The organism is Streptomyces sp. NPDC102279, assembly GCF_044766365.1.
Taxonomy (GTDB): Bacteria; Actinomycetota; Actinomycetes; order Streptomycetales; family Streptomycetaceae; genus Streptomyces.
In genome coordinates, this window is the sequence record NZ_JBIWLU010000004.1 from 297,574 (window position 1) to 354,028 (window position 56,455).

Here is a 56,455-nt window from a genome sequence, read left to right on the forward strand (position 1 = left end):
GACGGCCGCGGCGGCCTCTACGTGGCCGACGGCTTCAACAACCGCGTGGTCCGCGTCCGGGAGTCGGGCGGCGGGCAGGTCACGCTCCCCTCGACGGGCCTCAACACGCCGACCGGACTCGCGTTCCCGGTGACGGGCGGGCATTCGGGCCGGCCGTGAGCAGCGCCACGGAGGCCGACCACGGTCGATCCCGTGGATCTGAGCTTCGGCGGGACCCTCGATCCGCGCGCCCGGTCGGCGGCCCGGCGGAAATTCCGTATCGCCGGCGCCGGGAAGGGCGCAGACTCGTCTGGTGACTGACATGGGGGCGTTCCGGAAAGCCGTCACCGCGTGGGCGGCCGGGGGCCCCGGGGACGAGGCGCGCGAGCTGGCGGAGCGGCTGACCGTCCGGACCGTCGTCCTGCTCGAAGGGCTGAGCGATGTCGCGGCCGTCGACGCGCTGGCCGCGATCCGCGGGCGGAATCTGGCGGCCGAGGGAGTCTGCGTCCTGTCCATGGGCGGCGCGATGAGCGTCGGTCGTTTCGCTCGCCTCCTCGGCCCGCCCGGCCTGGGCCTGCGCCTCATCGGACTGTGCGACGAGGCGGAGCGCGGCTTCTACGCCCGCGCCTTCGAGGCGGCGGGTGCGGACCAGCAGGGGATCTTCGTCTGCGCGGCGGATCTGGAGGACGAGCTCATCCGCGCCCTCGGTGTGACGCGGGTGGAGGAGCTCGTCCGGGCCGAAGGTGACCAGCGTCCGCTGGTCACCTTCCTGCGCCAGCCCGCACAGCGGGACCGCGCCGCCCATCAGCGGTTGCGCCGCTTCTTCGGCACGAAGTCGGGACGCAAGATCCAGTACGGCCGTGTCCTCGTCGAGGCCCTGGATCCCGACCGCGTACCCGCTCCTCTCGACGACCTGCTCACGAGCCTCTGACGGCTCCGGAGCCCTCGGCTCCGCGGGATCCGGTCAGCCGGCCGTCTCGTCCAGGGCCTGCTGGACCGAGGGATGGCAGGAGATGACCGTGTCCACGCCGACGAGCTGCAGGACGCGCAGCACGGTCTGCTGCGGGGCGGCCAGCCGCAGCCAGCCCCGCGCCTCCTCTGACGCCCGGTGGGCGACGATGAGGATGTTGATCCCACTGGAGTCCATGAAAGTGACGTCACTGAGGTCGGCGACGATCCGGGGCGTCTCCCCGTCCGGGGACGGGAGCAGGGCTTCGCCGAGGAGACCGCGGCTGTTGTGGTCGATCTCGCCGTGCAGGGCGACGATCCGGACGCCGTCCGCCGTGGAGAAGTCCACGGACAGCCGACTGTCCTGTGCTGGTTTATCGGTCTCTGTCACCGTTTCCTCGACTGCGCTCGCTTTGGGCCGGGACGTACATTGATGGCCACCCCGATGGTACGGAGCTGAGCATCCTCCTGGTTCATGCCCGGGGCCAAGGGTGTGTAATGCAAGTGGGCGGGTACACGCACCAGGCGCTGTACACGGGGTCGAAAGTTGAATGCATTGGGGCCAGTTCCCGGAAATGAAGACGATGAGGTGCCAGGCGCACCGGTGTTGCGGCAGACCGTCGCGTTGGACGGTGAGGGGGGCAGTATCGCCGAAGCCCGCCATCTGACGGCGGCTTTTCTTGCACGAGCGCAGACGGATCTCGGCCTGCCGGTCTCCGCGCGCGCTCTCGGCATGGCGCAACTGGTGGTGAGTGAGCTGGTCACCAACGCCCGCAAGTACGCCCCAGGTCCTGTCCTCATGGAGCTGCGCATCGCCGAGGCGATGGTGGACGTCGTGGTGTGGGACAGCGACCCGGTGATGCCGGTGGCGCGGGCCGCCGATCCGGACCGGATCGGGCAGCACGGTCTGGAGATCGTGAAGGCCGTGGCCGACAGCTTCGAGGTGCAGCGCGAGCCGGTGGGGAAGCGGATCACGGCTCGCATCGCGCTGCGGGACGTACCCGGCGGCGACCTGGTGGACCGCCCCCTCATGTAGGAGCGGGTGGGGTCCGGCAGGCTGCGTACCGCGGACCGTGACCCGGCGCTAGGCGGCGGCCGGGACGGATGCGGGGCCGGCCTCTACAGTGGACCAGGTGGTCCATTCCTCGGAGGTAGGCGGCATGCGCGGAGAGTTGACGGCCAAGGGGAAGGCGACGCGGAGCCGGATCGTCGAAGGCGCCGCAGAAGTGCTGCGGGAGAAGGGGGTCGCCTCGGCCACCCTGGACGACGTCATGGCGCGGACCCGCACCAGCAAGAGCCAGCTCTTCCACTACTTCCCGACGGGCAAGGACGAACTCCTCGTCGCGGTCGCGCAGTTCGAGGCGGAGCAGGTCCTGGAGGACCAGGAGCCCTATCTGAGCCGCCTCGACTCGTGGGACGCCTGGAGCCGGTGGCGGGACGTGGTGGTCAAGCGGTACGAGGATCAGGGGGACCAGTGTCCGCTCGGGTCGCTGTTCCTTCAGATCGGCCGCTCGACCCCGGGGACACGCGCGATCGTCATCGAGCTGATGCGGCGCTGGCAGGAGAGCCTCGCGGCGGGTGTCAGGGCGCTCCAGGCGGCCGGCAGCCTGCCGGCCGACCTCGATGTCGACCGGCGGGCCGCTTCGCTGCTGGCCGCGATCCAGGGAGGCGTGTCCATCCTCTTGTCCACGGGAGAGTCCACCCACCTGCGCGCCGCTCTCGACCAGGGGATCGACGACCTGAGGCACGCTGGTCGCGCCACGGAGTGACCTGCGTGCCGTCCGCCGCCGGGACCGCTCCGCGGGGCGGCCGCGTCGGGACGCGCGCGGGAGGTCAGGCGGCGATGACGGCGGCCGTGGTGCGGCCACCGTCGACGTCGAGCACGATGCCGTGCACGAAGGCGGACTCGTCGGCCGCCAGGTACACGGCGGCGTTCGCGATGTCCTCGGGGCTTCCCATCCGGTTCGCGGGGGTGCCCTTCATCATGGCCTCGGCGGGGTGCTCCTCTCCCGGGGCCGGCGTCAGCACCACACCCGGCGAGATGGCGTTCACGCGGACACCCCGGGGGCCGAACTCCGCCGCCCAGGCACGGGTCAGCGTCTCCACGGCTCCCTTGGTGGAGCTGTAGAGGGCGCCGACCGGAATGCCGAGGCGCGCGATCCAGGAACCCAGGTTGATGATCGATCCGCCGCCGGCCTCCACCATGGCGGGAGCGACAGCCGCCGTCAGGAAGAACGGCGCCTTCACGTTCACCGCGTAGACCTGGTCGAAGGTCTTCTCGTCGGTCGCCGTCGTGGAGTCGCCGGGGTAGATACCGGCGTTGTTTACCAGGACGTCGATCCGGCCCCCCAGGACGCGGGTCGCCTCCTCGGCCAAGGCGCGCGAGGCCGCGGCGCTGCCGTCCAGATCGGCCCGCACGAAGTCCGCTCGCCCACCGCGCGCACGGATCCCCTCGACGACCTCCTCGCCCCGTTCCGCGCTCCGGCCGGAGACGGCGACGTGCGCGCCCTGGGCAGCGAAGGCCTCCGCGATCGCCCGTCCGATGTTGCTGGTCGCTCCGGTCACCAGGGCGGTCCTGCCCTCAAGCCGCATCGACATGATCCACTCCGTCGCGTTCGTTCTTCACCGTGAACCCGGACGGCCGAACGGCTCACCGCCTTCGGCCGAACGAGGCCCTGACGTACAGGGCACTTGCGTCAACGTACGACTCGAAAAATGGACCGGCAAGTCCAGACCGGAGGGGCGTGTCCAGGCCGAATCCGGGGCCGTGCCGGGGGCCGGAGTGCCGGATGAGGGCTCCCGGGGGAGTGGAGGTATGCGTCCGGGACGACGAGCGAGGCGGCCCGCTCCGGATGCGCGGTGCCCGGACCCTCCCTAGCGTGGCTCGCGTACCACCCCCAACCAAGGAGTGATCATGGGTAAGAGTTCCATGGACAAGGCCAAGGGCAAGGCCAAGGAAATGGTCGGCAAGGCCACCGGCAACGACCGCATGCAGGCCGAGGGCAAGACCGACCAGGCCAAGGGCAACGTCCGTGACGTCGCCGAGAAGGCCCAGGACAGGGCCGCCGGCGCCCGCGACTCACTCCGCGACGAGCGATAGTCGGCACCACCCCGGTACGGAAGGGCGCTCCTCGACCAGGATCGAGGGGCGCCCTTCCGTCGGCCGAGGAGAATTCCTGCCCGGTCATGTCGAGAACTCGTGGTCGGCTCCGTCCCCGCCGTGACTGCGACCACAATGGGTCGCACCAGTACGGAGGAGAGCACGATGGCCAAGTACCTGTTGCTCAAGCACTACCGAGGCGCCCCCACCCCGGCCAACGACGTCCCGATGTCCGAATGGACGCCGGAGGAGATCTCGGCCCACGTGCAGTACATGAACGACTTCGCCGCCAGGCTGGAGAAGACCGGGGAGTTCGTCGACTCGCAGGCGCTCGCCCCCGAGGGGACGTTCGTGCGCTACGACGGCGAGGGCCGCCCGCCGGTCACCGACGGCCCCTTCGCCGAGACCAAGGACGTCATCGCCGGCTGGATGATCATCGACGTCGACTCCTACGACCGCGCCGTCGAACTGGCCGGGGAACTGTCCGCGGCACCGGGAGCCGGTGGAAGGCCGATCCACGAATGGCTGGAGCTGCGCCCCTTCCTCGGCGTGCATCCCACCATCACGGAGTGACCTGGGAGATGGACGAGTTCCAGCTCCGGAGTCTCACCCCGGCGGTGCTCGGGATCCTCGTCCGCCGCGGAGCCGACTTCGCGGCGGCCGAGGACGCCGTCCAGGACGCGCTGATCGAGGCGGTCCGCGTCTGGCCGGCCGATCCGCCGCGGGATCCGAAGGGGTGGCTGGTCACCGTCGCCTGGCGCAAGTTCCTCGACGCGACACGGGCGGACACCGCTCGCCGTCGCCGCGAGGAGACCGTCGACGAGGAACCGGCGCCCGGCACCGCGCCCGCCGTGGACGACACACTCCAGCTCTACTTCCTGTGCGCGCACCCCTCGCTGACACCGTCGTCCGCGGTCGCCCTGACGCTGAGGGCCGTCGGCGGGCTGACCACCCGCCAGATCGCCCAGGCCTACCTCGTGCCGGAGGCGACCATGGCGCAGCGCATCAGCCGGGCCAAGCGCACCGTCGCGGGCGTCCGGTTCGACCGGCCCGGCGACGTAGCCACCGTGCTGCGCGTCCTCTACCTGGTCTTCAACGAGGGCTACTCGGGAGACGTGGACCTCGTCGCCGAGGCCATCCGCCTCACCCGGCAGCTCGCGGCCGCGATCGACCATCCCGAAGTGGCGGGCCTGCTCGCCCTCATGCTGCTCCACCACGCCCGGCGCGCCGCCCGCACGGCGCCCGACGGCAGCCTCGTGGCCCTCGCCGAACAGGACCGCACCCGCTGGGACACGACGATGATCGCCGAGGGGGTCGGGATCCTCCAGTTCGCCCTCGCACGTGACCGGCTGGGCGAGTACCAGGCGCAGGCCGCCATCGCGGCCCTCCACGCCGACGCACCGAAGGCGGACGAGACCGACTGGGTGCAGATCGCCGAGTGGTACGACGAACTCGCCCGCCTGACCGACAGCCCCGTCGTCCGTCTCAACCGCGTGGTCGCCGTCGGAGAGGCCGACGGTCCGCGCGCGGGCCTGGCGGCTCTCGCAGAACTTGACGACACGCTCCCACGCCACACCGCCGTGGCCGCCTATCTCCATGAGCGCGACGGCGCCCCGGAGACGGCGGCACGGCTGTACACCGAGGCGGCCCGCCAGGCGCCGAATCTCGCCGAGCGCGATCATCTGACACGTCAGGCGGCCCGTCTCAACGCGGTCAGGGCTCGCGGTCGCTCAGCCGATCCCGTGGGCAACGCGGAAGGCCACGGTCACGATCGGCCCGACGGCCACGGTCACCAGTAGTGGCGCCGCCCGCCGACCTCACGGCCCACCGCTCCCAGGATCCAGAGCACGGCACCGACGGCCACCAGGATGACGCCGATGGTCCACAGGATCCCGATTCCGGCCACGAGACCGATGACGAGCAGAATGACTCCAAGGATGATCATGGCGTCCTCCGATGACGGGGCGTCGTCTGGGGGCGCCCCAATCTGAGGCCCGAGTGCCCTCACCGTGGCGAGGCAAACACACCGGGTTCGCCTCGGATCCTGCCGTGTCGCTGCGTGCCGGGCAGCGCCCTCAGCCGGTGGGGCGCCAGGCGGCCACGGCGGCCTGGACGGTGGGGTGGGAGGGGAACACCTCGTCCAGGCCGACCATGCGGAAGATACGGCCGACGGGGTCCGGGACGGCGGCCAGCGCGATGCCCGCGCCGGTGGCCAGGGCGTGGTTGCGGGCCGCGATGAGCACCGTGATGCCGGTGGAGTCGCAGAAGGTGATGCCGCCGAGATCGAGGACGAGCTGCCCACCCGGGGACAGGTCGAGGCCGAGCAGCTGGGCGCGGACCTGATCGGCGGTGTGGAAGTCGAGTTCGCCGGCGAGTTCGATGACCGCGCCCTCGGGGGTGGTGCGGGTGTGGAGGGTCAGTTGCTGGGTCACTGCTGCTCTTCACTGGGGGTTCGGGGCACGTGGATGGCCAGGACCGCGGCGTCGTCGTCCACGCCGGTGCCGAAGGTGTCGAGCAGGTCACGGACCGCGTCGATGCTGTCCGACGCGGTGGTGGGGGCGAGTTCGCGGGCGAAGCCGAGCAGGGCGTCGTCGCCGTAGCGGCCGCCGACGGCGTCGGTGTGGGCCTCGGTGAGGCCGTCGGTGTGCAGCAGGAGTGTGTCGCCGGGAGCCAGGTGGACGGCGGTGGTGGCGATGTGGACGTCGGACAGGGCACCGATGAGCTGACCGCCGGGGGTGGGCAGGATGTCGGCCGTGCCGTCGGCGCGCATGAGCAGTGCGGGGGGATGTCCGCCGCCTGCCAGCGTGATGCGGAACCCGCCGCGCTCGTGGTCCGGAGTGAGCAGGCCGAAGACGACGGTGCAGAAGCGGGGGTCGGTGCCGTTGTACTCGTGGTTGAGGACGGTGTTGAGGTTGTCCAGGACAGCCGCGGGGTCGGGGTCGTACACGGCGGCGGCGCGCAGTGTGTAACGCGCCAGGGAGGTGACGGCCGCCGCGGCGGCGCCCTTGCCGCACACGTCGCCCATGAAGAGGCCCCAGGTCCCCGCGGCCAACGGGAAGAGGTCGTAGAAGTCGCCGCCGACCTGGTCGACGGAGGCGATGTGGTAGTGCGCCGAGACCTCCAGCCCGGGCACGTTCGCGAGCGTGGGCGGGAGCAGGGTCTGCTGCAGGGTGGTGGCCAGCTTCTGTAGTCGCTCGCGTTCCTGCTCCGCCTCCTTGCGGGCCCGCAGGAGTTCGGTCTCGTAGGCGCGGCGGTCGCGGGCGTCGAAGAGTGTCGTACGGATCAGGAGCGGCTGTCCGTCGTCGGCCGTCTTCACCGTGGAGGTGACCAGGACCGGCAGCCGGGAGCCGTCGGCCGCCTTGAGTTCCAGGGCGATGCCGCTGACCTCGCCCTGCATGCGCAGCAGGGGCGCGAAGTGGGTCTCGTGGTAGAGCCTGCCCCCGACGGTGAGCAGATCGGAGAAGTGCTTGCGGCCCAGCAGGTCGTCGCGGTGGTAGCCGAGCCAGTTCAGGAGCGTCGTGTTGATCTTCGCGATCCGGCCGTCCAGCAGGGTCGACAGATAGCCGCAGGGCGCGTGCTCGTACAGATCCTCGGCACTGTCCTCCAGGAGGGCCGAGAACTGGGCCTGCTCGTCCACCGGTCCGCCGTCCGTGCCGCACTCGTCATGATCACTGGCCTGGGCCATGGTCCGGGAGCCCCTTCGCGAACGCGGCGATCGCCGAGGCGGTCTCCTCGGGGGCGGCGAGCTGCGGGCAGTGCCCGGTGGCGTTCAGCGTGACCAGGCGGCTGCCGGGGATCTGCGCGTGGACGAAGTCGCCCACCTCCGGCGGGGCGATCGCGTCGCTGGAGCACTGGGCCACCAGTGTGGGCACAGCCACCGACGCGAGGTCGGCGCGGTTGTCGGACAGGAACGTCACCCGGGCGAAGACCCGGGCGATCGCGGGGTCCGTCCGGCAGAAGCTGTTGGTCAGCTCCTCACCCAGTTCGGGGCGCTCGGGATTGCCCATGATGACCGGCGCCATCGCACCCGACCAGCCCAGGTAGTTCGCTTCCAGCGACTCGAGCAGCTCCTCGATGTCCTCGGCACTGAATCCGCCCCGGTACCCGGTCTCCGGGTCGTCGACGAAGCACGGCGAGGGGGCGAGGAGCACCAGTCCCGCGAACGCCTTGGGTTCCCGGGCGGCAGCGAGCACTCCCATCATCGCGCTCACCGAATGCCCGACGAACGTCACCGGACCGAGCTCCAGCTCGCGGCACAGGTCCAGTACGTCGTCGACGTATCCGTCCAGCGTCGCGTACCGCTCCGGGCTCCACACGGACAGGTCGGAGTTCCCGGCGCCCACGTGGTCGAAGCGGACCACGGTGAAGTCGCGCTCCAGGGCCGGCGTCACCAGCCGCCAGAGGTTCTGGTCGCATCCGAAGCCGTGGGCCAGCATCACCACCGGGGCGCCGGCTCGGCCGGTCACCGTCACATGGTTCCTACGCCGTACGTCCATGTCGTAAATCCTCGCTTTTTCGTCCTGACCGTGCCGTCGGCGCCGAAGGTCTCGGGGCCCGGGTTCGGTCAGAGGGGGCTCGGCGCGGGAGCCGCACCCAGCGGGATGTCGGCGGTGATGCGTTTGCCGACCGCCGTCTGTTCGATGGTGAGGGTCTGCGCGAGGGCGGTGACGATCTCGAGGCCGTGCTGGCCGATACGCGCGGGGTCCGCGGCCTTGGCGGACGGCAGGACGGGATTGCTGTCCCAGATCTCGACCCGCAGCACCGCGCCCATCACCCGCAGACGCAGTCGTGCCGGTCCCGGCGCGTGCTTACGGGCGTTGGTGACCAGTTCGCTGACGATCAGTTGGACGACTTCCACCACGGCCGTGACGACCGGGATCCCCTGAGGGTCCTTCACCTTCGACAGGAAGGCCGCCGCGACATGGCGGGCCTGGGCGATACGGGAACCGTCGCCGTCCAGTTCGAGTGAGGTTTCCAGAGGAGGGCATCCACCTGCCCTTTCACCGCCGACCGTGCCGGATGATTCGTCCATCTGTGCCCGCTTCCGTCTCCCGCCGACTACCCCCGCAGGCGCCGCGTACGCTCGCTCCGGCACGTTACCTGGCCCACCACCGCGCGGACGCCCCAAGAGTGCGACGCGCATCGCCGCGACGGGTACCCGGGTGACACCGTTCTCCCGTCCTGGGAGCGGCGGAGGCGCCCACCCCGCGGGGTGGGCGCCTCGACTTCCGTACGCGCCGGACGCGCGTCGTGATCACGTGGTGCTGAGCATGCCCTCGCGAAGCTTGGCCAGGGTGCGGTTGAGAAGGCGGGACACGTGCATCTGGGAGACGCCGAGGTGCTCGCCGATCTGCGCCTGGGTCAGTTCGTCGACGAACCGCATGTGGATGATGCGTCGCTCGCGGTCGTCCAGCCCGGCGATCATGGGGGCCAGCGCGTTGAAGTCCTCGACGAGTTCCAGGGCGGTGTCGTCCGCGCCGATGAAGTCCGCGAGAGCGGCCTCACCGTCGTTGCTGGAGCTGATGGTGGCGTCGAGGGAGGAGGACGTGTAGCCGTTGGAGGCGAGACGCGCCTCGTTGACCTCCTCCTCGCTCAGGCACATCAGCTGGGACAGTTCCTTGACCGTGGGGGTACGGCCGAGCCGGCTGCGGAGTTCCTCGGTGGCCTTCGCGAGCTGGATCCGCGCCTCCTGCAGGCGCCGCGGAACATGCACGGCCCACGACGTGTCACGGAAGAAGCGCTTGATCTCACCGACGATGTACGGGACGGCGAAGGAGGTGAACTCCACCTCACGGGTCAGCTCGAACCGGTCGATGGCCTTGATGAGGCCTATCGTGCCGACCTGGACGATGTCCTCCATCTCGTCGTGACTGCGGCTGCGGAAACGCGCGGCCGCGAAACGGACGAGGGTGATGTTCATCTCTATCAGGGTGTTACGGGCGTACTGGTACTCGGGCGTGCCCTCTTCCAGGACGGCGAGCTGGTCGAAGAACAGTTTCGACAGCTGACGGGCGTCCTTCGGAGTGACCCGAGACGGGTCGGTCACCTCCGGAAGTGTTGCCGTTCGTGCTTCCGTCACTGCGGTCACCGTCATGTCAGATCCCCTCCCTACGGTGCAGGCCCCCGTGCCGCCGGCTGCTGGAGTCCGACGCAAGAAGGCGCGTACCCAGCCTTGAGCCCTCCACACCAGAAAATTCGAACGAAGGGTGACCCCGGTACGGCCCGACGCCGCGGCCCGGGGCTCCCTCGCCTCGTGCGTCAGCTCTCGCCACGCGGCAACCGGGTCGCCGTCTCCAGGTAGAAGGCGTCGATGCTCTGCACAGCCTGTTCGAACTCGACCAGGTTGACGGGCTTCGTCACATAGGCGTTGGCGTGGCTGCTGTAGGCGCCGGTGACGTCGTCCGGCGCGGAGGACGTGGTGAGGACGACCACCGGAATGGTCTGCAGATCCTCGTCCGTCTTGAGGACCTGGAGCAGCTCACGGCCGTTCATCCGGGGCATGTTGAGGTCGAGCACGATGAGGTCGGGACGCACGCTGTCCGGGTCGCGCAGGTGCTCCAGCGCGGCGACACCGTCGGTGACCTGGACCAGGTTGCGGGCGCCGCGCTCGGAGAGGGCCTCCTCGATGAGCATGGCGTCGGCGACGTCGTCCTCGACGAGCAGGACGTCGAAGGCGCGACTGGGGGAGGTCATCATCCGTTGCTCCGTGGGTGCTTCGTTCGAGTGGTGGAAGAGCCCGGGCCAGCGACGCCGGGCACCTTGGCGTGTCATGTCGGACGCCTCGCCGATCTGCGGGTAACCGGCACCCGCGCGGGCGGCGTCCACGGCCGCTTCACGCTGGAGGCGTTCGGCGGCCCGCTGGAGATGCGTCAGTACATGCAGCCGGGTCAGTGCGTGTGTGGGATCGTCGGCCGTCGGCGGAAGCGGTGGGTCTTCCATGAGCCGGTGGGCGATGCGCCGCGCAAGTTCGTCGACCGCGGCGTCCGCGACGGCGGCTGTCTCCTGCGGAGTGGTCGGCACAACGAAGTTCTTGCCAGGCATACCCGGCACATTAGGCCCCGGACCGCCCCCGCGACAACAACCGTTGTCGACCGCCCTCTAGAGTGTGCGCTGCGCCGCTTTCAGGGTGGCCGTCACAACGGAGGAGTGTCAGCGGATGACCGGCGACGAGAGGCTGCCGCATACGCGGGGGCTGTCCAAGTGGACGACCCGGCGCTGGCTTCGTGTCGGGGTGGCGGTGTCGTTGACCGTCCTGGGCCTGCTCGGGGCGACGGGAGCCTGGGTCCTCGGGCGGACGGGGACGATCAGCGACGACCTCGTGGACGTGAAGTCGCCCGCGCTGACCAGCTCGATCCGCCTGGAATCGGCTCTCCTCAACCAGGAGACGGGCATCCGCGGCTACGGCATCACGGGCACACCGGACTTCCTCGACCCCTACCGCCAGGGACTCACCGACCAGAAGACCAACACCACACGGCTCGCGGAGCTGCTCCGCGGCGACCCCACCGGCCTCCGTGACCTGAAGGCCGTGCGGGACGACATCAGGACGTGGCAGGAGAAGGTCGCCCGGCCCATTGCCGCATCGCCACCCGGAAATCCGTCACCGAAGGCCGCCGAGCGGGTCGCCACGGGCAAGAAGGACTTCGACAGGCTCAGGGCCGCGATGACCGCCCAACAGGACCGACTCCGTGACGACCGGACGCGGGCGAGGGACGACCTGGCCTCCACGACGCGACTGCGGAACTGGGTGTTCGCCGCCATCGCACTCCTCATCGTCGTCCTCGCGGGCATCGTCTTCGAGGCGCTGCGCCGCGGCATCACCGCGCCGCTCGAACAGCTCGGGTCCGACGCCCGCACCATCGCCGACGGAGACTTCGGCCACCCCATCACCCCGACCGGCCCCGCCGACCTGCGGCGGCTGGGCGGCGAGATCGAGTTCATGCGCCGACGGCTCGTACGGGAACTGGACTTCAGCGAGGAGTCCCGCCTACGCCTCGACGCGCAGTCCGCCGATCTCAAGCGCTCCAACGCCGAACTGGAGCAGTTCGCCTACGTCGCCTCGCACGACCTCCAGGAGCCCCTGCGCAAGGTCTCCAGCTTCACCCAGCTGCTCCAGCGACGTTACGGCGGTCAGCTCGACGACCGGGCCGACCAGTACATCGGCTTCGCGGTGGACGGCGCGAACCGCATGCAGACCCTCATCAACGACCTGCTCGACTTCTCCCGCGTCGGCCGGGTCCACCACGCCCACCAGAGCGTCGACCTCGGCGCCGTGATGAAACGGACCCTCTCCGCCCTCAGCGTCAGCATCGAGGAGTCGGGTGCGGTGATCACCCGGGACGAGCTGCCGACCCTGGTCGCCGATCCCACGCAGATGAACATGCTCTGGCAGAACCTGATCGGCAACGCGGTCAAGTTCCGCCGTCCCGGCGAGGCGCCGGCGATCCACGTCTCCGCCGAACAGGACGGCGGCCTGTGGAAGTTCGCCGTCACCGACAACGGCATCGGCATCGACCCCGAGTACGCCGAGCAGGTCTTCGTGATCTTCCAGCGGCTGCACACCAAGGACACGTACAAGGGAAGCGGCATCGGGCTCGCGATGTGCAAGAAGATCGTCGAGTTCCACGGCGGGACCATCTTCGTCGACTCCGCGTACACGGACGGCACCCGCATCACGTTCACCCTGGCGAGCGAGCCGCCCGCGACGGGCATCGACTCCACCGAGCCGGCGGAGACCCGAACCGACGCGGTACCGACGACCTGACCGGAGCCGACGCGGAGCCGTGGGGGGCAACACCTGACACCAGGCGTTGCCCCCCACGGCCGTGACACGGTCGGACAGCGGAGGCAGACCGGCCCCGCCGACCGGCGGTGCGCTGTCGCCCGGTCAGTGACGACGGCGGTGAACTCGACGATGCCGGTGGCACCGGCCGACGAATCCGTCAGGGCCGGGCGGCCGGTACCGGCCGAGGAAACGCGGCGTGCGGGCGCCCACACTCGTACGGGTGGACGTCACACCTGCACCCCCTGGGGCGCCGCCCGGCGGACGGGACGTGCGGCGTCCAGGAGACGCTGGACGACGGGAGAGCGGGAACCGAGCCGAAGGCGCCGTTGTCGGCGGCTCCAGCAGTCGAGGGCGTTCAGGAGCGCGGAGTCGGCGAAGACGACGTGACGCGTGTCGACGCTGAGGTGGACATAGCCCAGGGCGGCGGCCGAAGCGAGCAGCGCCCGGAGCGGCCCGGTGCTGTAGTGGTCGATCTCGCCCTGCAGCTCGATGCGCAGGGCCCGGTCGATGGTGGTGCAGGAACGGATGATTATGTCGCCGGGCGTGCTGGCGCCCGGCTCCTTCGCGCGGTCGGTGTCACCGACGGCGGTGTTCGGATCGGTCAGTATCGGAAGAATGCTCGCGGTACTCACGCCATGATCAACAGGCGCACCCGCTTCCGGGGTGCGGGTGATCACCCGACTGTACGGAAGATCCGCTCCGCCGGCGGAAGGACCGTCCCTCGCCCGGGTGGTGTCCGGCGCGGTGCGGTCGCGCGACGCAGCCGCCACCGTGGACGCGGGGACCGTTCATGACGGGTGGGGACAGAAAGGGCGGGCAGGACGGAAGGGGCGGGCGGGACGGAAGGGGCGGCGATGAGGCATCGACGTCGCCGGGACGGCGGGGGCGGAGCGGCGTCGGCACGGTCGCGATCGAGAGGCCCTTTCTTCGGGCGGCGGAACAGCTCGCTCTGTCGTCCCGCACGCCGCCCGACCACCCCGAACGCGGTCACAGCACGGCCGGACGGGGTCACGGTCACCGCGGGTCCATGAAGTTCCCCCGGCCCGGGCCTCACTGAGGTTCCCCCACGTGGGTACTCGCCGCGCCATGACTGTCTACGGATTACACGCGTCGCACGAACAGATCCCGCCCGCGGATCTCCTCGACGCCGTGGTGCGGGCGGAGCGCGCGGGGTTCACCGCCGCCATGTGCTCGGACCACTTCTCGCCGTGGAGCGTGCGCCAGGGCGAGTCCGGATTCGCCTGGTCGTGGCTCGGCGCCGCTCTCCAGGCCACCGACCAGACACCGTTCGGCGTGGTCAACGCACCGGGTCAGCGCTATCACCCCGCGATCATCGCCCAGGCGGTCGCCGGCCTCGCGTCCATGTTCCCGGGCAGGTTCTGGGTGGCCCTCGGCAGCGGCGAGGCCTCCAACGAGCACATCACCGGCGCACGTTGGCCCCGCAAGGACGTCCGCAACGCGCGTCTGCGGGAGTGCGTCGACATCATCCGCGCGCTGCTCAACGGGGAGGAGGTCAGCCACAACGGTCTGGTGACCGTGGACCGGGCCCGGTTGTGGACCCTCCCGCCGGCCGTGCCACCGCTCATCGGGGCCGCGTGCAGCACCGCCACCGCGGCCTGGTGCGCGGACTGGGCGGACGGCCTCATCACGGTCAACGCCCCGCGGGAACGGCTGCGCGAGATCGCCGACGCCTACCGGGACGCGGGCGGCCGCGGACCTCTGCACCTTCAGGTGCACCTGAGCTGGGCACCCGACGAGGACGAGGCGCTGGCCCTGGCCCACGACCAGTGGCGGACCAACGTCCACTCACCCCCGGCCAGTTGGGACCTCGACTCCGCCGAACTCTTCGACATCGTCAGCGAACACGTCACACCCGAGCAGGTAGCGCGCACGGTCAACGTCTCCTCCGACCTCGGGCAGCACACCGCCTGGCTCCAGGAGTACGCCGACCTCGGCTTCGACACCGTGATGTTGCACCATGTGGGCCGCGAACAGGGCCCGTTCATCGACACGTTCGGAGCCGAGGTCCTGCCCCAGCTCGATGTCACCCGGCCCTTCCCCGCCACAGCGAAGGAGTACCGATGCGTCTGACCCGTACGTCCGACCTGTGGTGGAAGAACGCGGTAGTGTACTGCCTGGACGTCGAGACCTATCAGGACGGCAACGGCGACGGGGTCGGCGACTTCGCCGGCCTCACCCAGCGCATCGACCATCTCGTACGGCTCGGTGTGACCTGCCTGTGGCTGATGCCCTTCTATCCGACGCGCGAACGCGACGACGGCTACGACATCACGGACTTCTACGGCGTCGACCCCCGCCTCGGCACCCTCGGTGACTTCACCGAGTTCGTCCGCACCGCCAAGGACCGCGGCATCCGCGTGATCGCCGACCTCGTCGTGAACCACACCTCCGAGGACCATCCCTGGTTCAAGGACGCCCGCTCCGGCCGGGACTCCGCCCACCGCGACTGGTACGTCTGGCAGGACGAGCCCCCCGAGGACGGCCCCGAGGGCGTGGTCTTCCCCGACGCCGAGAAAAGCCTCTGGGAGTACGACGAGGGCAGCGGCCAGTACTACCTGCACCGCTTCTACAAGCAGCAGCCCGACCTCAACGTCGCCAACCCCGCGGTGCGGGACGAGATAGCCCGCGTCATGGGCTTCTGGACCCAGCTCGGGCTGTCGGGGTTCCGGGTCGACGCCGTGCCGTTCCTGTTGGAGACGGACGGGCAGGACGACGCCGGCGCGCTGCCGGACCCGCACGCCTACCTCGCCGACCTGCGCGCCTTCCTCGGCCGCCGCAACGGTGAGTCGGTCCTGCTGGGTGAGGTGAACCTCCCGTACGGCGACCTCGCACGCTTCTTCGGCGACCCCGACTCGGACCGCGGCGACGAACTCACCATGTGTTTCGACTTCGTCGGCATGCAGCAGATGTACCTGGCGATGGCGCGCGAGGACGCGGGGCCGCTGGCCGGCTCGCTGCGAGAACGCCCCGCCGCCCCGCGGGACGCCCACTGGGCCACGTTCGTGCGCAACCACGACGAACTCACCCTGGACAAGCTGACGGACACCGAACGTGCCGAGGTCTTCGAGACCTTCGGCCCGGACAAGGACATGCAGCTCTACGACCGGGGTCTGCGCCGCAGGCTGCCGCCCATGGTCGACGGCGACCGGCGCCGCGTCGAACTCGCCTACAGCCTGCTCTTCACCCTCCCGGGCACCCCCGTCCTCTTCTACGGCGAGGAGATCGGCATGGGGGAGAACCTCTCCGCCGAGGGCCGCCAGGCCGTACGCACCCCCATGCAGTGGACCCCGGAGGGCGGCGCGGGATTCTCGACCGCCGACCCCGAGAATTTCCCCAACCCGCTGGCGGACGGCGCGTTCACGCCCCAGCACGTCAACGTCTACGACCAGAGCCGCGACCCCGACTCGCTGCTGAGCCGCATCCGGCTGTTCGTGGAACGCTACCGGGAGGCTCCCGAACTGGCCTGGGGCGAATACCGCCTCCTCGACACGGGGGAGCGAGCGGTCCTGGCCCACCTCAGCCACACCACCGACGGCAGCGTCCTGGCCCTCCACAACTTCGCCGGCCACCCGGTCACCGCCCGCCTCCACCTCCCCGACCCCACCCCCGGCACCAGGCTCACCGACCTCCTGGACGACCGCCACGCAGCCCTCACGATCCCCGACGACGGCATACTCCGCGTGGAACTCCCGCCCTACGGCTATCGCTGGCTCCGCAGGGGGACTTCGGCGGATGATGCGGAGCGGGTGGCGGGTGGGTGAGGCGGGCTCGGCCCCTTGCGGGGCTGTCATCTCCGCCGTACAGAACCAGTGGGACGTGCGTGGGTGTCAGGATTGGATGGCGGCTCGCTCGGACTCGCTGCGCAGCACGCAGAATTCGTTGCCTTCGGGATCGGCGAGGACCGCCCAGCCCGAACCATCGGGGTTCCGGTGATCGGCGACGAAGGCGGCACCGAGTCCCAGCAGCCGCTCCACCTCCTGATCCCGCGAGCTCTCAGGGCGCAGACACAGGTGGACCCGGTTCTTGATCGTCTTGGGTTCGGGCACCTGATGGAAATACAGCACCGGGCCCTGCTCCAGCAACACCTGGGTCTCACGGACGCCCGGCCCGACCTCCGGATGCAGCGGACGCCCCGTCACACCGCTCCAGAACCGAGCGAGTTCGTAGGCGTCCGCACAGTCGATCGCCACGTTCTGTATCACTGAGACCATGAGGGCGAGCTTTCCCGACCGCCGTGCCAAACGCCACCGAGCGGGGCCTCATTCGTCGCGGACACCGGCCGCTCCCGGGTCCGGATTCACGCCTTGGAGGATGTCGCCCACTGCCAGATACGGGGTTCCCGTCCGGCTGGCAGTGAGGACGAGTTGAGCAGCATGGGGTGGCTCCATCACGTCGACCGTCACACGGGGATAGCGGCGAGTCTCCGTCAGAGCCGGCGCGATGTCCCGGTCGTTCCCCTTCACGCGGTGAAAGCGAGCGCCCACTCGTGTCGTCGCGAGACACCGTGCGACGACAGCCCGACCGGGGAGGCACAGAATCGCTTCGCAGGTCAACCGATTCGCCCACCACCCAAGCGTTGCCGTGCCCTCGTACGCGTTCGTGGCCCAAGCATCAGGAACGGCGCGCGAGCGTCACCCGCACGATGTGGCCGACCATCGTCGCGACCTACTCATCCGGATCCCAGGCCAGGAGCAGGTCGAAGATTCGGCCGTCGCCCTCGACCTTGAGGGAGTTGACCGGAATGCGGCCGTACAGGACCAGAACCAGGTCGCCCGCGGTACCCCGGAGGACCGCGTCGGCCTCGGTCGGGCTCTCGCCGGGTATCGGAAGCGGAGCGGTCGACGTGCCGTTGGCGGTGAGGGTGAGGCGCCAGGACTGGCCCTCGGTGGCCCGGTAGTCGACGGCGCAGGGCTCGTGCGGCCAGGCGTCAGGCCCTGAGCAGCAGGTGGACAGGAACTCGTCGACACCGTCGAGCGCCGCCTGCTCCGGCAGGGGCTGGGGGCTGCCCAGGGTGATCTGGGCGTCGTAGGTGTGAACGGAGACCTCCTGGAGCTGGTGCCGGGCGACGGCACCGCAGGTCTGCGGCGACTGAGACCCGCCCCACCAAGTCCAACAGCCCCGGTCCGGTCCGGACTCCCTTAGCGCATCAAGGAGTTGCTCCGTCGACTCCGCCGACCAGGCCAGCAGAGCCTCGCGTTCCCGCGGCACCGCCGGTGCCCCCTCCGGAGCGGTCTGGGCCGGGCGGGTGTCGGCAGGGCCTGCGGCGACCGTGGCGGCCCAGCGGCGGTGCACCTCGCCCAAGTGCCGCACCAGATCCAGCAACGTCCACTCGGGGCAGGTCGGCACCCGCACGGTGAGGGTGGGCGCGGCGGCGACAACGGCCCGGAACGCGGCCGCCCGTTCGTCGATCATCCGCAGCAGAACAGGGAACTCCAAGGTCATTGCCACACCGACTGTTTATCACCGCACTCCGACAATCGAACAACCATTTTCCAGCCCGACACCGCAGGCGGATCGCCTCACCTGTCCGCCGGACGCGTGCCGACGATCACGCTGAGGTCTGCCGCGAGGCGGAGTGCATGGACATTGTGTCGCCGCAACCGCTCCACCGAATCGGGAGAGGGAGCAACAGGTCTGTCGCGATGCCGACCATGGTGCGTCATGGTCCGGTGTTCGTAGCGTGCCGCGGGAGGTAGTTCGTCCAGGACATGCACGCGCGCCGGATCCGAACCCCACCTACTGCCGTCGCGGGCCGAGGACGCAGAACTCGTTGCCCTCCGGGTCCGCCAGCACGACCCAGGGCTGCTCGCCCTGGCCGATGTCGACGTGTCGTGCGCCGTGGGCCAGGAGACGGGCCACTTCCGCGTCCTGGTCGTCCGGCCTGAAGTCGAGGTGCAGCCGGTTCTTCACCGTCTTGTTCCCGGCGTCGCGGCCGAAGAGCAGTCCCGGCAGGCGATCTGGTTCCGGGCGGATCTCGAACTCATCAGGGGACGAGTCGACCACAACCCAACCGAGAGCGTCAGCCCACCACTGCCCCAACGCCGCAGGATCCACCGAGTCGACAACGAGCTGCTCCCATTCCAAGGTCATGCGCCGAGCCTAGACCTGCCAGGGTTCCAGAGAAGGTCATGATCCAGCGGGCAAACGACCTACGTCGTGACCAATCCGGTGACCGGCGTCTCCCCGGGGAGCGGTGGCAGGGCGGTGTGGTGGATTCGTCGCGGGACGAGGATGCTGCTGGATACCCGAGGGCGTGGACGCGGATCCGGACGTGGACCCGGGACAGGACTCCGACTCGGCGCCGGACTGTGGCAGGCGTCGTGGGCCTGCCGGGTGGTGGGGGACGGATACCGCCGCCGTGTCCGCGGTCGGGCGGCCGTGCGCGCGGGATGAGAGGGCGTCGTATGAGGATCGTTGTCACTGGGGCGTACGGGTTCCTCGGGCGGCTGCTCGTCGGGAGCCTGCTGCGGACGCGGACTTTCGGCGGTGCGCCGATCACCCGGCTGGTGCTCGTCGACCGCTTCGCGGATTCCAGCTTCCCGCCGGCCCGCGACCCGCTCGTGGACGTCGTGCACGGGGAGTTGACCGACAGCCTCGGCGAGGTGTTCGCGGCGCCGGTCGACGTGGTCTTCCACCTGGCCGCCGCCGTCTCGGCCGAGTGCGAGGCCGACTTCGACCTCGGGATGGGCGCGAACGTGGACACCACCCGTGCTCTGCTGGAGGCGGCCCGCGCACAGTCGTCGGCCGGCGGCCCCGTTGCACGGGTGCTGTTCGCCAGTAGCCTCGCCGTCTACGGCCCCGACCCGGCGCTGCCCCTGCCACCCGCGGTGAGCGAGTCGACCGTGCCGCTACCGCAGTCGAGTTACGGCACACAGAAGCTCGTCTGCGAACAGCTGCTCGGTGACTTCACCCGCCGCGGCTTCGTCGACGGACGGGTCGCCCGGCTGATGACCGTCGTGGTGAGGCCGGGACGACCGAACGCGGCGGCATCCGGGTTCCTGTCCGGCATCGTCCGCGAACCGCTCGCGAAGCTGCCCGCCATCTGCCCCGTGGATCCCGGCACGCACGTCGCGCTGGCGTCGCCGCGCCGCACCATCGCGGGCATCCTCCGCGTCGCGGAGGCCGAACGCGGCACCGGACCCGGCAAGTTGGCGGGCCGCCTGCCGGTCAACCTTCCCGCGCTCACCGTCTCCGTCGCCGAGATGCTCGACACACTGAGGAAGGTGGGCGGTGCCGCCGCCGTCGACCTGGTGACCGTCACACCCGACCCTGCCGTCGAGGCCATCGTCGGTTCATGGCCGTCCGTTCTGGACAGCCGGCGGGCTGCCACGCTCGGCCTGAAGCCGGACCCGAGCTTCCTCGCCGTCGTCCAGGACTACGTCGCCGATCACCCAGACGCCGTCGCCATGTGAACCGCCGCACGTGGAACGGCGCTGCTGTGCACGGGACTTGAGCGGTGCGACCCGTGGTGTGCGTGAACTCTGGACAGGCCGTCCCGGCCGTGCTGTCATGCATGTCGGCGACAGAATTTCCAACGTTGTAGAAGACCGCGGCGCCACCCTCCCACCAAGTGGGCGTCCCACAACCGCACCTGGATGATCCGACGTTTTCCCGCGATGCGGACAACGTTGTCGCACTGCCAGTCGACCCCTCGCGAAAGGCAGATCACCCGCATGTCACTGAGCAGACGCCACCTCCTCGCGATGGGTTCCCTCACCCTCGGCGCCTCAGCACTCGGTGTCCCGTTCGCGGGAACCGCAGCCGCAGCCCCGGCCGTGTCCCCCCGGCTCCGCGCCGAGACGCAGAAGCCTGACGCGTTCCGGAAACTGCCGCCCGGCAGCGTCACCGCCCGTGGCTGGCTCGCCGGTCAACTCCGTCTGCAGCTCGCCGGTTTGTGCGGCAGATACGAGAGCTTCTCCCACTTTCTCGACTTCTCCACCACCGGCTGGGTGCACCCGGAGCACGACTCCTGGGAGGAACTTCCCTACTGGCTCCGCGGATACATACCGCTGGCGATCGCCACGGGCGACGCGCACGCGCTGACCAGGTCCCGGGAGTGGGTGGACGCGATCCTGGCCACTCAACAGAGCGACGGCTTCTTCGGGCCGCGCGCGCTCCGCACCTCCCTCAACGGCGGTCCCGACTTCTGGCCCTTCCTGCCCCTGCTGCAGGCGCTGCGCACGCACGAGGAGTACACCGGCGACCAACGGATCGTCCCGTTCCTCGCCCGGTTCCTGCGCTTCATGAACGCCCAGGGACCCGGCGCCTTCAACACGAGCTGGGTCTCCTACCGCTGGGGCGACGGCCTCGACATCACCGTGTGGCTCTACCGCCGTACCGGAGACGCGTTCCTGCTCGACCTCGCCGCCAAGATGCACACCCAGGGGGCCGACTGGACCGGCGCGACGCCCAGCCGGCACAACGTGAACATCGCCCAGGGCTTCCGCGAGCCCGCCCAGTACGCCCAGCTCACCGGCTCCGCCGACCTCACCGGCGCCACCTATCGGGCCTACGACACCGTGATGAACGCCTACGGCCAGTTCCCCGGCGGCGGCATGGCCGGGGACGAGAACTACCGCCCCGGGTTCGCCGACCCCCGGCAGGGCTTCGAGACCTGCGGCATCGTCGAGTTCATGGCCAGCCACGAGCTGCTCACCCGCATCACCGGGGACCCGGTCTGGGCGGACCGCTGTGAGGACCTGGCCTTCAACATGCTGCCGGCCTCCCTCGACCCGGACGGCAAGTCGCTGCACTACATCACCAGCGGCAACAGCGTCGACCTCGACAACCGCCCCAAGACACAGGGGCAGTTCCAGAACGACTTCGCCATGCAGTCCCTCCAGGCCGGTGTGGATCAGTACCGGTGCTGTCCCCACAACTACGGCATGGGCTGGCCGTACTTCACCGAGGAACTCTGGCTCGCGAGCGCTGACGGAGGCCTGGCCGCGGCCCTGTATGCACCGAACAGCATCAAGACCACGGTCGCCGGCGGAACGACCGTCACCATCACCGAGGAGACCGGCTACCCCTTCGACGACACGGTCGCCCTCACCCTCTCCACGCCCCAACCCGTCAAGTTCCCGCTCCAGTTGCGCATCCCCGGTTGGTGCCGCGGCCCCCAGCTCAAGGTCAACGGCACATCCCTGGCCGCCCCCGACGGCCCGGCCTGGGCGCGTGTGGATCGCACCTGGCACGACGGCGACACCGTCCGTCTGCAACTGCCCCAGCAGGCCCGCCTGCGCCACTGGCCCGGCCAGCACGACGCGGTCAGCGTCGAACGAGGCCCGCTCACCTACTCGTTGAAGATCGGCGAGCGCTACGACCGCTATGCCGGGGACGCGACGTTCCCCGCGTACGAGGTCCACGCCACCACCCCCTGGAACTACGGACTCCTCCCGGACACCCCGCTCACCCCCACACGGACCAGTGCCTCCGTCCCGGACCAGCCCTTCACCCCAGCCGCAACACCCGTGTACCTCTCGGCGCAGGCCCGGAAGATCCAGGAGTGGATCGCGGACGACGAACATGTCATCGCCCCACTCCAGCCGAGCCCTGCGCGCAGCGCCGCCGCGGTGGAGACGGTCGCCCTCATTCCCATGGGCGCGGCGCGCCTGCGCATCACGTCCTTCCCGACGGCAACACCCGACGGCCACGCGTGGACCCCGGAGCCCCCCTTCCGGCGCATCGCGAACAAGAACAGCGGCAAGGTCCTCGGGGTGGACGGGATGTCGACCGACAACAGCGCACGCGTCGTCCAGTTCGACAACACCGGGACGGGTGACCACGCCTGGCAACTCGTCGACAAGGGCGCCGGCTGGTACCTGATCCGAAACGGCCACAGCGGCAAGGTCCTGGGCGTCGACCAGATGTCCACGGCCGACAGCGCGATCGTCGTCCAGTTCGAGGACAACGGCACCGCGGACCACCTGTGGTCCCTCATCGCCGACACCGACGGCTGGTACCGCATCCGCAACAAGAACAGCGGCAAGGTCCTCGGAGTGGATCGCATGTCCAAGGACAACAGCGCACAGGTGGTCCAGTTCGGCGACAACGGAACGCCGGACCACTTGTGGCGGTTCCTGTGAGAGAACCGGTGACATAAAGAGAGAGGCCGCCCTGGTGGGTGGCCTCTCTTCTCTTCGAGCGTCTCTGGGCTTGCCCCAGCGCTGAGTCGTACACGCCGGACCTGCCCCTCACGCCGCTTGTGCCGCTTACGGATCATGGCTGACCGCGCGGTGGTGCGTGTGCGGAAGGTCAGCCGCGGCGCAGCATCATGACGACGGCGACGATGACGATGATGAGGACGACGGTACCCAGTCCTATATACACGGCTTTCTCTTTCCTTCGGAAGTGCGGCACCCATCGGTGTCGCAGAAAGCCGAGTGCCCCCGTCGGGAACTTTCAGGCCGCCCCGATTGTTCTGTTGCGCCCTCGTGACGTATCGGCCCCGTTTGCGCAGTGCCTCAGGAAGTGGCGGATTCAGCTTCCGAGCCATGTCAGGTCCTCGGCGTAGAAGGCCGCCGTGCGCTCGGGCTGGTCGTCGCCGAGGAGGTCGGCGGACACGTCGTAGCCGCGTCGGGCCAGGTGCCAGGCGAGGATCGCGTAGGGCGCACGGAACGGAACGAGTTCCTCCGGCGGGATGGCGCCGTAGATCTCGGTCCGTACCTCGATTCCGGCCCGTGTCTCGACGAAGGCACGGGCGCCCTCGATCCGCACGGTGGGGGGAGACAGCCGGTGGACGCCGCCGTCTCCGCGACCGGGGCGGGATCCGCTGATTTGTCGTAGCCCAGGCGTCTGGGCTGCCCTGACCGCCGAGAGCCGCGACGCGCATGTCGCGGCGGCGGGACCGGCCGCCTGGTTCAGTGGTCGGGCACGGTGATGGTGACCGTGGTACCGGCCTTCGCCCGGGTCCCGGGTGATGGGGACTGGGCGGTCACGGTGAGGGAGTCGTCGCCGATGGTGGAGTCGTCCGTGAAGGCCATGCCGTAGTTCAGATCCGCGAGTTGATTCCGGGCGTCCGCCACGGTGAGTCCGGTCAGGTCGGGAACGGTGCCCTGCGCGGCGGTCGGACTGGGCTGCTTGTCGGAGGTCGGAGAGGGGCTGGCCGTGGCCTGCGTCGGCGACGTCGGGTTGTTGTCGTCATCGGTGCTGTGGCATGCCGTGAGGGGGCCGATCGCCAGCAGGAGGCCGGCGAGGGGGAGAGCGGCGCGGCGGAGCGGGTAAGGGGCAAGGTGGTGCATGGCAGACTCCCCGTTGACGAGGCCCTGGGACATTCAGGGCGTGCAGGACATCAGGGTGACCGACAGCTCGCGCGCGGCGCCATACGCATCGAGGCGTAGGCCGGGGGCGGGTTTGTCGCCAGGTCTGCGGAGTGAGCCCGGCCGAAGGCGCGTTGGCCCAAGGCCAGCCTGTGGGGCGGGTTTTGGGTGAGCGTTGGATGGTGACCGCTCGAAAAGCAGTGGAGCCGTGGCCGTAGGCGCCGCTACCGTGCTGCGAACCAAGTCGTCTGGGTAAGGACGTGCCGTTGTACACCGTGTGAGACCCCCCGAGAGCTGATCTGTCGCGCGTCGCGTCTCTGCGCCGCGCTCCTTTTTGCTGCGGACTTCTCACTGAAACCGGTGTACTTCTGTGCTCAAAAGCTGGGTGGTCGTTCCCACCTGCCTACCGCTCGTTCGCCGTCGTTGCCACACCTGCGCGTCCGAGCGCTTCCGGCCGAGCCGGAAATTTCGCGTCAACGCACACCACAAGCTCCTCGACGCCTGGCTCCTCGTGCTCTGTACCGCCTGCGGGGAGACCGAGAAGCTCACGGTCCTGGAGCGGGTGAACGTGCGCGCCCTGCGACCTGAACTGCTGGACCGGCTGCATGGCAACGACCCCGGTCTCGCGGCCGAGTTGCTCCAGGATCCGGTCGTGCGGCGCCGCAATCGCATCGCCCTCGACTGGGACAGCGCCTGGCGTCTCGACACCGGCGGATCGGATCACCTGGACCACGAGGTGCTCGACGTCTCGGTCCGCTTCGCGGCGCGGATTCCTGTCAGGCCCGTGCGGCTGATCGCTGAAGGATGCGGCCTGTCTCGGGCCGAGGTCGAAAGACTGCTCATGGAGGGCAAACTCGTCTCGGCGATCCGGCTGAGCGGCAGACTCTCCGGCGACTTCACGTTCACGCTGAAGCGCTGAGCCCTGCTCGGGTCGCGGGCTTGTCCGGCAAGTGCCGCCGGACAAGCCCGTGGCGGCCGACGCTACGGCGAGGGTTTGCTGAGGGATACGGCACAGGTTTACGCGGGCTCACCCCCTGGTTCGATTCGGTTTCCGCACCGCGGTGGGACGCTCTCATCCGGAAGCACCTGACCGCGCGGCGGGAAAGGCCAAGGCCTGCGGAAACAGGGCAGCGCGGAGGAACGGGACGACCGGACGCCGCAAGGAGCCGGCCGCGTACAGCTGACCACGGGGGAGCACCATGAAGGCTGCAGTTCGCACATCGCAAAGGAACCGGACGTCGCGCCTCCTCGGGGCGGCGGCGGTTGTCGTGTTGCTCGCGTCCACGGCGTGCGAGGCAGGCAAGAGCGATGGCCCTGACGATTCCAAGGCGACCAACCGGCCCGGTGCCACCAGCTCGGCGCCATCGGAGGGGAGAGGTTCGGCGGAGCCCGACGGGGCGAGTTCGTCGAAGCCGTCCGGCAGTTCGAGCAGCACAGCCGGAAACGGAGGCGACGACGAGGCCAAGGCGGACGGCACCGCGGCCTGCGCCGAAGCCGACCTCTCCTTCGCCACCGCCAACCAGGACGAGGCAGGCGACCAGGTCAGGCACCTCCTGCTCACGGTCACCAACGCCGGCAACAAGACGTGCACGGTCTACGGCTACCCCCGCGTACAACTCGGAGCCGATGCCCAGGCCCCGGTCGCCCTGATCAAGGAGAGCGACCCGAAGGCGCTCGCCAGGCTGGCTCCGGGAGACGAGGCCAACGCCGCCCTGCTCGTCAGCGGCGGCCAGCGGGACACCTACGAGGCCCACACCATCAGCGTCGTACTCCAGGGCCGGAAGCACGGCAGTACCGCGAGCCGCCCGATCGACTTCCCGATGCCCGGCGTCGACACGCTCACGGTCGACGACGGCGGCCGCGTCACCTACTGGATGACACCTTCCGGCCTGGCACTGGACTTCATCATGTCGTTGTGAGGCGACGTCAGCAGTCTCCTTGGTCGGCCGATCTGTCCAACGGCCGCGTCGCGGAGACCGCACAAGGCGCGCTGACGGTGATCCTCTAGTCTGCCGCGGGGCGGCTGAGAGGGGGATCGGCGATGAGCATGTACTTCGACGTCGGTGACGTGACGCTGTGGAATCCGTCGAACGGCGCGGGGCGCCCCCGACCGCGTGCAACCCTCGCTACCCTTGCCCCCGTGACCACGCCGATTCTCGCCCCGATGAGGTTCACTCCGGACGAGATCGCCGACGTCGTCGGCATCTATGTGAGCAACCCCGAGTACTGTCGCGCCGCCGGTGAGTACGACCCGGAGCACATCGAGCCCGGGCGGGTCGAAGCCGATCTGCGTGAGGAAGCTCGTACAGAGGGGTGTCACGTTCTGCTCGCCCGTGACGGCGAGGGCCGCACCGTCGGCCTGGTGTGTCTGCTGGATCGGCACCCCAAGGACGGGTATCCCTGGATCGGGCTGCTGATGGTGTCGGGGAGCCAGCGGCGGCGCGGGGTCGGCCGTCTGCTCGTTCGGGCCGTCGAAGAGCGATACCTCGGGCAGGGGCGGGACGGCCTGCGCCTCGCGGTCCTGGAGAACAATCCTTCGGCCTCGGCCTTCTGGAGCTCGCTCGGCTGGCAGGAGATCGACCGGCGCATCGACGTCCAGTTCGAGCGGCCCTGCATCGTGATGCACAAGGAACTGACCCGACCTCGGATCACCTCGGTTCCCAGGGACTGATCCAGGGTGGGGCAGTGGTGCGTGGTGCTCCGTGGTGCAGATGCGGACGCGGCGGCCTGCTCGCTTGTACATGCGCGTGAGGAGGGCCGCCGTCCGGACCTCTCGGACACCGTCGAGCCCCGAGAACGCCCTGCCGTGGAAGACGTGCATGTCCGCCGCCGCGTAGGTGACCGCTGTTCGCGAGCACAGGCTGGACGCAGTCCCTGACATGGATGAGCCCCGGTCGGGGACTGTCGCAGAACTCCGGAACGAATGCCTGCCGACTGCAGTCGGCCACCCGCCGCCGTCAGGTGTCTGTCGGGGAAGAGGCGGGGCCGTATGTGCCGTAGAAGCGGCCCTGCTCACAGAGGGCGTCGATCTCGGCGTTCTCCTCCTCGCTCAGCTGCGTATCCAGCGCGACACTGATGACCCGTCGAGCGATCGCCAGTCGCCGCGCGACATCCCAGTGGGCGACGAACGCGCCGACAGCGCTGTCAACGGCGGTTCCGGATGCCTGTCGGGATCCGATGCGGTCCAGCGAGACCACGAACTCGTTCAGTCCCGCAGGACGGTGAGAATTTCGTCGAGTTGCAGGCGGATTTCCCGAGAGGACACATTCATGGGCGGATTCGGCTCCCAGGTCGGTGATCGGACGGTGGCCGCTGTTCGACCCACAGTAGGACGCCGTTACGTGCTGTGAAAACTGCACTAATCCCAACAAATCCTCTCCATCCACCCATCCGGTACCGGACCCGCTTCGGATTAGGGGTGTGATCGAGCTGAGCCGGAATGCGGACTCGCGCGGGGACGAGTCCCCGGCCCGCCTCGGTCGGCATCCATGAAAGGGCTCCCGATGAGTCCTCATCCCGAGGAGGTACCGATCATGGCCACCCGAAGCATGATCAACATGGCCGCCCTGGCGGCCGCGGCGCTCGCACTGCCGGTGTCCATCGGGCTTCTCGCCCCGGCCGCTCACGCGGACAGCGGCGGGACGTTCGGGCCCGCTTGCTCGTCGGTTCCCAAAGAGGGGTCCGGCAGCCTGGCAGGCATGGCCCAGGACCCGGTAGCCACGGCCGCGTCGCACAATCCGGCGCTGTCGACACTCGTGGCGGCAGTGAAGAAGGCCGGCCTGGTCGACACCCTCAACAACGCCCAGAACATCACCGTCTTCGCCCCGACCAACGACGCCTTCAAGAAGATTCCGAAGGCGGACCTGGCCAAGGTGCTCGCCAACAGGGACCAGCTCACCAAGATCCTCACTTACCACGTGGTCGGCGAGAAGATCGCGCCGAACCAGCTGCCCAAGGGCTCCTTGAAGACTCTTGAGGGCGCCAAGCTCACCACCGACGGATCGGACGGAAAGTACAAGGTCAACGGCACCGCGAACATCGTCTGCGGCAACATCAGGACGTCCAACGCGACGGTGTACCTGATCGACAGCGTGCTCATGCCGCCCAAGTAGGGTCGGCGGCATCCGACGGGGGTACGTCCGGGCCGGGGCCCTTGGGGACATGCGGTCCCGGCCCGGGCCTCACGTTGCGCTCCGGCCCCTCGGGGGGCGGCTGAACCTCAGGTGAGCCGGGGAAGGGGGCCTCCACGAGGGAAGAGGCCCCGCTTCCTCGTGCCTAGGCGTTCATGAACCGGTCGGGGGAGAGGGCCCGCCCGACGATACGGATGTCACCGAGGGAGCCGTGGAAGACCTGGCTCGTGACTCCGGCCCACTCGTACCCGCCGATGAGGAACGGCTTGTGCAGCGACGTCAGTCCGACCGCACGGCTGGTCGGATTCCGACCCTCCTCGCAGCCGTTCACGTAGAGCTTGCTGACGTGGCCGTCGTTGACGACGGCCACGTGCCACCACGTGTCCTTCTGGAGCAGGTGACTCCAGGCCGTCGTCGCGCCGTCCATGGTGAGCGGGTACGCGTTCCACTGGATCTCCAGGGAACCGCTCACGCCGAGGGTCATCACGGGCTCGTCCGCGGTCGCCGTGGGCCCGTTCTTGCCGGCCTCGGCGGCCGTGCCCGACCTGCTGATCATCGAGGACCAGCCGTTGCGACCGCCGTCCCAGTCGGTGGGCACCTTGAAGAACGCCTCGATGGTGAACCCGTGCGGGAAGGTCTCCGCGTTGATCGGGGCCTTCGCGACTGTCTCGAAGAACGCGCCGCCGACAGGGTTGCCCTGCCCGGCGAGAACGACGCTGCCGTGGCCCGGCTGGTCGGGGTGGTGGTCGCCGGTCCAGGTCAGCGCGTGCGCGGGCGTACCGGCGACCTGTTGGCGGACGAGGTCGTTGCCGTTGCCCGTCTGGTCCCGGATCACCTTCTGTGCAGGCACGTCGCCCCCATCGGCGCCCTCGCCGTCGAAGCGCCAATAGGCCAGCGTGCCCGGGACGAGCATGCGCCGGGCCGGTCTTGGCTTACGTACAGCGACCGGCGCGAAGCCCGCGAAGCGCTTCTCGAAGTCGATGACGACGGAGAAGTAGTCGACCGGAGAGGTCAGTTCGATCTCCTTCGCCGCGGCCGCATTGAGCTCGTCCCGGGCGGCCAGTTCCCTCATCCACGGCGAGAACGTCGCGATGTCGATACGGCCCCGGTCGAGGTCGAAGCGGTAGGACCGCAGCATTCCCGAGCCGCCGTAGTACCGGTCCTGGTAGTTGGTGATGTGCAGGTGTACGTCGTTGCCGGCGTCGTTCTTCATCACGGTGCTACCGGGCGGCCAGTAGTGGCCGTTGAGGGTGAGGAAGATCTGGTCGTTGCCCTTGATCAGGCCGTCCCAGAGCTGGTGTCCGTAGTCCGACAACCGGGCCTCGCCCTCGGCCGTCGAGTCGACGATCTCGTGGGTCGTGACGATCACGGGCAGCGTCGGATTCGCCTTGATGACGGCGTCGGCCCAAGCGAATCCCTTCGCCGACAGCCTCCAGTCGAGACTGAGCAGCATCCACCGACGACCGCCCGCCCGAAAGACGTGGCTGGTGTTGTATCCGTCGGGGCTGGAGGAGTGGAACGTGGGCGACTTCCTGGCGCGTTCGGGGCTGAAGGTGTCCAGGTAGGGAGTCGGCCCGCGCTGGTCGTCCCCGGTGACGTCGTGGTTGCCGGCCAGCACTCCGTAGGCCACCCCGGCACGGTCGAGCATGTCGAAGGGCTTGGTCGCCGCCGCGTACTCCTCGGCACGGCCGTTGTTCGTCACGTCGCCCAGGTGCGCGAGGAAGACGATGTTCTCGTCGTGGTCTCCGGCGCGGGCCTCAGGGTTCAGCAGATAGCGGAAGGACGCCTCCATGGGGGCGGGGTGAATCCGGTCCACGTCGAACAGGTACTGCGTGTCGGGCATGACGGCGAGGGTGAACCGCGGGCTCTCGGGGTCCGGCCGCCAACTGCCCCGCGGCGCCGCCCGATCGGAGGTCACGGCCGTTTCGGCCGTGGTGCCCGCACCCGCGGCGAAGGCCGGGGAAGAGCCGAGGAGGCCAGCGGCGGCGGCGCCCGCTCCGAGCACGCCGGCGCCCCGCAGGAACGTACGCCTGCTGGCCGCGGCGAGGCTGTCGCCGTCGAGGTCCGCCGTGCGCGGGCAGTCGCAGTCGACGGTGCGGGCGTTGTGGAGGGCGGTGAGGGCAGCGAGGTGCGGTGCGGGCAGGGCGTGTGCGTCGGACGCCGGGCCGGTGGTGGGGGCGTGCTGGTGCTGGGAGGAAGAGCTCTGCATGGTCACTCCGAACGGGGAGGCTGATTGCGCTCAACGTGTCATCGCACCCGGTCCGGCCTGGTTGACCAGCACGTACAGACTGCTGAACGATCAGCCAACACCCGCACGCGCGGGGCACGGATCGTGGACGGGCGCCCGGGTCCCGGACGGCCGGCGACTCGTCGAGGCGCCGCAGACGCTCCGCCGACGTTGACGGTTATCGCCTTCCGGGGCGCGCACGGCGCGGAGTTCACCTGTGCGGGGCCCGACCCCGTTTCCTGCTACGACTCACGCCGCGTCGCCGTCGCGCGGATCAGGGTCGTGCCGGGAGGCCGTACGTGCCGGCCGGGCGCGCCGTACGAGCGAGGCGGCGGCCGTCTCCCACTCGGGGTACGAGAAGGTGAACCCGGCCCCCCGCAACCGGCCCGGCACCACCCGGCGGCTCTTGAGGAGCAGCTCTGTGTCCGAACGCAGCGCGAACGCCCCCAGCTCGGCCATCCACCGGGTCGCGGGCAGCCCCACGGGCACGCCCCAAGCGGTGCGCAGCGCCCGCATGAAGTCACGGTGCGGAAGGGGGTCGGGGGAGGAGAGGTTCACCGGTCCGTCGAGGTCCTCCCGGGCGATCAGGAACTCCACCGCCCGCACGAAGTCCTCGTCATGGATCCAGGAGACGTACTGCGCACCGCCGGCCACCGGACCGCCCAGCCCGAGCCGCGTCAGCCGCGACAGCACGTCGAACACACCGCCCCGGTCCGGGCTCATGACCATCGCCGAGCGCAGCGCCACCTTGCGGGTCGCCGGAGTCGGCGCCTCGGCCTGCGCCCGCTCCCAGTTCCGCGCGATCTCGACGCTGTACGTCCAGTAGTCCGGTACCCCGGACTCCGTACCGCCGATCACCCCCGTCGCCTCGTCGTGCGCCGCGTCGAAGCGGTGGGCGTAGACCGTCGCCGTACTCATCTGCAGCCAGACGCGCGGTGGCCTTGCGGCGGCGGCGATCGCCTCGCCGACGACCCGCGCCGAATCCACCCGGGAATCCATCATCGCTCGCAGGTTCTCGGGTGTGTAGCGGCAGGAGACGCTGCGCCCCGCCAGGTTGACGACGGCGTCGCAGCCGTCGATCGCCGCGGCCCAGGGACCCAGTGTGACCCCGTCCCAGCCGAGGTCATGAGCCCGCCGGGGGCGTCGGGTCAGCACCGTGACCTCGTGGCCGGCCGCCGTCAGCGCACGGTCGAGTATCGCGCCCACCTGTCCGGTTCCCCCGGGCAGCACTACCTTCATCGAACCCCCTCGGCTTCGTACCGTGTCAGCGTAGCCCCTCTTTTTGAACGTGTTCAACAGGAGGATGGGTTGTGGCCGTTTCCCGCGAGGCCGTCCGTCCGTTCCTCCGGCGTCGGCGGGGGGCGTTTGCTCCTTTGCCTCAACTCCGTGGTGATGATCCCCGATTCGGGGTACACGCCTCGCCATGGCACCGAAGACCGAACGCGTCATGTTCCTGCGGGCCGTGCGACAGCTGCACCGCGTCCGCACCTTCTACGTGATGGGCATCCTGATGTGGAGCGCATCCACCGTCTGGACGGCCTGGCAGTCACCCGGGGCCCGGCAGATGTGGGTCTCCGCCCTGCTCCTGGCGGTCTTCACCGGACTTCTCCTGACGGCGACGGTCTCCCTGCGGCGCCTTGAGCCCCCGAGGACGGGTGAGCCCGTCCATCACGCGGCGGCGCGCAAGGCGACCGGTCCGCGCAAGGCGCACGCCTGACGGAGCTCGGCTGATCATGTGCGGTGCTCTGCCGTGTTCATGGTGACGGGGCGGCGTGCCGGTGATTTTCACCGGCCCAAGGAGCAAAGGCACCTGATGGGAGCAAAGGCGCCTGACGGCGGGCCAGTTGTTCGAACCGGGCGGCCGGTTCGGATGGCGCCGATGACTACCGCTTCGCGACCGACGGCTGCACCCTGGCACGGTCTGCCGGCTGATCGTCGAACGGTTCTCGGTGGTCTACGACTCCCTGTCGAAGGGCAGCCGGCCACCGCCCCGGCGAGGCTCCGGGACTGGTCTACCGGATCCGCACCGGCTGGTACCGCGATCGCGACCTGCCGAGGGCGGCTTCCGGCGTTGGGATAGGGTCGGCCGACGAAGATCCGCTCGGTCCACCCCGAGGTGCGTCGAGGGGGCAGACACGGCGGCCGCCCGCGAGGGGAACTGGATGCTACAGGCGTTGGGATTGGGCCTGGCCGAAGAGGCGGTCTACACCGCGCTGCTCGCTCGCCCGACAGCGTCCGCGCGGGACCTCGCCCGGCAGACCGGCTTCGAGCAGCCCGAGACCACCCGCATCCTGCTCGACCTCTCGGCGCGTGGGCTGGTGGCGATCGCGGCGGAGGCCGGGAGCGGGGCACCTGACCCGGCCGACCGCGGGGCCGCCCGTTACCGGCTCACTCCCCCTTCAGTGGCCCTGGCCCCGCTCCTCGTCGAGCAGCGCAACGCGCTCCAACGGGCCGAGACCGCGTTCTCGATGCTGACCGAGCAGTACCGCAGCACCGCGGCACATCCTGCGGGCAGCGTCATGGAGGTGGTCGTCGGCGTGGAACAGGTGGCGCACCGGTTCCATCAACTGCAGCGTGGCGCTCAGCGGGAGTTGCTCGTCTTCCTCCTCGGGGAGCCCATCGCGGTACCCCGCGAGGATGCCGACGCCTCGGAGAGTTCCGCGTTGGACCGTGGAGTCGACTTCCGGGTCGTGGCGGCCAAGGACTATCTCGACGCTCCCGACGTGGGCAGGGACGTGCGGGAGGCCATCGCGGCGGGTCTCGAGCTTCGCCTGGCCGACTCGTTGCCGCTGAAGATGGTCGTGTCGGACCGGGAACGTGCCATGGTGCCACTGGAGATGGCGGACTCCGGCGACGAGCCGAGCGCCATCGTGGTGCACCGCAGCGGCCTGTTGACGGCCCTGGTCCATCTCTTCGAGAGGGAATGGGACTCGGCGCGTCCGCTGTACACCACCCCCACGGGGGTGCGCGCGGAGTCGTCGGCCGATGGGCAGCCGACCGAGGGGGAACTGGAGGTCCTCGCCCTGTTGCTGGCAGGCATCTCCGACCGGCGGGTGGCCTCCCAACTCGGGCTCTCGATACGCACCGTGGAGCGACGGACCCGCCGTCTGATGGACCTCGCCGGAGCGGATTCGCGCCTGCAGCTCGGCTGGTACGCCGCACGTGCGGGCTGGTTCTGACCTACCGGGCCCGAAGCGTCCCGAGGCGCCCGATGTGGCCACGTGACGGGTAACCGACATGCGGGAAACCCGCCATGCGCGGCATCCCTCGCAGGTCCGTACGCATGTCAGGCTCCAGCAACAGCCTGACATGCTCACGGTATCCAGTGGGGAGATCCATGCACTCCATAACGCGTACAGCCTTGGGCGCGGCGACCGTCGCCGTCCTGACGGTCACCGCGATCGTGCCTTCCGGGGCGGCGGACAAGCCGTCTGACGAGGCCTCGGCGAAGAGACCCGTCGTCGGCAGCAAGACGAAGGCGGCGGGTGGCAAGCAGGTGTCGGTCACACTCGTCACCGGCGACAAGGTGCTGGTGACCACGGACACGTCGGGTCACAGTTCAGCGGCCGTCCTGCCGCGCGAGGACGGCACACAGCCGACGGTCCAGACCCAGCAGAGGGGCAAGGATCTCTACGTCTACCCCGAGGACGCCGCCCAGGCGATGGCCGAGGGCAAGGTCGACGAGCAGTTGTTCAACGTCACCGGGCTCATCCGCCAGGGATACGACGACGCACACACCGACACGCTTCCGCTCATCGCCACCTACCAGAAGGGTGTGAGCGTCGCCGACAGCGCGCCGGCGGCCCCTCGCGGGGCAGAGCGGGGCCTGAGCCTCCCGGCCGTGGACGGCGTCGCGCTCAGGGCCGACAAGGACACGGCCGCCACCTTCTGGCAGGACATCACCGGCACCCGCTCACGTTCCGCCTCCACGCTGAAGAAGGTGTGGCTGGACGGCAAGGTCGAGGCCACACTGGAGCGGTCCACAGCGCAGGTGCACGCGCCGCAGGCCTGGGCGGCCGGCTACGACGGCAAGGGCACCAAGGTCGCCGTGCTGGACACGGGCGTGGACGCCGAGCACCCGGACCTGGTGAACAGGGTCGCCGCGTCGGAGAACTTCACGGACTCCAGGAACACCGACGACCAGGTGGGCCACGGCACCCACACCGCCTCCACGGTCGGCGGTTCCGGAGCTGCCAGTGACGGCCGCGACAAGGGCGTCGCCCCCGGTGCCTCCCTGCTCATCGGCAAGGTCCTGAACGACCAGGGCTACGGCCTGGACTCCTGGATCATCGCGGGTATGCAGTGGGCCGTCGACCAGCAGGCCGACGTCGTCTCCATGAGCCTCGGCAATCCCGCGATCGGTGACTGTTCCGACCCGATGGCCCAGGCCACGAAGGAGTTCTCGCAGAACACCCGCACGCTGTTCGTCATCGCCGCCGGCAACGCCGGCTCGGGCACCGAGACCGTCTCGTCGCCCGGATGCGTGCCCGGCGTGCTGACCGTGGGCGCCGTCGACCACGACGACACCACGGCGCCGTTCTCCAGCCGCGGTCCGGTGGCCGTCACCCACACCCTCAAGCCCGAGATAGCCGCGCCCGGCGTCGATATCCTGGCGGCCAACGCGGGCGGCCGGGGCGTCTACGCCTACCAGTCGATGTCCGGCACCTCCATGGCCACCCCGCATGTCGCGGGCGCCGCGGCGGTCGTCCGCCAGGCCCACCCGGACTGGACCGCGCAGCAGATCAAGGCCGCCCTGGTCGCCTCGGCCCGCACCGGCGGCAAGGTCGCCGGTGCGGACCAGACCGGCGGCGGGGTACTCGATGTGATCGGCGCGGTGAAGCAGAAGGTTCTCTCCGCGCCCGCCGTCCAGGCCGGCAGTTTCAACTGGCCGCAGGACGCGTCGGACCGCACCACCGTGCAGGTGCCCTTCACCAACACCAGCGGCAGCGACCTCACCCTGGGCCTGAAGGTCAGCGGGGTGCACGGCAACGACGGCAGCGACGTCCACTCCGACATCGTCCAGCCGGCGGACGGCAGGGTGAGGATCCCCGCCGGTGCCACCGTCCAGGTGCCGCTGCGGATCGACCCCACCGCCCGTCTGAAGGACTCCCAGTACGGTGCGGTCACCGGCCGGATCCTGGCCACCGGCGGCGATGTGCACGTCTCCGTGCCCGTCACCCTGTACGTCCAGCCGGAGACGGTGACGCTCCGGGTCAAGGTCATCGACCGCTACGGCAAGCCCGCGGCAGGCTCCTCCTCCCTGGACCTCGTCGAGCTCGACATCGACAAGGGTGAGCGCCGTACCAACGCGGGTGCGGCCGACCAGACGTTCAGCGTGCGCCCGGGCGACTACGCCCTCAGCAGTTTCGTGATGTCGTACGACGCGAACAACGCGGTCGAGTCGGTCAGTTACCTCGCGCGGCCGCAGTTCCGGATCACCCGTGACACCACCGTCGTCCTCGACGCACGCAAGAGCCACCGGCTGAGCCTGCACACCGACCGCCCCTCGACGGTGGACACCACCGCGTTGAGCTACAGCCGCACGTGGGACGACACCTGGCTGATGGCCGGATCGCTCGTGGCCGGCAAGACCGTCCAGAAGTTCTACGCGGACATCGACGGACGTGCCAGGAACGGCACCTTCGAGTTCCGGCCCACCTGGCGTGCCACCGGCTCCGAGGACGGGTCGTCCTACATCTACAACCTGTCGTACCCGACCCGGGGTCCGCTGCACTCCGACCAGATCTACCAGCCCAAGGACTCCGGGCTGGCCCAGGTCACCGAGACATGGAAGGCCATGGGCAAGGAAGGCGACTACATCGACGCCTTGTTCATCCGCCCCGCCGTTGGTGACGGCGACTACATCACCGTCAGCCCGTTCGGCCAGGTCCACGTGCCCGGCACCCGTACCGCCTACTACTCGACCGGTGACGAGGCCTGGTTCCACGGCGCGATGACCAGCTTCCCGTTCGCTGCGTTCATGGGCGACCAGGAGCGCACCTACGGGGCCGGAGAGCGCAGGGCCGAGGAGTGGTACGGCGGGCCTCTGCGGCCTGCCGCGCCGCGCGACGCCGACGGCCAGCTGATGTTGACCGCCGAGCGGCAGGGCGACCTGATGGGCTTCCAGAACGCGCTCTGGGTCGACGGCTCCGGCGACCACTGGTCGTACGGCGGGTCGTTCGGCGACCTCGGCAAGCTGGTGCTGAAGCGCAACGGCGAGCGGATCGGCAGCAGTGCCTATCCGTCCGACGTGTTCCAGGTGCCGGACGAGGACTCCGCGTACGAGCTCACCCAGGATCTGGAGAAGATCCCGTCCTCGGACCGGAACTGGCTGCGCTCCACCGCCGTCAGCACCACGTGGAGCTTCCGTTCCCACCGGGAGCCGGACGTCTACTCGCGCGGCCTGCCGATCCTCGCCCCGGCGTACGACCTGCCGGTGGACGGCATGAACACCGTGCCGGCGCAGAGCGGTGTCAGGGTCGGCCTGTCGGTCGAGGGCCACGCCGGGTACACCCCGGGCGCGATCACCGCGGCCTCGCTGTCCTACTCCTACGACGGCGGCACCACCTGGATCCAGGCGCCGACACAGCGTCGGGACGGCAAGTGGACGGCCGTCCTCGACCACACCGGCGCCACCGGCAAGCAGGTCATGACGAAGGCCACCTTCACCGACGCCAAGGGCAACGCGGTCTCCCAGACCATCACCCGCGCCTACGACGTCCGGTGACCACCGGTCCGGCCGGGCGTCCCGAGCAACGGGCAGCCCGGCCGGCCACCGCTCGCACCCGTGACGATTCAGAGCACTGCCGGCTTCGACCTGCCTGGTGGGACGTGATGTCGGCATGACAGACCGGTGAAGTCACCAGTCTCCAGCCACTCGGACCACCGAGAATGGTTCGACGACCAGCCGGCGGACCGCGCCAGGGTCCAGCCGTCGGTCGCGAAGGAGCGAGCGCTCGCGGCGGCTATGCGCCGGTCCAGCGGATCGGGTGACCGGACGTGTCCGTGGTGAGCCACGATCGGTCTCCGAGGGGCCGGATGTCGTACGGGTTGTCCGTGCGCGCGTCGAACTGGCCGTGGATCCGGCCGGAGTGGACATCGACGGTGTAGTGGCGGGACCACTCCTGCTCGTCCTCGGTCTCGCCCATGAGGGAGACGACGACCGTGTCCGCACTGAGGTAGCCGCCGCTCCATTCCACATAGATCTCGTCCGGGTCGTGCCCGAAGGCGTCGACCGACAGGGCGAAGGTCACCTCGCCGTCCGGATAGGTGTGAAGGGCGACATCGGTCTGGTCGTGGGCGACCGTCATGAAGTGGCTGCCGTCGGGGGACAGGCCGATGAGGCACCGGTCGTCCCAGGGGTAGCGGACGAGTTCCATCCGTCCCTCGACCAGCGATGCCCTGTAGACCACCGAGCCGTCCTGGCCTTCACCCACGTCGAGCAGCACGTGATCGTCCGTGGGGTGCGGGAGCTGCTCGCCGCCGTGTCCGACCGTTCGCAGATCCGCCTGCGCGATGACGGCCCCCGTTCCGGCGTCCAGGGCGGCCCACTGGTCCGGTCGGTCACGGCCGGCCATGACGTCGGGGCGGTAGACCCAGACCGTCGATCCGTCCAGCGACAGCACGCAACCGGGCCGGTGCCCCATCTTGTGGCCCGAACGCGGCTCGAACTGCGACCGCCAGATCTCGACCCCGTCCGCGGTCAGGCAGACGGCTGCGTCGAGGGTGGTGTAGCACGCGCGTTGGAGGTCGGCGGAGACGGCGTACTCGACGACGTCGTCCTCGGGGGAGGGCCGCCAGGTCGCGGTGGGTGACAGCACGCCGACGTCACCTGCGTCCAGATCGTAGGCGCAGATGCCTCCGTCGACGAGCCGGGTGACGACCTTGCGAGGGGGAGTGGGGCGAGTGGGGTGGGCCATGGTCCGGAGGCTAACTCGCGCGTGCGTCCGCAAGGAACGGCCGCTGGGGGAAGCCCGCCCACGGCCGGCGCCCACGCGTAGCCCCTTGCCCATCTGCCCATCTGCTCATGCCCATTCCCACGCCCATGCCGCCGGCCGCCGGGTGTCGTGCGGGACCGGCTCCCTGACGCGGGTCAGCAGTCCGTCACGAGCAGGCGATAGCCGACATCGACCGTGTCGAGCGTGAGCAGGTCGGCGTAACGCTCGTGCCAACGGCCGGTCACCAGGTCGTCGGTGAGTGCTGCCAGCCCGGGAGCGAGGGCCCCTTCCCCGGTCTGGGCGAACATGGAGATCCCGGCGCGCACCTGCGGGTCGAGGTAGGCGCGCGGGCGGCGCCAGTACGCTGCGCCGAAGCCGTCCGTGCAGTCGTGCGGGACGGGGACGGCCTCCTCACGCGCCCCGCCGAGCAAATCGGCCAGCCGTTCGGTCGGAATGGCGCGGGTGTCGTCGAAGGCGGCCGCCTGGGGGAGATAGTCCCGCACGAGCCAGAACTGCTCGCGGAAGACCTGCTGGTCCCAGGTCAGGATGACGATGCGGCGGCGCGCGATCCGGCGGAGCTCGGCGACCCCGGCCGTCACGTCGCTCCAGTGATGGACGGTGAGCAGGGCCATGACGGTGTCTGCGGCGTTGTCGCGCAACGGAAGGGCCTCGGCGACGGCGCACACGGCGGGCGCCGCGCCGGGTGGCCGCTGGGCGAGCATGATGTGGCTGGGCTCGACGGCGAGGACCGTCCGTGCCGGCTCGTAGGAACCGGTGCCGGCCCCTACGTTGATCACATCCAGGGCGTTCCCGAGCGCGGCGTGAATCTGCGCGGCGATCCGCGGATCCGGCTGCCGGGTCCGGCCGTACGTGGCGCCGAGGGTGTCATAGATGGCCATGCCCCTCAGTATTCGGCATGGCACCCGTGCGGTGACCCGGCAGGAACAGTGAGCTGTCCCCAACTTGTCGATGGTGCACGCCGGTTACGGCAGCGGGGCGCTGGGGACGGCGCTGCCGCCCGCCGCCGGGCCGGGCATGCCACTCACCTGCACGGTCATTGACACGGGCGGGCGCCTTAGGCTGGCTTCATGACGGAACCTTACGCGGACGGCGAGAAGCCGGGTCAGGTCCTGCGCCATGCCTACGAGGCGTTCGCCGCGGTCGTCACCGGCCTGGACGCCGAGGAGTCCTGGTTGCCTACGGGCTGCGTGGGCTGGGCAGTTCGGGACCTGATCTTTCACTGCCTCGGAGACGCCCAGCGCGGACTGGTCGCCCTGCACACCCCGTCGTCCGGCCCGGCGGACCGCGACGCGGTGACGTACTGGCGGGACTGGCGGCCCGACTCGGTGGGTGCGGCGAACGGCCGACGCTGGGCTCGGGTGAGCGCCGGCATGTTCCTGGACTTCGATCAACTGCGTGACCTGTATCTGGAGACGGCGGCGGCCACGGTGACGGCCGCGGCGGTGGCCGATCCGGCGCGCCACGTGGCCACGCAGGGCCATGTCCTGACCGCAGGGGACCTGATGACGACCCTCGCCATGGAGGCGACCATCCACCACCTCGATCTCACCACCGAACTTCCGGCCGCTCCCGGACCGTCGCCGTCAGCACTCTCCTCGGTCCGTTCCGCCCTTGACGGACTTCTGGGCCGCGCCGTGCCGTTGGCCTGGGACGACGAGTACTACGCGCGGGCCGCCACCGGCCGCGTACCGCTCACGGAAGCGGAGCGGCAGGCATTGGGAACGGACGCCGCGCGCCTTCCCCTCTTCGGTTAGAGCACCTTCCTCGGCCGGGGGATGGAACCGGCATGGAATGCGGCAACGTCCATCGATGCACAAGATCGACAGTGGACGTAGGGGAGTTCGCCATGACCGGCACAGCCACCCGATACCTCTATCTCGTCCGGCACGGCGAGGCGTCGCCGGACGAGAGCGGGCTGACGGAAGGCGGTCGACGGCAGGCCACGCTGCTCGGACAACGCCTCCGGGACATCCCCTTGGCGGCAGTTCATCATGGTCCGCTGCACCGGGCCGAGCAGACCGCACTTCTGATCGGCGACCAACTGAGGAACGTCCCGCTGAACGTCTCGGAAGTCGCCGGGGACTACATTCCCCACATGCCGACGAGAGACGAACTCCCGGCGGATTCGGCGGACTTCTACCTCCGCTTCCTCGCCGGCACCACTGACGAGGAGCAGGAGCACGGGCGCGTGCTGGCTCGCCAGGCGCTGGACCAGTTCACCGGGCCGGTGGAGGCGGAGGAGGACCGGCACGAACTGGTCGTCACCCACAACTTCCTGGTCGCCTGGCTCGTCCGGGACGCCCTGCAGGCACCCAAGTGGCGCTGGCTCGGCCTCAACTACTGCAACGCCGCACTCACGGTCATCCGCTACGTACCGGGCCGGGCGCCCTACCTCCACATCGCCAACGACATGCGACACCTGCCGGCGGAACTCCGCTGGACGGGGTTTCCCTCCGAGCTGCACATCTGAAGGGGGCCCCGAGCCGCAGCCGGGCGGAAGGGCATCAGGCATTCGCGTACGCCACCGCCGCGCCCGGGTCGGTCGGGGGCTCCTCGTGAGGAACCCGATGCGCCGCCTACCAGTGAGAACGTGAAGTCGGCGGCGCCGATGATGTGGGCTCCAGAGCCTCGTCGTAGCGCAGCGCGACGAGGCGGGCGAGTGAGGTGTGTGTGCCGAGGGGCGCGGAGGTGAGGTTGCCGCCGGCGTGGGCGGCGCGACGGGCGAAGAAGCCGGGGCTCATCAGGTACGGGGCGACAGCGATACGGGTGTGGCCCTCGGAGCGGAGGGCGGCGACGGCTTCGGCGGGGGTGGGGCCCGCCGCGCAGAGGTAGGCGGGGACGACGTCGTGGAGGGGCGGATGCCGCAGGCGCAGCAGTGCGGCCATGGCTGCCGCGTCGGCATTGGCGTCGGGGTCGGTGGATCCGGCCGCCGCGAGGACGACGGGCCCGTCTCCGGCGCGCCACCCGGCATCGGCGAGACGGTCGGTGAGGGCGTCGGCCAGGAGCGGGTGGGGGCCGAGCGCGGCGGCCACGCGGGCGCGCAGGTGGGGTGCCGAGGCGAGGGCCTCGGGAATGTCGACGCGGACGTGATAGCCCGCGCCGAGCAGCAGGGGCACGAGGACGACATCGCCTTGAAGGCGGGCGAGCGCCTCCGGCAGCGACGGCGTGACCAGGTCGAGGAAGCATCGTTCGACGCGCAGGCCGGGCCGGAGCGCGCGGACCCGGTCGACGAGCGCCTCGGTGACCGCGACGCCCGCGGCGTCCCGGGTGCCGTGGGCAACGGCGAGGAGAGTCGGCCGGAACGGGCGGCCGAGGTCCGGCGAAGGGACGGTCGTGGTCATCCCGCCGCCAGCCGGTAGCCGCGCTTGGGCACGGTCCTGACCAGATCGCTGTGCGGGCCGAGTGAGGCGCGTAGCCGTGCGATGGCGGCTTCCACGGCGTGCTCGTCCGCGTCGGAGTCCGCCCAGGCGCGGCGCAGCAGTTCGGCGCGGCTGAGGACCCAGCCCGGGCGCTCGGCCAATGCGCGGAGCAGCGTCGCGCCCTTGGGAGAGAGCCAGTAACTCTCGTGGTCGACCAGCAGCGCGCTGCCTTGCAGCACCAACGTCCTTCCGGCTACGTCCAGTTCCTGGCGGCTGCGCGTGGGCAGGGTCTCGGTGAGCGTGCGGACGAGTGCGCCGAGGCGCCCGCGCTCGGGCCAGATCACCGGCAGTCCGGCGTCCAGCAGCGGCCGTGCGCACACAGGGCCCACGCAGACCGGCAGCACATCGTGGGACATGGCCTCCAGAACGCGTTCGTGCAGACCGTCGGCCGACGCCGTCTGCAGGAAGGCGGTGATCGCCGGCGCGCTGGTGAAGGCCAGGGCGTGCACCTCGCGGCGAACGGTCGACTCGACCAGACGCCGGACGGGGGCCGGGTCCTCCGGGGGCGCCCAGCGGTACACGGGGACCGTCACGACCTCGGCGCCCCGCTCCCGCAGTGCCGCACTGAAGGTGGTCAGCGGCAGGCCGTGTTCCTGCACCGCGATCCGGCGGCCGGCCAGTGGCTGGGCCAGCAGCCAGGTCAGGAGCTCGTCCGTCGCCTCGCTCACGGGGGAGTAGGACTCGCCGAGCCCGCTCGCGCGGACGGCGCCGGTCGCCTTGGGCCCGCGTGTCAGGACGACGGCGTCCCTGCAGACCGCCGAAAGCTCGGCGCCCCGTCCCCAGCCGTCGGCCGCGCTCATCCAGCCGCGCCAGCCCACGCCGGTGGTCGCGACGACATAGTCCAGCGGCGCCGTGATGCAGAGCTCGGTGGCCCGGCGCAGAGCGATGTCGTCCTCCAGCGGAAGGATGCGCAGGGCCGGGGCCTCCACGACGCGCGCCCCGCGCCGGGTCAGCAGCGCCACGAGCTCGTCACGACGGCGCGCGGCGGTCACACCGACGGTGAACCCTGTCAGCGGACCGGCCGGCTCGGCCGGGGTGGAAGTGTCGTTGGTGCCCATGAACGCAGACTCCGGGCACGCGGTTTCCGTCAGGTTGCCTGGTCATCACGTGCGGGTTAGGCAAATGCTTCGCCGTGTTACGGCACATGTCCTCCGCCGCACCCCGTCCGGCCTGCGGCGTGAGCGACGTGTACCGCGGGCGCAACACGGACGACCAGTCGGCGTAACGCGCCGTAGTCACTGTTTTCGGCATGGAGACCACGACCGACACCCACTGTCCGTACTGCGCACTGCAGTGCGGCATGCGTCTTGCGACGGCCGCCGGTGTCGGGACGACGGTCGTCGAACGACCCGAGTTCCCGGTCAACCGGGGAGCGTTGTGCGGGAAGGGGCAGTCCGCCGCCGCCCTGCTCGACAGGACGAGCCGACTGACCACGCCACTGGTCCGCGAACGCGGAACCCTGCGGGCGGCGAGCTGGGACGAGGCGCTGGACAGGGTCGCGCGAGGCTTCTCGGCGATCCGCTCCGAGCACGGCGCGGACGCCGTCGGAGTCTTCGGCGGCGGCGGGCTGACCAACGAGAAGGCCTACCAGCTGGGCAAGTTCGCCCGGGTCGCGCTCGGCACCGCCAACATCGACTACAACGGACGCTTCTGCATGTCGTCGGCCGCGGCGGCGAACCGTATCGCATTCGGCCTGGACCGCGGACTGCCCTTCCCGCTGGAGGACATCCCGCGCACCGACTGCCTCATCCTCGTCGGCGGCAACCCGGCGGACACCATGCCGCCCGCCCTGCGCTACTTCCGCGAACTGCGCGAGAACGGCGGCACGCTGATCGTCGTCGACCCCCGGCGCACCAGGACCGCCGAACTGGCCGACATCCATCTGCAGCCCCTGCCCGGAAGCGACTTGGCGCTCGCTCTCGGCCTGCTGCACCTGCTCATCGCCGACGGGCTGGTCGACCACGAGTTCGTCGACACCCGCACCGCCGGATTCGGGCCGGCGCGTGCCGCCGCGATGGCCCACTGGCCCGAGCGCGTCGAAGGGCTCACCGGCATAGCTGCGAGCCAACTCCGCCTGGTGGCACGCCATTTCGGCCAGGCCACCAGCGGCATGGTGCTGACCGCGCGAGGTCCCGAGCAGCAGAGCAAGGGCACCGACACCGTCGGAGCGTGGATCAACGTGTGCCTCGCGTCGGGCAAGGCGGGCCGGCTGTACTCCGGCTACGGCTGCCTCACCGGCCAGGGCAACGGGCAGGGCGGGAGGGAACACGGTCAGAAGGCGGACCAGCTCCCCGGCTACCGATCGATCGAGGACCCGTCCGCTCGCGAACACGTCGCCCGCGTCTGGGGCGTGGACCCGGAGACGCTGCCGCGCACGGGCCGCTCCGCCTACGAACTTCTGGACAGCCTTGGTGATCCGGGGCCGGACGGTGTGCGCGGGCTGCTGCTCATGGGCTCCAACCCGGTCGTCTCCGCCCCGAACGCGACCCATGTGACGAACCGCCTGCGGTCGTTGGACCTTCTGGTCGTCAGCGACCTCGTGCTCTCCGAGACCGCCCAACTCGCCGACGTCGTTCTGCCCAGCGCCCAGTGGGCCGAGGAGACCGGCACGATGACCAACCTGGAGGGCCGGGTGATCCTGCGGCAACGGGCGGTCGACGCACCCGAGGGCGTGCGCGGAGACCTGTGGCTGATGCGCGAACTCGCCGAGCGCCTCGGGGTCAAGCGGGGGTTCGACGACGACCCCGAGACGGTCTTCGAGGAACTGCGGCGCGCCTCGGCGGGCGGTCAGGCCGACTACGCGGGTATCAGCTACGACCGGATCCGCGCCGAGGACGGGGTCTTCTGGCCGTGCCCGACCGAGGACCACCCCGGCACGCCCCGGCTCTTCCTCGACACCTTCGCGACGCCGGACGGCCGAGCCCGGTTCGCCCCGGTCACCCACCGCCCGGCGGCGGAGGAACCCGACGCCGCGTACCCGGTCTACCTCACCACGGGGCGGGTGCTGTCGCAGTACCAGAGCGGGGCTCAGACCCGCCGTGTGGGCGCGCTGAACGCCTCCGCGCCGGGACCGTTCGTGGAGCTGCATCCCCTGCTGGCGCGGCAGCTGGCGATCGCGGAAGGCGATGCGCTCGCGGTGACCTCTCGACGTGGCAGGGCCGTCGCACCGGCGCGGATCACCGACACGATCCGCCCCGACACCGTGTTCATGCCGTTCCACTGGCCGGGCGCGGGACGGGCCAACACGCTCACCAACCCGGCGCTGGACCCGACCTCGAAGATGCCCGAGTTCAAGCTCTGCGCGGTGCGGGTCGAAGCGGCGGCCCCCACCGCGACGGCGAAGCCGGACGAGGAGCCGCACGCATGAGCGGCGCTCGCCACATCGCGGTCGTCGGAGCCGGCATGGCGGCCGCACGTTTCGCCGAGCGCTACCACGCCCTCGGCGGTACCGCCCGGATCACCCTCCACGGAGCCGAGCCACGCCCGCCCTACAACCGCGTACTCCTCGCTGACGTGCTGACCGGCCGCTACGCAGCGGAAGCGGTGGCGCTACCGATCGGCGCCGCTGAACTGCGCGTCGGCAGCGAGGCCGTGGCCGTGGATCTCGCCGGGCGAACCCTGACGTCGGCCGACGGCCGCAGCGATACCTGGGACGAGCTGGTCCTCGCGACCGGCGCCAATCCGGTCCTCCCACCGATCCGCGGAGTGCGCCTCCCCGACGGCACGGGACTGCGCGACGGGGTGCACAGCCTGCGCACTCTCGCCGACTGCGCGCGGCTGACCGAGGACATCGGCAGGGCGCGGCGCGCCGTCGTCATCGGCGGCGGCGTCCTCGGCGTCAGTGTCGCGAGGGCACTGGGCGCTCTGGGCCTCACCGTCGAGATCGTGCACCAGGGACCTCATCTGATCGAGCGTCAGCTCGACGCCGAGGCGTCGGCGGCGCTGCGCGAGGGACTGCGGCGGATGGGTGTCGTGGTCTACCCGAACAACCGTGCCCGCGCGGTGGTCGGCCGGCACGGCACCGGGGACAGCGCCGTCGAGCTGGCCAACGGCTACCGGCTCGGCACCGATCTGGTCGTCCTCGCCTGCGGTGTCCGCCCCCGCACCGCGCTCGCCCACGCCGCCGGTCTCGCCGTCGACACCGGAATCGTCGTCGACGACACGCTGGCCACGTCCGCGCCACACGTCCACGCCATCGGCGACTGCACCCAGCACCGCGGAGTGGTGCACGGTCTGTCCGGCCCGGCCTGGGAACAGGCCGACGTCCTCGCGGCGCGTCTCTCCGGCACGGACCCCGACGCGCTCTACCAGGGCTCACGCCCCCTGGCCCGGCTCAGCGCGGGACCTCTGGAGTACGCGGCCTTCGGCGAGGCGCACCTCGACGCCGAGGATCAGGCCGCGGACCCCGAGCTGAACGTGCTGCGCCTGTCCGACGCGACGCGCGGCAGCTACAAGAAGCTCGTGCTGCGCGGAGAGCGCCTCGTCGGCGCCATCCTGCTCGGCGACCTGGCCACCGTGGGTGAACTCGCCCGCGCCTACGAGCGTGACGCGTCCATCCCCGACCGACCCCTGCACCTGCTCACCTCATACGGAGCGACCCCATGACACACCGCCCGACGTCCGGCCCGTCGTCCCGTCCGCTCAAGGATCTCGTCCTCGTCGGCCACGGCATGGTCGGTCAGCGCTTCCTGGAGGCGCTGACCGAGCAGCCCGGAGGGGCCGACTGGCGGATCACCGTCCTCGCCGAAGAGCCGCGCCCCGCCTACGACCGGGTGCACCTGACCTCGTGGTTCTCCGGCACGGACGCCGACGCGCTGTCGCTCACGCCACCAGGCTTCCTGACCGACCACGGCATCGATCTGCGCCTGGCCGAACCGGCCGCCGCCGTCGACCGCGCCGCGCAGACCGTCACCACCGCGTCCGGCCAGGTGCTGCACTACGACGCGCTGGTGCTGGCAACCGGGTCCTACCCGTTCGTACCGCCCGTACCGGGCCACGACGCGGCCGGCTGCCACGTCTACCGCACCATCGAAGACCTGGAGGCCATCCGCGACGACGCGGAACGGGCAGGCAGAGGTGTGGTGGTCGGCGGCGGACTGCTCGGCCTGGAGGCGGCCGGGGCCCTCACCGCGCTCGGCCTGGAGACCCACGTCGTCGAGTTCGCGCCCCGCCTCATGGCACTCCAGGTCGACGCAGGCGGGGGGCAGCTGTTGCGCCGCAAGATCGAGGAGCTGGGCGTCACCGTCCACACCGGAGCGGGCACCCAGGCCATCGTCCTCGACGAGGACGGCCGCGTACGCGGCATGGGACTCTCCGACGGCCGGGAACTCCCCGCCGACCTGGTCGTCTTCTCGGCCGGCGTGCGACCGCGGGACCAACTGGCACGCGAGAGCGGCCTGCCCGTCGGCGAGCGCGGCGGCATCGTCGTCGACGAACGCTGCCGCACCACGGACCCGCACGTCTACGCCATCGGGGAGTGCGCGCTGGCCGCGGACGGCCGGGTCTACGGCCTGGTCGCCCCCGGATACGCCATGGCCGAGACCGCGGCCCGCTCACTGGCCGGCGAACACCGTGACCAGGACGCCTTCACCGGCGCCGACACCTCGACCAAGCTCAAGCTCCTCGGGGTCGACGTCGCCAGCTTCGGCGACGCGCACGGCGCGACCGAGGGAGCACTCGACGTCCTCTACAGCGACAGCCGCAACGGCGTCTACAAGAAGCTCGTCATCGGCCGCGAGGGCCAACTCCTCGGGGGCGTCCTGGTCGGCGACACCGAGTCCTACGGACTGCTCCGCCCCCTGGCGATCGGTGGCGAACCCCTCCGAACGGCCCCCGAACAGCTCGTTCTCCCCGCCGGACTCGGCCCAGCCGGGCCGATCACGCTGCCCGACGAGGCCGTCGTCTGCTCCTGCCACAACGTGAGCAAGGGACAGATCCGCGCCGCCGTCCACGACGAGGGATGCGCCACCGTCCCCGAGGTCAAGAAGTGCACGAAGGCGGGGACCGGCTGCGGCAGTTGCGTCAAACTGCTCGGCACCATCGTGACGGAGGAACTGCAGGCGAGCGGTGTCACCGTCGACAAGGGGCTGTGCGAACACTTCGCGCACACCCGGACCGAGCTCTACGAGATCGTCCGGGTCGCCGGCATCACCTCGTTCACCGACCTGGTCGACCGGCACGGCAGCGGCGAAGGATGCGACATCTGCAAGCCGGTCGTCGCCTCCATCCTGGCCACCCTCGACAACGGCCACATCCTCGACGGCGAACAGGCCGCGCTCCAGGACACCAACGACCACTTCCTCGCCAACCTGCAACGCAACGGCTCGTACTCCGTCGTGCCGCGCATCCCCGGCGGTGAGGTCACCCCGCACGGCCTGATCACGATCGGTGAGATCGCCCGCGACTTCGGCCTCTACACGAAGATCACCGGCGGGCAGCGCATCGACCTCTTCGGCGCCAGCGTCGACCAACTGCCCACCATCTGGCGCCGGCTCGTGGACGCGGGATTCGAGTCCGGCCACGCCTACGGCAAGTCCCTGCGCACGGTGAAGTCCTGCGTGGGCGAGACCTGGTGCCGTTACGGAGTGCAGGACTCGGTGGGCCTCGCGATCGAGCTGGAACTCCGCTACCGGGGGCTGCGCTCACCCCACAAGCTCAAGTCCGCCGTCTCCGGATGCGCACGGGAGTGCGCGGAGGCACAGGGCAAGGACTTCGGCATCATCGCCACCTCCACCGGCTGGAACCTCTACGTCGGCGGGAACGGCGGAATGACGCCGCGACACGCCGATCTGCTGGCCGCCGACCTGGACCGCGACACGCTGATCCGCAGCATCGACCGGTTCCTGATGTTCTACATCCGCACCGCCGACCGGCTGGAGCGGACCTCCGTCTGGCTGGACCGGATCGAAGGCGGCCTGGACCACGTGCGGGCGGTCGTCATGGACGACTCACTGGGTCTGTGCGCCGAACTGGACGCCCTGATGGAGCGACACGTCGACCACTACCAGGACGAGTGGGCCGCGGTGCTCGCCGACCCGGAACGGCTCAGCCGCTTCGTCTCCTTCGTGAACGCCCCCGGCACACCCGACCCCGCCGTGACCTTCGTTCCGGAGCGCGGCCAGATACGCCCCGCCCGACCCGACGAGCACGGAACCATCCTTTCCCCGGCCCTGGTGGCCGGCCCCCGACTGGAGGTGCGTACCGCGTGAGCAGGTATGTGGAGATCCATGACGGCACGCACTGGACGCGGGCCTGCGCCTACGAAGACCTGATCCCCGGGCGAGGGGTGGCGGTCCTCGGCGCCCGCGGCGAGCAGGTGGCCGTCTTCCGCGACCGGGCCGGATCGCTGTACGCGGTCGACAACCGTGACCCGTTCAGCGGCGCCCACGTGATGTCACGCGGGATCCTCGGCAGCCGAGGCGACGTCCCCACGGTCGCGTCGCCGATGTACAAGCAGGTCTTCGACCTGCGCGACGGACGCTGCCTGGACGAGAACACCGCCCCCGACGGCACCCCGGCCGTGCTGCGCGTCTGGCCGGTGCGCGACAGCGCGGACGCGACCTCACAGCTGGCCGGAGCGGGCGTGCACGGGCCGTAGCACGGCCGATCTGCGGGGAGGCGGACCACGTAACCCGCCCCTCCTAGCGTCGTCGCAACGGACTACCCCCACCTCACGAAACAGCGGGTGACAGCTGATGACCAGTGTGGTCGACACAGAAGGCACGGCCGAAGAGGCCGCCGGACGCACGAGCGCCCCCGACAGCCCGCATGCCTCCGGGAGCGCGGACCGTCCCGGCGGCATCACGGACTGGCACCCGGAGGACGAGGCGTTCTGGGAGCGGACCGGCGCCCGGGTCGCGCGCCGCAACCTGGTCTTCTCCGTCCTGTCCGAACACATCGGTTTCTCGGTGTGGAGCCTGTGGTCGGTCCTGGTGCTGTTCCTCGGACCCGAGTACCACATCGACCCGGCGGGCAAGTTCACCCTCACCGCGGTGCCGACGGCGCTCGGCGCCACGCTGCGCCTGCCGTACACGTTCGCGGTGGCGAGGTTCGGCGGCCGCAACTGGACCGTGTTCAGCGCCCTGTTGCTGCTCGTTCCGACCGTACTGGCCGGAATCGTGCTCCAACCCGGCGTCTCCTACGGCACCTTGCTGGCCGTTGCCTGCGTGGCCGGTGTCGGCGGCGGCAACTTCGCCTCCTCGATGGCGAACATCAACGCCTTCTACCCGCAGCGCCTCAAGGGCTGGGCCCTCGGAGTCAACGCCGGCGGCGGCAACCTCGGCGTGCCGGTCGTACAACTCATCGGCCTCCTGGTGCTGGCCACCGCAGGCGCGGCCCACCCTCGGCTCGTACCGTTGGTCTACCTGCCCCTGATCGTGCTGGCGGCCCTGGGCGCGGCCCTGAAGATGGACAACCTGACGTCGCTGAAGAACGACAGGCGAGCCCTGCGCGAAGTCGCCACGGAACCGCACAGCTGGGTCATGTCGGCGCTGTACGTCGGCACCTTCGGCTCCTTCATCGGCTTCGGCTTCGCCTTCGGGCAGGTCCTGCAGGTGCAGTTCCACGACCAGTTCGACACCCCCGTCAAGGCCGCCTACCTGACGTTCCTCGGCCCACTCCTGGGTTCGCTGGTGCGCCCGTTCGGCGGGAAGATGGCGGACCGCTGGTCCGGCGCGACCGTGACGCTGTGGACCTTCGCCGCGATGGCGGCCGGCACGGGTGTCGTTCTGGTGGCCTCCCACCAGAAGTCACTGCCGCTGTTCCTCACCGGTTTCGTGGCGCTGTTCGTGCTGAGCGGTGTCGGCAACGGCTCCACCTACAAGATGATCCCCGCGATCTTCCAGGCCAAGGCGCAGATCGCGGTCGCAGCCGGAGCCGACCCCGAGACCGCCGGACGGGACGCGCGGCGCCGGGCGTCGGCGCTGATCGGTCTGGCCGGTGCCGTCGGCGCGTTCGGCGGGGTTCTCGTCAACATCGCCTTCCGCCAGGCCTTCCTGGCGGGCGCGAGCGGCGACGCCGCCTACTGGGCCTTCCTGGCCGCGTACGCGATCTGCTTCGCTCTGACGTGGACGGTCTATCTGAGGCCGCGGGAGGGCCGGATGACCGCGGTCTGACGGAGAGGGAGGCGGGGTGCCCGGCGCGAGGTCGCGCCGGGCACCCGCGCTCTGCTCCCGCACGCCTATCGGGTCTGCGGCACGCGGAACCTGCGACGGTATTCGGTGGGCGTGGTGTTCAGCCGGCGCCGGAACGCTCGCACCAGTGTGTCGGTCGTGCCGAACCCGCAGACGGACGCGATGCGTTCGAGGGTGGCGTCGGAGGACTCGAGTTCGTGGCGGGCCTTCTCGACGCGCACGGACTCGATGTAGGCGTGCGGGGTCATACCCAGCTCCGTCTTGAAGAGCCGCGTGAGGTGCCGGTCGCTGACGTGCGCGAAGGCCGCCAGGTCCACGACGGTCAGCGGCTCGGTGATGCTGCGCAGGATGTGATGGCGGAGGTCCTCGATCCGCCGCGTCGTGGAGAGTTGCTCCAGGGGGACACTGAACTGGCTCTGCCCTGAGGGTCGTTTCAGGTACATCACCAGCTGCCGTGCGACGCGCAACGCGACGGCCTCACCGAGATCGTCGGCGATCAGGGCCAGCGACAGATCGAGACAGGCGCTGATCCCGGCCCCGGTCCAGACATCGCCCTGCCGGATGAAGATGGGATCGGCGTCGACCTCCACGGCCGGGTGGTCCGCCGCGAGCTGGGGCGCGGTCGACCAGTGCGTGGTGGCGCGCTTGCCGTCCAGAAGGCCCGCCGCGGCGAGAAGGTGGGCGCCGACACAGACGGAGGTCACCCGGTGGGTCCGGCCCGCCAGGGTCTTCACCCAGCCGACCAGAGTGGGGTCGACGACGGCACGGACGCGGCGCTCGCTGTCGATCTCCACCGACCCGGGCACGATGAGGGTGTCGATGCTCTTCCCGGCAGCCTCGCCGAAGGTGAGGTCCGGCAGGATGCGGACCCCGGCAGACGTGGTGACGGGATCCATGCCCGCGGCTGCCAGAACGACGTGATAGCCGCTCGCGTCCTCGGTCTCGCGCCGGGCCAGGGAGAAGACCTCCGGCGGTCCGGTCACGTCGAGCAGGTCGACGCCCTCGAAGAGCACGATGACGATGAGGCGTCTGACGATGTCCGGCACAAGTCCCCCTGAACGGTGCTCGGTATGCCTCGCGGCATGTCCGTATCTGCATGTTAGACGTCATTGTCGACACGCCTTTGGGGCCATAGCGTTCCAGATGCAGCCCAACGCATCGCTGGGGCTGCCTCATTCACCGGAACACCGAAGGCGGTACCCCCGTGTCCAGAACGACGCTGCGCGAGCTCAACGGCTTCGACGAGACCCCCGCGAAGCTCGCCGACTCGACCCTGATCCTGATCGACTTCCAGAACACCTACACCCAGGGTGTGATGGAACTCGACGGATGGGAGGCCTCGCTCGAAGCCGCCGCCCAACTCCTGGCGCGGGCACGCCAGGAGGGCACCAAGATCGTGCACGTCATCAACGACGGTGGAGAGGGAACCCCGTACGACATCCGGGCCGATATCGGCGAGATCCACCCCCGCCTCGCACCTGCCGAGGGTGAGGCCGTGGTCGTCAAGCAGGTCCCCGACGCCTTCGTCGACACGGACCTCGGGGCGCACATCCCGCAGGGGCAGGACGTCGTCATCGCCGGCTGGATGACGCACATGTGCGTGGCGTTCACCGCACAGGGCGCGTTCCTGCGCGGCAACCGGCCCACGGTCGTCGCCGACGCCACCGCCACCCGCTCCCTGCCGGTGACCGGCACCGACCTCGACGCCTGCCAGGTCCACTACAGCGCCCTGGCCACCATCGCCGACCTGTACGGCGTCGTCGTTCCCTCCCACAAGGAGCTCATCTGATGAAGGCGTGCGGACAGCCGCCGCCCCGAGTGCCCCCGTCGACCTCTCGGCGGGGGCACCCGCACGGGTGCCGACCTGCCGGGACCGCGCCGACGTCCGGCACCCTGTCCTTCGGAAGGCAACGATCACTCCTGCCCCACCCCTTGACGAACAGACGATTCCGGACGAACAATTTCGGTCATCCGTCTGACAACGTTGTCTTATCGAAAGGCGCCCAGCGTGCCCGAGCCATCCCTGCATGTCGATCGCCGCCGTTTCGTCCAGCTTCTCGGCGCCGCCGCCCTCGCGGCGACCGTCCCCGTCACCCTCGGCAGCGGCACGGCGAGCGCCCAAGGACGTCCGGGCACGGCACGCGACACCACCGCGGAGACCTACTACCGCGTCCTGCTGAACCACACCCATTGGTCCGAGACGCAGTGGGACGAGACCCGCGGCTACTACACGGACAAGGACTTCGGCTTCGCCGTGGTGCTCGGCAACGCGGTTCTCCTCACCCACGGCACATACGACAGCGACAGCGCCGGGATCGACGAGAAGACGCTGAAGGACCGGACGATCGCGACGATCCAGCACTTCGCCGCGTCCAACCGGCTCACCGGCGGCACGCAGTGGGGCCGGACGCTGTTCTTCGACACCACCTTCCAGCTCTACTTCGTGCTGGCCGCACGGCTGCTGTGGGACGACCTCGACGAGGCCACCCGGACCCACGTCGACACGATCGCCCGTGAACAGGCCGCCTACACCACGGGCTTGGGGACCGGCGACGACCCGAACTCCGGCAGCTGGACCCCGCACGGTCTCCTCGGCGGCCACGAGGGCGACACCAAGCTCGAGGAGATGGGCGTCTACGCGCAGTCCCTCGCCCCAGGACTGGCCTGGGCGCCGGACGACGCGCGGCACGCCGACTGGGACAAGGCATTCGGCACCTGGTCCCGCAACGAGACCGGTCTGCCCCAGGCGGACCTGGTCAACCCGGCCCTTGTCGACGGCGTCCCCGTCTCCGACAACACGGCCCGCAACCTCTATGACACCTTCATCGTCGAGAACCACGGATCCTTCGGGCCGCACTACCAGGAAGAACTGTTCCGAACGTCCGGCCGCAACGCCGCCCACTTCATCACTGCCGGCCGCCCGTTGCCCCAGGTCCTCACCAACCAGCCGAACGCCGACCAGCTGTGGCGCACCCTGCTCGGGGTGATGAGTGACGCCGGCGAGCCGCTGATGCCGATGGTCAACGACCGCGAGCACCTCTACGGCCGTGACGTCATCCCCCTCGCCTTCCTCGCGCAGGTCGTCGGCGACCGCGCGGCGGCCCGGGCGGAAGTGGCGCTCGCCGAGCGGCTGGAGGCGTACCAGAAGTACCCGCCGGAGTACCGTCTGGCGAAGTTCTCCGGTGAGCCGAAGTACGAGCCCGAGGCCCGCGCGGAGGTGGCCATCAGCTACCTCCTGCACCTGTGGGCCGCGAGCCAGGGCCGCACGGTGCGCCCCCTGACCTCGGAGGAACTGTTCCAACACGCCTCGGGGGTCACCGACTTCGGCACCGTTCCCGGCCTGGTGTCCCACCAGTCGACCGGCGCCTGGGCGGGCGCCGTGACCAAGCCGGGCTTCGTGAAGTTCGCCTGGCAACCGGCCCACGACGACTGGCTGTTCAAGCTCAGCGGCGCCAACCCCATGTTCCTGCCCAGCACCGCCGCGCAGGTGACCGGCCGCCAGGTGCGGACGTACAGCACGGTCCGCGACGGGTTCGACGGCAGCGCCACCGTGGTGCGCCTGAGCACCGGCCGGGCGGGCCTGACCACCCTGCCCTCGGGCGCCGTCGTCTACGCGACGACCGGCGTAGCGGCGGGGGAGGGGCATCTGGAGATCCACAACCTCACCATGCCGGGCATGGCGGGCCTCACGGGTTCACGCACCTACCGCTTCGCCGAGGGCAGCGCCACCGTGACCGCCCAGGACGCTCGACCGGCCGCCGCCACCCCGCGCGTGGATGAGGTCACCTTCGCGAAGACCGAGGTCGGCCACCTGCGCATGATCGGCGTCCTGCCCGACCCGACATACGGCTACTCCCTCTACGCCTTCGAGGCCCGCGAGGGTTCGGACGGCACCGACCTCGCCCGGAGCGGGACGGCGACCGCCTCCTCGTACGACACCGGCAAGCAACCGGCCCTGGCGGTGGACGGAAACGCCACGAGCCGATGGGCGGTTTCCAAGGCTGACCGGTCCCGGGCGGACAGCTGGATCGCCGTCGACCTCGGAGCGACGCACACGGTGGACCGCGTCACCCTCCGCTGGGAGGCCGCGGCCGGACGCGCCTACACCGTGCAGGGATCGGCCGACGGCAAGCAGTGGAACGACCTCGTCTCCTGGCCCGAGCCCGACGTCTCCAGCGCGGGCGGCTGGCTCGACGTCGACGGCCGGGCCGGCCTCGTCGTCCGGGGATCGAAGCAGCCGCTCGCGGTGTACGGCGACACGATCGTCCTGGCCGACGGCCCGGCAACGCCACTGCTGGCAGAGGGCTTTCCCGGTATATCCACCGACAAGCTCCGCGACCTCGCGCGCGGTGCCGCTCCGCGGGCCGAGGACGACAGCGTCCGCGCGGCCCTCACCGAGGACCACCTCAGCCTGTTCAACCTGTCCGAACAGCAGGTGACGACGCGTGTCGACATCCCGCAAGCCGGCTCGCGCACGTCCCTGTTCGAGGGACGCCAGACCCTCACCGCGCAAGGCAGCACCTACGAGGCCGATCTTGACGCCGCCACGGCCGAACTCCTGCCTCCGCGCATGGAGGTGAGCCCGGCCTTCGGAGGAAGGCTGCCCGCCGGACTCCGGGCCGAAGTCGTCGACGCCGCCACCGTGCGATTCACCGGTCCGTCCTGCCGCCTCCGGGTCACCGGCCAGGGGCACAGCGAGGTGGCGGAGGTACGCGCGGGCCGCACCACCACCGTCACCCTGCGGGGCGCCGAGGCCTATCCGCTGGGCGACCTCGCCCTGGGGCGCACGGTCTTCCCGACCCGTCCGCTCCCGCCCGGCATGTCGGACCCGTCGGCCGCCGTCGACGGGGACCCGCACACGGCCTGGACACCCGGCCCGGACGGCCGCATGGTCGTCGACCTCGGCGCCGAGCGCCCCGTCCAGGAGATCCGCACGGAGTGGACCGGCGGTCGCGTTCCGGGTCTGAAGGCGGAACTCAGCAGCGACGGCCTGACGTATACGCAGGCCGGTCAACTCACCGGACACGGCAGGAGCCGTCGGCTCACCGCCAACGGCACCGCCCGATACGTGGCACTCGCGACCGACGCGGGCAAACCGGGCGGCGCCCGGCTGACCAGCATCTCCGTACGCTGACCGATTCCCGCAGGCCGACCGACACCCTGACAGCGGAACTCCCCTCCATCCGAGGGGAGTTCCGCTGTCAGGTGCTCAGGTGCTCAGGTGCTCAGGTGCTCAGGTGCCAGTCGACTTGCGACGTGAACGGGGAGATCGTCGAGGGCGGGCTCAGGCGGGCTGCCACAGCTCGATCTTGTTGCCCTCGGGATCGGTGACCCAGCCGAACCGACCGACACCCTCCATGTCCTGCGTCTCCTCAGCGACGTCCGCCCCCTTGGCCCGCAGTTGCGCGAGCATCGCCTCCAGGTCGCGGACGCGGAAGTTGAGCATGGTCTGCTGAGCAGGGGACCCGAAGTAGTCGGTCTCGGACTCGAACGGCGCGA

General features: G+C 70.2%; 52 protein-coding genes (2 of these 52 running past the window's edge). 28 read left to right on the forward strand and 24 right to left on the reverse strand.

Annotated elements, in window-relative coordinates:
* Together ACIRQH_RS11245 and ACIRQH_RS11250 are read left to right on the forward strand one after the other, a co-directional pair.
* Positions 1-159, forward strand: partial view of a hypothetical protein gene (locus ACIRQH_RS11245; protein ID WP_404225326.1) — the 3' end only. Its footprint begins 801 nt before the window's first position; only the last 159 of its 960 coding nucleotides appear in the window; its start codon lies beyond the left edge, outside the window; the stop codon is at positions 157-159.
* A gap of 133 nt (positions 160-292) precedes the next feature.
* Positions 293-910, forward strand: coding sequence for a TOPRIM nucleotidyl transferase/hydrolase domain-containing protein (locus tag ACIRQH_RS11250; RefSeq protein WP_388873421.1), 618 nt, complete (start codon positions 293-295; stop codon positions 908-910).
* A 33-nt stretch (positions 911-943) separates the two neighbouring features.
* Here ACIRQH_RS11250 and ACIRQH_RS11255 read toward each other — a convergent pair whose 3' ends face one another.
* Positions 944-1,318: an STAS domain-containing protein gene (locus tag ACIRQH_RS11255; RefSeq protein ID WP_388873418.1), complete on the reverse strand. Its 375-nt coding sequence runs from the start codon at positions 1,316-1,318 to the stop codon at positions 944-946.
* A 198-nt stretch (positions 1,319-1,516) separates the two neighbouring features.
* On the opposite strand from ACIRQH_RS11255, the gene ACIRQH_RS11260 reads away from it, so the two are divergent.
* A complete protein-coding gene (locus tag ACIRQH_RS11260; protein ID WP_388932444.1) occupies positions 1,517-1,963 on the forward strand; it encodes an ATP-binding protein in 447 nt (148 codons plus the stop codon).
* A gap of 124 nt (positions 1,964-2,087) precedes the next feature.
* On the forward strand, positions 2,088-2,696 hold the full coding sequence (locus ACIRQH_RS11265; RefSeq protein WP_388873413.1) for a TetR/AcrR family transcriptional regulator: 609 nt from the start codon (positions 2,088-2,090) through the stop codon (positions 2,694-2,696).
* A gap of 64 nt (positions 2,697-2,760) precedes the next feature.
* Here ACIRQH_RS11265 and ACIRQH_RS11270 read toward each other — a convergent pair whose 3' ends face one another.
* Entirely contained in the window at positions 2,761-3,525 is a 765-nt protein-coding gene (locus ACIRQH_RS11270; RefSeq protein ID WP_388873410.1) for an SDR family NAD(P)-dependent oxidoreductase, read from the reverse strand.
* Between the two features lie 316 nt (positions 3,526-3,841).
* On the opposite strand from ACIRQH_RS11270, the gene ACIRQH_RS11275 reads away from it, so the two are divergent.
* The 3 genes from ACIRQH_RS11275 to ACIRQH_RS11285 all read left to right on the forward strand — a co-directional run bounded on the left by ACIRQH_RS11275 (position 3,842) and on the right by ACIRQH_RS11285 (position 5,826).
* The gene (locus ACIRQH_RS11275; RefSeq protein ID WP_358816068.1) at positions 3,842-4,027 is read left to right on the forward strand and encodes a CsbD family protein; all 186 of its coding nucleotides are present in this window, start codon (positions 3,842-3,844) and stop codon (positions 4,025-4,027) included.
* Between the two features lie 165 nt (positions 4,028-4,192).
* On the forward strand, positions 4,193-4,600 hold the full coding sequence (locus ACIRQH_RS11280; RefSeq protein WP_356168832.1) for a YciI family protein: 408 nt from the start codon (positions 4,193-4,195) through the stop codon (positions 4,598-4,600).
* An 8-nt stretch (positions 4,601-4,608) separates the two neighbouring features.
* Positions 4,609-5,826, forward strand: a complete 1,218-nt coding sequence (locus ACIRQH_RS11285; protein WP_388873624.1) for an RNA polymerase sigma factor — start codon at positions 4,609-4,611, stop codon at positions 5,824-5,826.
* On the opposite strand, the gene ACIRQH_RS11290 is transcribed toward ACIRQH_RS11285, so the two are convergent.
* From ACIRQH_RS11290 to ACIRQH_RS11320, 7 genes are all read right to left on the reverse strand, one after another.
* Positions 5,817-5,972, reverse strand: coding sequence for a DUF6131 family protein (locus tag ACIRQH_RS11290; RefSeq protein WP_358816069.1), 156 nt, complete (start codon positions 5,970-5,972; stop codon positions 5,817-5,819). The two genes, ACIRQH_RS11285 and ACIRQH_RS11290, sit on opposite strands and share 10 nt — an antisense overlap.
* Before the next feature lie 130 nt (positions 5,973-6,102).
* Positions 6,103-6,459, reverse strand: a complete 357-nt coding sequence (locus ACIRQH_RS11295; RefSeq protein ID WP_388873405.1) for an STAS domain-containing protein — start codon at positions 6,457-6,459, stop codon at positions 6,103-6,105.
* Complete coding sequence (locus tag ACIRQH_RS11300) at positions 6,456-7,712, reverse strand: SpoIIE family protein phosphatase (protein WP_358816071.1); 1,257 nt, start codon at positions 7,710-7,712, stop codon at positions 6,456-6,458. The genes ACIRQH_RS11295 and ACIRQH_RS11300 overlap by 4 nt, the downstream gene beginning before the upstream one ends.
* A complete protein-coding gene (locus ACIRQH_RS11305; RefSeq protein WP_388932446.1) occupies positions 7,696-8,523 on the reverse strand; it encodes an alpha/beta fold hydrolase in 828 nt (275 codons plus the stop codon). The genes ACIRQH_RS11300 and ACIRQH_RS11305 overlap by 17 nt, the downstream gene beginning before the upstream one ends.
* Positions 8,524-8,591: 68 nt before the next feature.
* Positions 8,592-9,059 (reverse strand): ATP-binding protein, encoded by a 468-nt coding sequence (locus ACIRQH_RS11310; protein WP_388873399.1) that lies wholly within the window; start codon positions 9,057-9,059, stop codon positions 8,592-8,594.
* Positions 9,060-9,281: 222 nt separating this feature from the next.
* Entirely contained in the window at positions 9,282-10,121 is an 840-nt protein-coding gene (locus ACIRQH_RS11315) for an RNA polymerase sigma factor SigF (protein ID WP_358816074.1), read from the reverse strand.
* 164 nt (positions 10,122-10,285) lie between these two features.
* The gene (locus ACIRQH_RS11320; RefSeq protein ID WP_388932449.1) at positions 10,286-11,068 is read right to left on the reverse strand and encodes a response regulator; all 783 of its coding nucleotides are present in this window, start codon (positions 11,066-11,068) and stop codon (positions 10,286-10,288) included.
* A gap of 115 nt (positions 11,069-11,183) precedes the next feature.
* Between ACIRQH_RS11320 and ACIRQH_RS11325 the strand changes: the two genes are divergently transcribed.
* Positions 11,184-12,791, forward strand: coding sequence for an ATP-binding protein (locus ACIRQH_RS11325; protein ID WP_404225333.1), 1,608 nt, complete (start codon positions 11,184-11,186; stop codon positions 12,789-12,791).
* A gap of 248 nt (positions 12,792-13,039) precedes the next feature.
* Here the strand turns inward: ACIRQH_RS11325 and ACIRQH_RS11330 are convergent, their stop codons facing one another.
* Positions 13,040-13,444, reverse strand: coding sequence for an STAS domain-containing protein (locus ACIRQH_RS11330; protein WP_358816077.1), 405 nt, complete (start codon positions 13,442-13,444; stop codon positions 13,040-13,042).
* A 454-nt stretch (positions 13,445-13,898) separates the two neighbouring features.
* Between ACIRQH_RS11330 and ACIRQH_RS11335 the strand changes: the two genes are divergently transcribed.
* Together ACIRQH_RS11335 and ACIRQH_RS11340 are read left to right on the forward strand one after the other, a co-directional pair.
* Positions 13,899-14,903, forward strand: a complete 1,005-nt coding sequence (locus ACIRQH_RS11335; RefSeq protein ID WP_358816078.1) for a TIGR03885 family FMN-dependent LLM class oxidoreductase — start codon at positions 13,899-13,901, stop codon at positions 14,901-14,903.
* The gene (locus ACIRQH_RS11340; RefSeq protein ID WP_404225336.1) at positions 14,894-16,594 is read left to right on the forward strand and encodes an alpha-amylase family protein; all 1,701 of its coding nucleotides are present in this window, start codon (positions 14,894-14,896) and stop codon (positions 16,592-16,594) included. Before ACIRQH_RS11335 ends, ACIRQH_RS11340 begins: the two co-directional genes overlap by 10 nt.
* Positions 16,595-16,660: 66 nt before the next feature.
* Here the strand turns inward: ACIRQH_RS11340 and ACIRQH_RS11345 are convergent, their stop codons facing one another.
* The 3 genes from ACIRQH_RS11345 to ACIRQH_RS11355 form a co-directional block, all read right to left on the reverse strand.
* Entirely contained in the window at positions 16,661-17,044 is a 384-nt protein-coding gene (locus tag ACIRQH_RS11345) for a VOC family protein (protein WP_404225338.1), read from the reverse strand.
* 454 nt (positions 17,045-17,498) lie between these two features.
* The gene (locus ACIRQH_RS11350) at positions 17,499-18,281 is read right to left on the reverse strand and encodes a maleylpyruvate isomerase family mycothiol-dependent enzyme (RefSeq protein ID WP_404225340.1); all 783 of its coding nucleotides are present in this window, start codon (positions 18,279-18,281) and stop codon (positions 17,499-17,501) included.
* A gap of 288 nt (positions 18,282-18,569) precedes the next feature.
* Complete coding sequence (locus ACIRQH_RS11355) at positions 18,570-18,923, reverse strand: VOC family protein (RefSeq protein ID WP_358816082.1); 354 nt, start codon at positions 18,921-18,923, stop codon at positions 18,570-18,572.
* A gap of 314 nt (positions 18,924-19,237) precedes the next feature.
* Here ACIRQH_RS11355 and denD point away from each other — a divergent pair, with 314 nt between their 5' ends.
* Both denD and ACIRQH_RS11365 read left to right on the forward strand, forming a co-directional pair.
* Positions 19,238-20,245, forward strand: coding sequence for a D-erythronate dehydrogenase (gene denD, locus ACIRQH_RS11360; protein ID WP_404225342.1), 1,008 nt, complete (start codon positions 19,238-19,240; stop codon positions 20,243-20,245).
* Positions 20,246-20,506: 261 nt separating this feature from the next.
* Positions 20,507-22,918 carry a beta-L-arabinofuranosidase domain-containing protein gene (locus ACIRQH_RS11365; RefSeq protein WP_404225344.1) on the forward strand — a complete coding sequence of 804 codons (2,412 nt, stop codon included), beginning with the start codon at positions 20,507-20,509 and terminating at the stop codon, positions 22,916-22,918.
* 394 nt (positions 22,919-23,312) lie between these two features.
* On the opposite strand, the gene ACIRQH_RS11370 is transcribed toward ACIRQH_RS11365, so the two are convergent.
* Together ACIRQH_RS11370 and ACIRQH_RS11375 are read right to left on the reverse strand one after the other, a co-directional pair.
* On the reverse strand, positions 23,313-23,549 hold the full coding sequence (locus ACIRQH_RS11370) for a hypothetical protein (protein ID WP_404225346.1): 237 nt from the start codon (positions 23,547-23,549) through the stop codon (positions 23,313-23,315).
* Between the two features lie 143 nt (positions 23,550-23,692).
* Positions 23,693-24,073 carry a PASTA domain-containing protein gene (locus ACIRQH_RS11375; RefSeq protein ID WP_358816086.1) on the reverse strand — a complete coding sequence of 127 codons (381 nt, stop codon included), beginning with the start codon at positions 24,071-24,073 and terminating at the stop codon, positions 23,693-23,695.
* 388 nt (positions 24,074-24,461) lie between these two features.
* Here ACIRQH_RS11375 and ACIRQH_RS11380 point away from each other — a divergent pair, with 388 nt between their 5' ends.
* The 3 genes from ACIRQH_RS11380 to ACIRQH_RS11390 all read left to right on the forward strand — a co-directional run bounded on the left by ACIRQH_RS11380 (position 24,462) and on the right by ACIRQH_RS11390 (position 26,762).
* Complete coding sequence (locus ACIRQH_RS11380; RefSeq protein ID WP_388932470.1) at positions 24,462-25,010, forward strand: DUF1062 domain-containing protein; 549 nt, start codon at positions 24,462-24,464, stop codon at positions 25,008-25,010.
* A 349-nt stretch (positions 25,011-25,359) separates the two neighbouring features.
* Complete coding sequence (locus tag ACIRQH_RS11385; RefSeq protein WP_404225348.1) at positions 25,360-26,010, forward strand: DUF4232 domain-containing protein; 651 nt, start codon at positions 25,360-25,362, stop codon at positions 26,008-26,010.
* Between the two features lie 221 nt (positions 26,011-26,231).
* Entirely contained in the window at positions 26,232-26,762 is a 531-nt protein-coding gene (locus tag ACIRQH_RS11390) for a GNAT family N-acetyltransferase (protein ID WP_404225350.1), read from the forward strand.
* A 286-nt stretch (positions 26,763-27,048) separates the two neighbouring features.
* On the opposite strand, the gene ACIRQH_RS11395 is transcribed toward ACIRQH_RS11390, so the two are convergent.
* Positions 27,049-27,288 carry a hypothetical protein gene (locus tag ACIRQH_RS11395; protein ID WP_404225352.1) on the reverse strand — a complete coding sequence of 80 codons (240 nt, stop codon included), beginning with the start codon at positions 27,286-27,288 and terminating at the stop codon, positions 27,049-27,051.
* Between the two features lie 336 nt (positions 27,289-27,624).
* Between ACIRQH_RS11395 and ACIRQH_RS11400 the strand changes: the two genes are divergently transcribed.
* Positions 27,625-28,203 carry a fasciclin domain-containing protein gene (locus ACIRQH_RS11400; protein ID WP_404225354.1) on the forward strand — a complete coding sequence of 193 codons (579 nt, stop codon included), beginning with the start codon at positions 27,625-27,627 and terminating at the stop codon, positions 28,201-28,203.
* A gap of 163 nt (positions 28,204-28,366) precedes the next feature.
* On the opposite strand, the gene ACIRQH_RS11405 is transcribed toward ACIRQH_RS11400, so the two are convergent.
* The gene (locus ACIRQH_RS11405) at positions 28,367-30,430 is read right to left on the reverse strand and encodes a LamG-like jellyroll fold domain-containing protein (protein ID WP_404225356.1); all 2,064 of its coding nucleotides are present in this window, start codon (positions 30,428-30,430) and stop codon (positions 28,367-28,369) included.
* A 267-nt stretch (positions 30,431-30,697) separates the two neighbouring features.
* Positions 30,698-31,687, reverse strand: coding sequence for a TIGR01777 family oxidoreductase (locus ACIRQH_RS11410; protein ID WP_404225359.1), 990 nt, complete (start codon positions 31,685-31,687; stop codon positions 30,698-30,700).
* Between the two features lie 184 nt (positions 31,688-31,871).
* Between ACIRQH_RS11410 and ACIRQH_RS11415 the strand changes: the two genes are divergently transcribed.
* The 3 genes from ACIRQH_RS11415 to ACIRQH_RS11425 all read left to right on the forward strand — a co-directional run bounded on the left by ACIRQH_RS11415 (position 31,872) and on the right by ACIRQH_RS11425 (position 37,175).
* Positions 31,872-32,165: a hypothetical protein gene (locus ACIRQH_RS11415; protein ID WP_358816094.1), complete on the forward strand. Its 294-nt coding sequence runs from the start codon at positions 31,872-31,874 to the stop codon at positions 32,163-32,165.
* 445 nt (positions 32,166-32,610) lie between these two features.
* Positions 32,611-33,627, forward strand: coding sequence for a helix-turn-helix domain-containing protein (locus ACIRQH_RS11420; protein ID WP_404225361.1), 1,017 nt, complete (start codon positions 32,611-32,613; stop codon positions 33,625-33,627).
* Between the two features lie 158 nt (positions 33,628-33,785).
* Positions 33,786-37,175, forward strand: a complete 3,390-nt coding sequence (locus ACIRQH_RS11425) for a S8 family peptidase (protein WP_404225364.1) — start codon at positions 33,786-33,788, stop codon at positions 37,173-37,175.
* A gap of 238 nt (positions 37,176-37,413) precedes the next feature.
* Here the strand turns inward: ACIRQH_RS11425 and ACIRQH_RS11430 are convergent, their stop codons facing one another.
* A complete protein-coding gene (locus tag ACIRQH_RS11430; RefSeq protein WP_404225367.1) occupies positions 37,414-38,367 on the reverse strand; it encodes a hypothetical protein in 954 nt (317 codons plus the stop codon).
* 173 nt (positions 38,368-38,540) lie between these two features.
* A complete protein-coding gene (locus ACIRQH_RS11435; protein ID WP_388932487.1) occupies positions 38,541-39,284 on the reverse strand; it encodes a methyltransferase domain-containing protein in 744 nt (247 codons plus the stop codon).
* Between the two features lie 189 nt (positions 39,285-39,473).
* Between ACIRQH_RS11435 and ACIRQH_RS11440 the strand changes: the two genes are divergently transcribed.
* Both ACIRQH_RS11440 and ACIRQH_RS11445 read left to right on the forward strand, forming a co-directional pair.
* Complete coding sequence (locus ACIRQH_RS11440; protein ID WP_388932490.1) at positions 39,474-40,160, forward strand: maleylpyruvate isomerase N-terminal domain-containing protein; 687 nt, start codon at positions 39,474-39,476, stop codon at positions 40,158-40,160.
* A 92-nt stretch (positions 40,161-40,252) separates the two neighbouring features.
* Complete coding sequence (locus ACIRQH_RS11445; protein ID WP_388873328.1) at positions 40,253-40,876, forward strand: histidine phosphatase family protein; 624 nt, start codon at positions 40,253-40,255, stop codon at positions 40,874-40,876.
* A 106-nt stretch (positions 40,877-40,982) separates the two neighbouring features.
* Here the strand turns inward: ACIRQH_RS11445 and ACIRQH_RS11450 are convergent, their stop codons facing one another.
* Together ACIRQH_RS11450 and ACIRQH_RS11455 are read right to left on the reverse strand one after the other, a co-directional pair.
* Positions 40,983-41,747, reverse strand: a complete 765-nt coding sequence (locus ACIRQH_RS11450; RefSeq protein ID WP_404225370.1) for a sirohydrochlorin chelatase — start codon at positions 41,745-41,747, stop codon at positions 40,983-40,985.
* Positions 41,744-42,883 (reverse strand): uroporphyrinogen-III synthase, encoded by a 1,140-nt coding sequence (locus ACIRQH_RS11455; RefSeq protein ID WP_388873323.1) that lies wholly within the window; start codon positions 42,881-42,883, stop codon positions 41,744-41,746. The genes ACIRQH_RS11450 and ACIRQH_RS11455 overlap by 4 nt, the downstream gene beginning before the upstream one ends.
* 191 nt (positions 42,884-43,074) lie before the next feature.
* Here ACIRQH_RS11455 and ACIRQH_RS11460 point away from each other — a divergent pair, with 191 nt between their 5' ends.
* From ACIRQH_RS11460 to ACIRQH_RS11480, 5 genes are all read left to right on the forward strand, one after another.
* Complete coding sequence (locus ACIRQH_RS11460; RefSeq protein ID WP_404225372.1) at positions 43,075-45,192, forward strand: molybdopterin oxidoreductase family protein; 2,118 nt, start codon at positions 43,075-43,077, stop codon at positions 45,190-45,192.
* Positions 45,189-46,430 carry an NAD(P)/FAD-dependent oxidoreductase gene (locus ACIRQH_RS11465; protein ID WP_388873317.1) on the forward strand — a complete coding sequence of 414 codons (1,242 nt, stop codon included), beginning with the start codon at positions 45,189-45,191 and terminating at the stop codon, positions 46,428-46,430. Before ACIRQH_RS11460 ends, ACIRQH_RS11465 begins: the two co-directional genes overlap by 4 nt.
* A complete protein-coding gene (gene nirB, locus ACIRQH_RS11470) occupies positions 46,427-49,033 on the forward strand; it encodes a nitrite reductase large subunit NirB (RefSeq protein ID WP_388873315.1) in 2,607 nt (868 codons plus the stop codon). Before ACIRQH_RS11465 ends, nirB begins: the two co-directional genes overlap by 4 nt.
* The gene (gene nirD / locus ACIRQH_RS11475) at positions 49,030-49,422 is read left to right on the forward strand and encodes a nitrite reductase small subunit NirD (RefSeq protein ID WP_355875066.1); all 393 of its coding nucleotides are present in this window, start codon (positions 49,030-49,032) and stop codon (positions 49,420-49,422) included. Before nirB ends, nirD begins: the two co-directional genes overlap by 4 nt.
* A 97-nt stretch (positions 49,423-49,519) precedes the next feature.
* Positions 49,520-50,938, forward strand: a complete 1,419-nt coding sequence (locus tag ACIRQH_RS11480) for a nitrate/nitrite transporter (RefSeq protein WP_388873313.1) — start codon at positions 49,520-49,522, stop codon at positions 50,936-50,938.
* 65 nt (positions 50,939-51,003) lie between these two features.
* On the opposite strand, the gene ACIRQH_RS11485 is transcribed toward ACIRQH_RS11480, so the two are convergent.
* Positions 51,004-52,002 carry a GlxA family transcriptional regulator gene (locus ACIRQH_RS11485; RefSeq protein WP_388873310.1) on the reverse strand — a complete coding sequence of 333 codons (999 nt, stop codon included), beginning with the start codon at positions 52,000-52,002 and terminating at the stop codon, positions 51,004-51,006.
* 158 nt (positions 52,003-52,160) lie between these two features.
* Between ACIRQH_RS11485 and ACIRQH_RS11490 the strand changes: the two genes are divergently transcribed.
* Both ACIRQH_RS11490 and ACIRQH_RS11495 read left to right on the forward strand, forming a co-directional pair.
* Positions 52,161-52,745, forward strand: coding sequence for an isochorismatase family protein (locus tag ACIRQH_RS11490; RefSeq protein WP_388873307.1), 585 nt, complete (start codon positions 52,161-52,163; stop codon positions 52,743-52,745).
* Positions 52,746-52,964: 219 nt separating this feature from the next.
* Positions 52,965-56,090 carry a discoidin domain-containing protein gene (locus ACIRQH_RS11495; protein ID WP_404225376.1) on the forward strand — a complete coding sequence of 1,042 codons (3,126 nt, stop codon included), beginning with the start codon at positions 52,965-52,967 and terminating at the stop codon, positions 56,088-56,090.
* Between the two features lie 150 nt (positions 56,091-56,240).
* Here ACIRQH_RS11495 and ACIRQH_RS11500 read toward each other — a convergent pair whose 3' ends face one another.
* A protein-coding gene (locus ACIRQH_RS11500) for a VOC family protein (protein ID WP_404225378.1) crosses the window boundary here: on the reverse strand, positions 56,241-56,455 show its 3' portion. 139 nt of this gene lie beyond the right edge of the window; the window shows 215 of its 354 coding nt (coding positions 140-354); its start codon lies off the right edge, out of view; its stop codon occupies positions 56,241-56,243.

Coding starts and splice junctions, on each gene's coding strand:
- ACIRQH_RS11265 (WP_388873413.1), top strand. CDS start 2,088: ATGCGCGGAGAGTTGACGGCCAAGGGGAAGGCGACGCGGAGCCGGATC.
- ACIRQH_RS11270 (WP_388873410.1), bottom strand. CDS start 3,525: ATGTCGATGCGGCTTGAGGGCAGGACCGCCCTGGTGACCGGAGCGACC.
- ACIRQH_RS11275 (WP_358816068.1), top strand. CDS start 3,842: ATGGGTAAGAGTTCCATGGACAAGGCCAAGGGCAAGGCCAAGGAAATG.
- ACIRQH_RS11280 (WP_356168832.1), top strand. CDS start 4,193: ATGGCCAAGTACCTGTTGCTCAAGCACTACCGAGGCGCCCCCACCCCG.
- ACIRQH_RS11285 (WP_388873624.1), top strand. CDS start 4,609: ATGGACGAGTTCCAGCTCCGGAGTCTCACCCCGGCGGTGCTCGGGATC.
- ACIRQH_RS11290 (WP_358816069.1), bottom strand. CDS start 5,972: ATGATCATCCTTGGAGTCATTCTGCTCGTCATCGGTCTCGTGGCCGGA.
- ACIRQH_RS11300 (WP_358816071.1), bottom strand. CDS start 7,712: ATGGCCCAGGCCAGTGATCATGACGAGTGCGGCACGGACGGCGGACCG.
- ACIRQH_RS11305 (WP_388932446.1), bottom strand. CDS start 8,523: ATGGACGTACGGCGTAGGAACCATGTGACGGTGACCGGCCGAGCCGGC.
- ACIRQH_RS11310 (WP_388873399.1), bottom strand. CDS start 9,059: ATGGACGAATCATCCGGCACGGTCGGCGGTGAAAGGGCAGGTGGATGC.
- ACIRQH_RS11315 (WP_358816074.1), bottom strand. CDS start 10,121: ATGACGGTGACCGCAGTGACGGAAGCACGAACGGCAACACTTCCGGAG.
- ACIRQH_RS11320 (WP_388932449.1), bottom strand. CDS start 11,068: ATGCCTGGCAAGAACTTCGTTGTGCCGACCACTCCGCAGGAGACAGCC.
- ACIRQH_RS11325 (WP_404225333.1), top strand. CDS start 11,184: ATGACCGGCGACGAGAGGCTGCCGCATACGCGGGGGCTGTCCAAGTGG.
- ACIRQH_RS11335 (WP_358816078.1), top strand. CDS start 13,899: ATGACTGTCTACGGATTACACGCGTCGCACGAACAGATCCCGCCCGCG.
- ACIRQH_RS11340 (WP_404225336.1), top strand. CDS start 14,894: ATGCGTCTGACCCGTACGTCCGACCTGTGGTGGAAGAACGCGGTAGTG.
- ACIRQH_RS11345 (WP_404225338.1), bottom strand. CDS start 17,044: ATGGTCTCAGTGATACAGAACGTGGCGATCGACTGTGCGGACGCCTAC.
- ACIRQH_RS11355 (WP_358816082.1), bottom strand. CDS start 18,923: ATGACCTTGGAATGGGAGCAGCTCGTTGTCGACTCGGTGGATCCTGCG.
- denD (WP_404225342.1), top strand. CDS start 19,238: ATGAGGATCGTTGTCACTGGGGCGTACGGGTTCCTCGGGCGGCTGCTC.
- ACIRQH_RS11365 (WP_404225344.1), top strand. CDS start 20,507: ATGTCACTGAGCAGACGCCACCTCCTCGCGATGGGTTCCCTCACCCTC.
- ACIRQH_RS11375 (WP_358816086.1), bottom strand. CDS start 24,073: ATGCACCACCTTGCCCCTTACCCGCTCCGCCGCGCCGCTCTCCCCCTC.
- ACIRQH_RS11400 (WP_404225354.1), top strand. CDS start 27,625: ATGGCCACCCGAAGCATGATCAACATGGCCGCCCTGGCGGCCGCGGCG.
- ACIRQH_RS11405 (WP_404225356.1), bottom strand. CDS start 30,430: ATGCAGAGCTCTTCCTCCCAGCACCAGCACGCCCCCACCACCGGCCCG.
- ACIRQH_RS11410 (WP_404225359.1), bottom strand. CDS start 31,687: ATGAAGGTAGTGCTGCCCGGGGGAACCGGACAGGTGGGCGCGATACTC.
- ACIRQH_RS11415 (WP_358816094.1), top strand. CDS start 31,872: ATGGCACCGAAGACCGAACGCGTCATGTTCCTGCGGGCCGTGCGACAG.
- ACIRQH_RS11420 (WP_404225361.1), top strand. CDS start 32,611: ATGCTACAGGCGTTGGGATTGGGCCTGGCCGAAGAGGCGGTCTACACC.
- ACIRQH_RS11425 (WP_404225364.1), top strand. CDS start 33,786: ATGCACTCCATAACGCGTACAGCCTTGGGCGCGGCGACCGTCGCCGTC.
- ACIRQH_RS11430 (WP_404225367.1), bottom strand. CDS start 38,367: ATGGCCCACCCCACTCGCCCCACTCCCCCTCGCAAGGTCGTCACCCGG.
- ACIRQH_RS11435 (WP_388932487.1), bottom strand. CDS start 39,284: ATGGCCATCTATGACACCCTCGGCGCCACGTACGGCCGGACCCGGCAG.
- ACIRQH_RS11440 (WP_388932490.1), top strand. CDS start 39,474: ATGACGGAACCTTACGCGGACGGCGAGAAGCCGGGTCAGGTCCTGCGC.
- ACIRQH_RS11445 (WP_388873328.1), top strand. CDS start 40,253: ATGACCGGCACAGCCACCCGATACCTCTATCTCGTCCGGCACGGCGAG.
- ACIRQH_RS11450 (WP_404225370.1), bottom strand. CDS start 41,747: ATGACCACGACCGTCCCTTCGCCGGACCTCGGCCGCCCGTTCCGGCCG.
- ACIRQH_RS11455 (WP_388873323.1), bottom strand. CDS start 42,883: ATGGGCACCAACGACACTTCCACCCCGGCCGAGCCGGCCGGTCCGCTG.
- ACIRQH_RS11460 (WP_404225372.1), top strand. CDS start 43,075: ATGGAGACCACGACCGACACCCACTGTCCGTACTGCGCACTGCAGTGC.
- ACIRQH_RS11465 (WP_388873317.1), top strand. CDS start 45,189: ATGAGCGGCGCTCGCCACATCGCGGTCGTCGGAGCCGGCATGGCGGCC.
- nirB (WP_388873315.1), top strand. CDS start 46,427: ATGACACACCGCCCGACGTCCGGCCCGTCGTCCCGTCCGCTCAAGGAT.
- ACIRQH_RS11480 (WP_388873313.1), top strand. CDS start 49,520: ATGACCAGTGTGGTCGACACAGAAGGCACGGCCGAAGAGGCCGCCGGA.